51 protein-coding genes (1 of these 51 running past the window's edge) are annotated in these 53,410 nt (G+C 60.7%); 11 read left to right on the plus strand and 40 right to left on the minus strand.

Annotated elements, in window-relative coordinates; translation table 11 throughout:
- The 4 genes in view from R2E40_RS22670 to R2E40_RS22685 are tightly spaced (each overlapping or abutting the next) and all read right to left on the minus strand, a layout consistent with a single transcriptional unit that may run on beyond the window.
- Window positions 1-208 carry the 5' portion of an ExbD/TolR family protein gene (locus R2E40_RS22670; RefSeq protein WP_005321875.1) on the minus strand. 194 nt of this gene lie to the left of the window's left edge, so the window shows 208 of its 402 coding nt (coding positions 1-208); the start codon lies at window positions 206-208; its stop codon lies beyond the left edge, outside the window.
- Window positions 205-735, minus strand: a complete 531-nt coding sequence (locus R2E40_RS22675) for a MotA/TolQ/ExbB proton channel family protein (protein ID WP_005307253.1) — start codon at window positions 733-735, stop codon at window positions 205-207. Before R2E40_RS22675 ends, R2E40_RS22670 begins: the two co-directional genes overlap by 4 nt.
- Window positions 732-2,039: a MotA/TolQ/ExbB proton channel family protein gene (locus R2E40_RS22680; protein WP_318164433.1), complete on the minus strand. Its 1,308-nt coding sequence runs from the start codon at window positions 2,037-2,039 to the stop codon at window positions 732-734. The genes R2E40_RS22675 and R2E40_RS22680 overlap by 4 nt, the downstream gene beginning before the upstream one ends.
- Entirely contained in the window at window positions 2,036-2,797 is a 762-nt protein-coding gene (locus tag R2E40_RS22685; protein ID WP_166464693.1) for a DUF3450 domain-containing protein, read from the minus strand. Before R2E40_RS22685 ends, R2E40_RS22680 begins: the two co-directional genes overlap by 4 nt.
- Window positions 2,798-3,006: 209 nt before the next feature.
- Here R2E40_RS22685 and R2E40_RS22690 point away from each other — a divergent pair, with 209 nt between their 5' ends.
- The gene (locus tag R2E40_RS22690; protein ID WP_016352388.1) at window positions 3,007-3,783 is read left to right on the plus strand and encodes a helix-turn-helix transcriptional regulator; all 777 of its coding nucleotides are present in this window, start codon (window positions 3,007-3,009) and stop codon (window positions 3,781-3,783) included.
- 64 nt (window positions 3,784-3,847) lie between these two features.
- On the opposite strand, the gene glmS is transcribed toward R2E40_RS22690, so the two are convergent.
- A complete protein-coding gene (glmS, locus tag R2E40_RS22695; RefSeq protein WP_318164434.1) occupies window positions 3,848-5,680 on the minus strand; it encodes a glutamine--fructose-6-phosphate transaminase (isomerizing) in 1,833 nt (610 codons plus the stop codon).
- Window positions 5,681-5,735: 55 nt separating this feature from the next.
- Window positions 5,736-6,509, minus strand: coding sequence for a DeoR/GlpR family DNA-binding transcription regulator (locus R2E40_RS22700; protein WP_017410463.1), 774 nt, complete (start codon window positions 6,507-6,509; stop codon window positions 5,736-5,738).
- Between the two features lie 123 nt (window positions 6,510-6,632).
- On the opposite strand from R2E40_RS22700, the gene blrA reads away from it, so the two are divergent.
- The 5 genes from blrA to R2E40_RS22725 all read left to right on the plus strand — a co-directional run bounded on the left by blrA (window position 6,633) and on the right by R2E40_RS22725 (window position 12,676).
- Window positions 6,633-7,307 carry a beta-lactam response regulator transcription factor BlrA gene (gene blrA, locus R2E40_RS22705; protein ID WP_016352391.1) on the plus strand — a complete coding sequence of 225 codons (675 nt, stop codon included), beginning with the start codon at window positions 6,633-6,635 and terminating at the stop codon, window positions 7,305-7,307.
- Window positions 7,308-7,341: 34 nt separating this feature from the next.
- Complete coding sequence (gene blrB / locus R2E40_RS22710) at window positions 7,342-8,763, plus strand: beta-lactam sensor histidine kinase BlrB (protein WP_318164435.1); 1,422 nt, start codon at window positions 7,342-7,344, stop codon at window positions 8,761-8,763.
- A 75-nt stretch (window positions 8,764-8,838) separates the two neighbouring features.
- Window positions 8,839-9,633, plus strand: a complete 795-nt coding sequence (locus tag R2E40_RS22715) for an OXA-12 family class D beta-lactamase OXA-950 (protein WP_029305121.1) — start codon at window positions 8,839-8,841, stop codon at window positions 9,631-9,633.
- A 118-nt stretch (window positions 9,634-9,751) separates the two neighbouring features.
- Window positions 9,752-11,101: a cell envelope integrity protein CreD gene (gene creD / locus R2E40_RS22720; RefSeq protein WP_318164436.1), complete on the plus strand. Its 1,350-nt coding sequence runs from the start codon at window positions 9,752-9,754 to the stop codon at window positions 11,099-11,101.
- Between the two features lie 177 nt (window positions 11,102-11,278).
- The gene (locus R2E40_RS22725; RefSeq protein WP_318164437.1) at window positions 11,279-12,676 is read left to right on the plus strand and encodes a DUF4832 domain-containing protein; all 1,398 of its coding nucleotides are present in this window, start codon (window positions 11,279-11,281) and stop codon (window positions 12,674-12,676) included.
- Between the two features lie 30 nt (window positions 12,677-12,706).
- Here the strand turns inward: R2E40_RS22725 and R2E40_RS22730 are convergent, their stop codons facing one another.
- The 26 genes from R2E40_RS22730 to mioC all read right to left on the minus strand — a co-directional run bounded on the left by R2E40_RS22730 (window position 12,707) and on the right by mioC (window position 38,747).
- A complete protein-coding gene (locus tag R2E40_RS22730; RefSeq protein WP_318164438.1) occupies window positions 12,707-13,108 on the minus strand; it encodes a hypothetical protein in 402 nt (133 codons plus the stop codon).
- Window positions 13,101-14,231 (minus strand): glycosyltransferase family 4 protein, encoded by a 1,131-nt coding sequence (locus tag R2E40_RS22735; RefSeq protein WP_318164439.1) that lies wholly within the window; start codon window positions 14,229-14,231, stop codon window positions 13,101-13,103. The genes R2E40_RS22730 and R2E40_RS22735 overlap by 8 nt, the downstream gene beginning before the upstream one ends.
- On the minus strand, window positions 14,218-14,721 hold the full coding sequence (locus tag R2E40_RS22740) for a serine acetyltransferase (protein WP_318164440.1): 504 nt from the start codon (window positions 14,719-14,721) through the stop codon (window positions 14,218-14,220). Before R2E40_RS22740 ends, R2E40_RS22735 begins: the two co-directional genes overlap by 14 nt.
- A gap of 1 nt (window position 14,722) precedes the next feature.
- A complete protein-coding gene (locus R2E40_RS22745) occupies window positions 14,723-15,934 on the minus strand; it encodes a glycosyltransferase family 4 protein (protein WP_318164441.1) in 1,212 nt (403 codons plus the stop codon).
- A 5-nt stretch (window positions 15,935-15,939) separates the two neighbouring features.
- Window positions 15,940-16,941 carry a glycosyltransferase family 2 protein gene (locus tag R2E40_RS22750; protein ID WP_318164442.1) on the minus strand — a complete coding sequence of 334 codons (1,002 nt, stop codon included), beginning with the start codon at window positions 16,939-16,941 and terminating at the stop codon, window positions 15,940-15,942.
- Window positions 16,938-18,317 (minus strand): capsular biosynthesis protein, encoded by a 1,380-nt coding sequence (locus R2E40_RS22755; RefSeq protein ID WP_318164443.1) that lies wholly within the window; start codon window positions 18,315-18,317, stop codon window positions 16,938-16,940. Before R2E40_RS22755 ends, R2E40_RS22750 begins: the two co-directional genes overlap by 4 nt.
- Entirely contained in the window at window positions 18,314-19,528 is a 1,215-nt protein-coding gene (locus R2E40_RS22760) for a hypothetical protein (RefSeq protein ID WP_318164444.1), read from the minus strand. The genes R2E40_RS22755 and R2E40_RS22760 overlap by 4 nt, the downstream gene beginning before the upstream one ends.
- On the minus strand, window positions 19,525-21,669 hold the full coding sequence (locus tag R2E40_RS22765; RefSeq protein ID WP_318164445.1) for a polysaccharide biosynthesis tyrosine autokinase: 2,145 nt from the start codon (window positions 21,667-21,669) through the stop codon (window positions 19,525-19,527). The genes R2E40_RS22760 and R2E40_RS22765 overlap by 4 nt, the downstream gene beginning before the upstream one ends.
- 15 nt (window positions 21,670-21,684) lie before the next feature.
- Window positions 21,685-22,224: a polysaccharide biosynthesis/export family protein gene (locus R2E40_RS22770; RefSeq protein ID WP_043164346.1), complete on the minus strand. Its 540-nt coding sequence runs from the start codon at window positions 22,222-22,224 to the stop codon at window positions 21,685-21,687.
- Between the two features lies 1 nt (window position 22,225).
- Window positions 22,226-23,548: an outer membrane beta-barrel protein gene (locus R2E40_RS22775; RefSeq protein ID WP_318164446.1), complete on the minus strand. Its 1,323-nt coding sequence runs from the start codon at window positions 23,546-23,548 to the stop codon at window positions 22,226-22,228.
- Window positions 23,532-24,935, minus strand: coding sequence for an undecaprenyl-phosphate glucose phosphotransferase (locus tag R2E40_RS22780; protein ID WP_318164447.1), 1,404 nt, complete (start codon window positions 24,933-24,935; stop codon window positions 23,532-23,534). The genes R2E40_RS22775 and R2E40_RS22780 overlap by 17 nt, the downstream gene beginning before the upstream one ends.
- A 20-nt stretch (window positions 24,936-24,955) precedes the next feature.
- Window positions 24,956-26,323, minus strand: a complete 1,368-nt coding sequence (gene glmU / locus R2E40_RS22785) for a bifunctional UDP-N-acetylglucosamine diphosphorylase/glucosamine-1-phosphate N-acetyltransferase GlmU (RefSeq protein WP_039214125.1) — start codon at window positions 26,321-26,323, stop codon at window positions 24,956-24,958.
- A 94-nt stretch (window positions 26,324-26,417) separates the two neighbouring features.
- On the minus strand, window positions 26,418-26,846 hold the full coding sequence (locus tag R2E40_RS22790) for a F0F1 ATP synthase subunit epsilon (protein WP_005307217.1): 429 nt from the start codon (window positions 26,844-26,846) through the stop codon (window positions 26,418-26,420).
- An 18-nt stretch (window positions 26,847-26,864) separates the two neighbouring features.
- The gene (gene atpD / locus R2E40_RS22795) at window positions 26,865-28,253 is read right to left on the minus strand and encodes a F0F1 ATP synthase subunit beta (protein ID WP_005307215.1); all 1,389 of its coding nucleotides are present in this window, start codon (window positions 28,251-28,253) and stop codon (window positions 26,865-26,867) included.
- A 33-nt stretch (window positions 28,254-28,286) separates the two neighbouring features.
- Entirely contained in the window at window positions 28,287-29,153 is an 867-nt protein-coding gene (gene atpG, locus R2E40_RS22800) for a F0F1 ATP synthase subunit gamma (RefSeq protein ID WP_042066452.1), read from the minus strand.
- A 43-nt stretch (window positions 29,154-29,196) separates the two neighbouring features.
- Window positions 29,197-30,738: a F0F1 ATP synthase subunit alpha gene (gene atpA / locus R2E40_RS22805; RefSeq protein WP_011707910.1), complete on the minus strand. Its 1,542-nt coding sequence runs from the start codon at window positions 30,736-30,738 to the stop codon at window positions 29,197-29,199.
- Between the two features lie 15 nt (window positions 30,739-30,753).
- The gene (gene atpH, locus R2E40_RS22810; protein ID WP_011707911.1) at window positions 30,754-31,287 is read right to left on the minus strand and encodes a F0F1 ATP synthase subunit delta; all 534 of its coding nucleotides are present in this window, start codon (window positions 31,285-31,287) and stop codon (window positions 30,754-30,756) included.
- A 13-nt stretch (window positions 31,288-31,300) separates the two neighbouring features.
- Complete coding sequence (atpF, locus tag R2E40_RS22815) at window positions 31,301-31,771, minus strand: F0F1 ATP synthase subunit B (protein ID WP_011707912.1); 471 nt, start codon at window positions 31,769-31,771, stop codon at window positions 31,301-31,303.
- Between the two features lie 52 nt (window positions 31,772-31,823).
- A complete protein-coding gene (gene atpE / locus R2E40_RS22820) occupies window positions 31,824-32,066 on the minus strand; it encodes a F0F1 ATP synthase subunit C (protein WP_005307205.1) in 243 nt (80 codons plus the stop codon).
- A 58-nt stretch (window positions 32,067-32,124) separates the two neighbouring features.
- Entirely contained in the window at window positions 32,125-32,907 is a 783-nt protein-coding gene (atpB, locus tag R2E40_RS22825; RefSeq protein ID WP_011707913.1) for a F0F1 ATP synthase subunit A, read from the minus strand.
- An 8-nt stretch (window positions 32,908-32,915) separates the two neighbouring features.
- Window positions 32,916-33,326: an ATP synthase subunit I gene (locus tag R2E40_RS22830; RefSeq protein WP_017410469.1), complete on the minus strand. Its 411-nt coding sequence runs from the start codon at window positions 33,324-33,326 to the stop codon at window positions 32,916-32,918.
- Between the two features lie 190 nt (window positions 33,327-33,516).
- Window positions 33,517-34,425: a ParB/RepB/Spo0J family partition protein gene (locus R2E40_RS22835; protein WP_011707915.1), complete on the minus strand. Its 909-nt coding sequence runs from the start codon at window positions 34,423-34,425 to the stop codon at window positions 33,517-33,519.
- On the minus strand, window positions 34,422-35,225 hold the full coding sequence (locus tag R2E40_RS22840; protein WP_011707916.1) for a ParA family protein: 804 nt from the start codon (window positions 35,223-35,225) through the stop codon (window positions 34,422-34,424). Before R2E40_RS22840 ends, R2E40_RS22835 begins: the two co-directional genes overlap by 4 nt.
- A gap of 26 nt (window positions 35,226-35,251) precedes the next feature.
- Complete coding sequence (rsmG, locus tag R2E40_RS22845; RefSeq protein ID WP_044801258.1) at window positions 35,252-35,878, minus strand: 16S rRNA (guanine(527)-N(7))-methyltransferase RsmG; 627 nt, start codon at window positions 35,876-35,878, stop codon at window positions 35,252-35,254.
- A 20-nt stretch (window positions 35,879-35,898) separates the two neighbouring features.
- Window positions 35,899-37,788, minus strand: coding sequence for a tRNA uridine-5-carboxymethylaminomethyl(34) synthesis enzyme MnmG (gene mnmG, locus R2E40_RS22850; protein WP_318164448.1), 1,890 nt, complete (start codon window positions 37,786-37,788; stop codon window positions 35,899-35,901).
- Window positions 37,789-38,297: 509 nt separating this feature from the next.
- Entirely contained in the window at window positions 38,298-38,747 is a 450-nt protein-coding gene (gene mioC, locus R2E40_RS22855) for an FMN-binding protein MioC (RefSeq protein WP_318164449.1), read from the minus strand.
- A 383-nt stretch (window positions 38,748-39,130) separates the two neighbouring features.
- On the opposite strand from mioC, the gene R2E40_RS22860 reads away from it, so the two are divergent.
- The 5 genes from R2E40_RS22860 (at window position 39,131) to fhuB (ending at window position 46,688) form a co-directional block, all read left to right on the plus strand.
- A complete protein-coding gene (locus R2E40_RS22860) occupies window positions 39,131-41,239 on the plus strand; it encodes a TonB-dependent siderophore receptor (RefSeq protein WP_318164450.1) in 2,109 nt (702 codons plus the stop codon).
- Between the two features lie 79 nt (window positions 41,240-41,318).
- Window positions 41,319-42,977 (plus strand): multidrug ABC transporter permease/ATP-binding protein, encoded by a 1,659-nt coding sequence (locus R2E40_RS22865; protein ID WP_318164451.1) that lies wholly within the window; start codon window positions 41,319-41,321, stop codon window positions 42,975-42,977.
- A 22-nt stretch (window positions 42,978-42,999) separates the two neighbouring features.
- The gene (locus R2E40_RS22870) at window positions 43,000-43,764 is read left to right on the plus strand and encodes an ATP-binding cassette domain-containing protein (RefSeq protein WP_318164452.1); all 765 of its coding nucleotides are present in this window, start codon (window positions 43,000-43,002) and stop codon (window positions 43,762-43,764) included.
- Window positions 43,765-43,782: 18 nt separating this feature from the next.
- The gene (locus R2E40_RS22875) at window positions 43,783-44,709 is read left to right on the plus strand and encodes an ABC transporter substrate-binding protein (protein ID WP_318164453.1); all 927 of its coding nucleotides are present in this window, start codon (window positions 43,783-43,785) and stop codon (window positions 44,707-44,709) included.
- The gene (gene fhuB, locus R2E40_RS22880; RefSeq protein WP_318164454.1) at window positions 44,706-46,688 is read left to right on the plus strand and encodes a Fe(3+)-hydroxamate ABC transporter permease FhuB; all 1,983 of its coding nucleotides are present in this window, start codon (window positions 44,706-44,708) and stop codon (window positions 46,686-46,688) included. The genes R2E40_RS22875 and fhuB overlap by 4 nt, the downstream gene beginning before the upstream one ends.
- A 70-nt stretch (window positions 46,689-46,758) precedes the next feature.
- Here the strand turns inward: fhuB and mnmE are convergent, their stop codons facing one another.
- From mnmE to R2E40_RS22920, 8 genes are all read right to left on the minus strand, one after another.
- Window positions 46,759-48,120, minus strand: coding sequence for a tRNA uridine-5-carboxymethylaminomethyl(34) synthesis GTPase MnmE (gene mnmE / locus R2E40_RS22885; RefSeq protein WP_318164455.1), 1,362 nt, complete (start codon window positions 48,118-48,120; stop codon window positions 46,759-46,761).
- Between the two features lie 97 nt (window positions 48,121-48,217).
- The gene (gene yidC / locus R2E40_RS22890; protein WP_011707925.1) at window positions 48,218-49,864 is read right to left on the minus strand and encodes a membrane protein insertase YidC; all 1,647 of its coding nucleotides are present in this window, start codon (window positions 49,862-49,864) and stop codon (window positions 48,218-48,220) included.
- A gap of 5 nt (window positions 49,865-49,869) precedes the next feature.
- Window positions 49,870-50,118, minus strand: a complete 249-nt coding sequence (gene yidD, locus R2E40_RS22895; RefSeq protein WP_010635605.1) for a membrane protein insertion efficiency factor YidD — start codon at window positions 50,116-50,118, stop codon at window positions 49,870-49,872.
- Entirely contained in the window at window positions 50,085-50,444 is a 360-nt protein-coding gene (gene rnpA, locus R2E40_RS22900) for a ribonuclease P protein component (protein ID WP_318164456.1), read from the minus strand. The genes yidD and rnpA overlap by 34 nt, the downstream gene beginning before the upstream one ends.
- Window positions 50,444-50,578, minus strand: coding sequence for a 50S ribosomal protein L34 (gene rpmH, locus R2E40_RS22905; RefSeq protein ID WP_005307156.1), 135 nt, complete (start codon window positions 50,576-50,578; stop codon window positions 50,444-50,446). The genes rnpA and rpmH overlap by 1 nt, the downstream gene beginning before the upstream one ends.
- Before the next feature lie 269 nt (window positions 50,579-50,847).
- Window positions 50,848-51,582 carry an amino acid ABC transporter ATP-binding protein gene (locus R2E40_RS22910; RefSeq protein ID WP_017410488.1) on the minus strand — a complete coding sequence of 245 codons (735 nt, stop codon included), beginning with the start codon at window positions 51,580-51,582 and terminating at the stop codon, window positions 50,848-50,850.
- Between the two features lie 87 nt (window positions 51,583-51,669).
- Window positions 51,670-52,338, minus strand: a complete 669-nt coding sequence (locus tag R2E40_RS22915; protein ID WP_011707929.1) for an amino acid ABC transporter permease — start codon at window positions 52,336-52,338, stop codon at window positions 51,670-51,672.
- Window positions 52,339-53,097: an amino acid ABC transporter substrate-binding protein gene (locus tag R2E40_RS22920; protein ID WP_005307144.1), complete on the minus strand. Its 759-nt coding sequence runs from the start codon at window positions 53,095-53,097 to the stop codon at window positions 52,339-52,341.
- Window positions 53,098-53,410: the final 313 nt, after the last annotated feature.

Below are 53,410 nucleotides of genomic sequence, written 5' to 3' on the forward strand. Positions count from 1 at the left end.
TCTGCCCCTGGGCACCGATCGCCAGCATGATGCTGGAGGACTTCTGCGCCTTGGCCTGACTGGCCTGGGGCCTGTGCACCTCGAGCCCGGCTTCGCGCACGAAGGAGGTGGTGACAATAAAGAAGATCAGCATGATGAACACGATATCCAGCATGGGGGTCATGTCGATCTGCACTTCGTCACGCTGGCGTTTGGATTGCCGTCTCATTGCATTACCTTCTCTTCTCGCAGGCCGTCCCGGGTTTTGGCCAGCGCACGCTTGGCCTGGCTCTCGAGCCGGCTGAGTAACAATACGCCGGAAAGCGCGACCACCATGCCAGCCATGGTGGGGATGGTGGCACGGGAGATCCCGCCCGCCATGCTCTCCGGGTTAAAGCGGTTGGCCGCGGCCAACGCATCGAATACGCCTATCATGCCGGTCACGGTACCCAGCAACCCCAGCATGGGGCAGAGCACCACCAGGGTGCGGATGAAGATCAGATGACGGTTGAGCTCAAGCTCGGCCTCGGCCAGCCAGCGCCCGCGGATCGCCCGAGCGTGCCAGCTGTGGCGCTCGCTGCGGGCCTGCCAGCGGCCAAGCAGCTGGCGCTGCAGCGGGGCAAACCCCAGGTTGAGGTAGAGCAGCCGCTCGATCATCAGAATCCACATCAGCACCAGCAGGGCCAGAATGACCCAGAGCACCGGGCCGCCACGGCCCATGAAACTCTGCAGCTGTTGCCAGATGTCGAGCATCATGCCGCCCGCTCCATCCCGTCACGGTTGCTTTCGGCCCGCTCGGCCAGAATGCCGGCTACCTGCTGCTCCAGCACGTTGGAGAGTTCGGTGAAGCGGGATTGCAGCAGGCTATGGGCCAGGATCAGCGGAATGGCCGCCACCAGACCCTGTACCGTGGTGACCAGCGCCATGGAGATGCCGCCCGCCATGATCTTGGGATCGCCGGTACCGAACTGGGTGATGGCCTGGAAGGTGCCGATCATCCCGGTCACGGTGCCGAGCAGGCCCAGCATGGGGGCGATGGCCGCGATCACCTTGACCATGCCGATGCCGCGCTCCATGCGAGGGGTCTCCTGCAGGATCGCCTCGTCGAGACGCAGCTCGAGGGTCTCCATGCTCAGCTCGGGATGCTTGTCGGCCACCGTCAGCACCCGGCCGAGGGCGTTGTCAGCATGATATTCGCCGCTCTTGAGCTGGCGGCGAACCCGGCCCAGCTCGCGGGAGAGGCTCCACAGCCTTACCCCGGCGATCCCCAGGCCGATGGCGGCCAGCAGCACTATGATGGCGCCGACCTGGCCACCCTGCTGGACTTGCTGCCAGAAGGTGGGGGCTTGCGCCAGCATCGCCAGCAGGGTGCCGTGGGAGGGATCCAGCGGCAGCGCTTCCCCCTCCTGACCCTGATAGGCGGCCGCGGCGGAGAGCACGCTGCCGGGCAGACCCAGCACCGGGCTCAGGCCTTCGGCGGTGGGTTGCAGGAAGCCTGCGCTCCCCAGCAGGGCGAAGCTGCCGACCCGGGTCAGCGGCTGCTCGCTGGCAGCCCCCTGGGCATCGAGCACCTTGCCGTCGAACTGGGCAACCCGGCCCGATTCGCGGATCTCTTGCAACAGGGTGGCGGGCAGCAGGGCGAGGGCGGCGCGATCCGGTACCTGCTTCTCCTGCGCCATGGCCTTGAGCGGGGCGAGGCGCTCCGGGTACTGGCCCTCGACGGCGGATTCGCTCAGCAGCTTGACCGCATCGCTGGCCCCCTGGCGGGTCACCGCGAAGATCTCGTTCATGTCGCCGGAGGCCTGCTCCCACTGGGCGTTGAGCTCCACCAGCTGCTTCTCGTTGCCGGCAAACTCGGCCACCAGCTGCTTGCTGAGGCTCTGGGCCGCGGCCAGCTTGGCACGGGCACTGTTCAGCTCCTTGGAAACGGACGCCAGATCCTGCTGGGCCTGCTGCTCACGAGCCTGCTCCTGCTGCTGCCAGGCTTCATCGGCAACGGCGGCAGTGGTGCCCAGAGAGAGGGCGATGGCGAGGGGGAACCACTTCATGGTGACGCTCATGACTGGGCCTCCTGACCACGGCTGACGGAAAGGGGGACATTCAACAACTGGGGAACCTTCTTGTCGGCAGCCATCTCCAGCGCCTCGGCGATGGGAGAGAGCCACTGGCTGTCGAGAGCCTGCCACTGCTTGCTCTGCGCAGACCAGCGCCACGCCTGTGAACGATCGGCGGTCATCGCCAGCAGGGAGACCCGGCCCACCGCCAGCACATCGACCCGGCGCGGTGCGCCGTCCAGCGCCAGCTCGGTAGAGTAGCTATCCAACCGGCTGCCGTATTCGGCTTCAATCTGGTAGGCCTGCAGCAGCTGGCGGAACTTCTCCGCCTCGCTCACGTCGGCTCGAGCCAGGGTCGCTTTGAGCTGTTCAACCCGCGCCAGGCGATCTTCCTTGCGCAGCGGCATGTCATTTTGCACCAGCTGCTCCAGATCGGCCTGCATCTGCAGCATCAGCGGGATCAGGCCCTGCCGGGTCTCCTGTACCGCCTCCAGCTGCTGGCTCAGCTTGCCCAGCTCATTTTGCTGATCGGCCACCAGAGACTGCATGTAGCGGTTGTAGGCTTCCAGATCACGCAGTTGCAGCTGGGCATTTTGCAGCTCCAGCCGGGCGGCAACGGCCGCATCGGCGGCTTTTTCCACGCGCTGCTGGGAGGCTTTCCCGGCGGCGATGCTGTTTTTCAGTGCCGGTGCGACCAGCTCGTCGGCGCCAGCAGCGAAGTGGACTGACAGTGGCAACAAGGCCAAACCCCAAAACTTATTCATGATATAAATCTTAACAATGATAACTATTCTCATTGTCTCAAAGAGTGGGGGCAGTGGCAATCAGATGATTTTGTTGGCCTTCGGCCGAAAAAACAGGATAATTTTTAAGCAAGCACGGGAGTCACTGGCGTTGGTTCTCACCACACCAAATTAATAAATAAAAAATATCTTTTCGATCAATGTGATAGAGATCGAAAAAGGAGAAGTTCATGTTCAACGATGCGATCTGGGAACACATCGATCGGTTCACCAAGGCCAAGAAGACCAGCGACATCCAGCAGCAGCTGGAGCGCTTCAGTCATCAGATGGGCTTTGATTACTTCCGTTTGCTGATTATTTTCCCCATCAGCATGCAGAAATCCCATGTGGCGTTGTTCAACAACTGCCCCACCAGCTGGTTCGATGCCTATTCGGAGCGGCACTACCTGACCCAGGATCCGGTCGTCTTCCTGGGATTGAAGCAGACCCAGCCCATCTTCTGGAACAAGCTCGACTGCGACTCTCCCTGGCTGCCCAGCGCCAGCCGGGAGGTGATGAACCTGGCCGCCGACTTCGGGGTGAGAAACGGTGTCTCCTTCCCGCTGCACACGCCGCAGGGGGAACACGGCATCCTCTCGTTCATCAGCAAGGAAAAGTCCAATTCCGACCTGATGTTTGAAAACGTTCCCTTGCTGTCGTTCTGCGCCAGCTACATCTTCAACTCGGCGCTGCAGCTGATAAAGAGCAGGCCGGATCTGATGAAGTACCTGACCGAGCTGTCGGATCGGGAGAAGGAGTGCCTGTTCTGGGCCAGCGAGGGCAAGACCTCCTGGGAGATCGCCACCATCCTCGGCATCAGCGAGCGGACCGTGAACTTCCACCTCAATCAGGTCACCAACAAGACCGACTCGAAGAACCGCAACCAGGCGATCGCCAAGAGCATCTCCAGCGGCATCATAGTGCCCTCGCTGGACGACGTGACCATCACCAACCTGCGGCTGTCATAACAGCCACTCGAGCAGACAAACAAAAAGAGCCGCAATGCGGCTCTTTTTCATTTCCGGCGACGGCTTATTCCACGGTCACGGATTTTGCCAGGTTGCGCGGCTGATCCACGTCAGTGCCCTTGATAAGGGCGACGTGATAGGAGAGCAGCTGCAACGGCACAGTGTAAACGATGGGGGCTATCATCTCTTCCACATGGTTCAGGCTCATCACCCGCATGGTTTCGTCGCTCTTGAAGCCGGCGTCGGCATCGGCGAACACATAGAGGATACCGCCGCGGGCGCGCACCTCTTCCACGTTGGACTTGAGCTTCTCCAGCAGATCGTTGTTCGGCGCCACCACTATGATGGGCATCTCAGCATCGATCAGCGCCAGCGGGCCGTGCTTGAGCTCACCGGCGGCATAGGCCTCGGCGTGGATGTAGGAGATCTCTTTGAGCTTGAGTGCCCCTTCCATGGCGATGGGGTACTGGCTGCCACGGCCCAGGAACAGGCTGTGGTGCTTGTCGGCAAACTCTTCGGCCAGGGCTTCGATATCCTTGGCCAGCGCCAGGCTCTCCTTGATGCGCAGCGGCAGGGCTTGCAGCGCCTTGACCAGCTCGGCCTCGGCGGCGGCGCTCAGGTTGCCACGGCAGTGACCGACCGAGGCCACCAGCATCAGCAGACCAGCCAGCTGGGTGGTGAACGCCTTGGTGGAAGCCACCCCGATTTCGGCACCGGCCCGGGTCATGAAGGCCAGATCCGACTCACGCACCAGAGAGGAGCCCGGCACGTTGCAGATGGCCAGCGAGCTCATGTAGCCGGACTCCTTGGCCAGCCGCAGGGCGGCCAGGGTGTCGGCGGTCTCGCCGCTCTGGGAGAGGGTCACCAGCAGGCTGTTGGGGCGCACCACCGACTTGCGGTAGCGGAACTCGGAGGCGATCTCCACGTCGCAGGAGACGCCGGCGATCTCTTCAAACCAGTAGCGCGCCACCATGCCGGAGTTGTAGGAGGTGCCGCAGGCGACGATCTGGACGTGCTCGACCTGGTCGAAGATGGCGCGGGCACCGTTTCCGAACGACTCTATCACCACGTGATCCGAACCCAGCCGACCTTCCAGGGTATTGGTGATGGCCTTGGGCTGCTCGTAGATCTCTTTCAGCATGTAGTGACGGTATTCACCCTTGTCACCGGCATCGTGGGAGAGCTCGGACTCCAGCTCCTCGCGCACCACGGCCTCGCCGTGGGTATCGAAAATGTGCACGTCGCGGCGGGTCACTTCGGCCACGTCACCCTCTTCCAGGAAGATGAAGCGACGGGTCACCGGCAGCAGTGCCATCTGGTCGGAGGCGATAAAGTTCTCGCCGATGCCGCGACCGATCACCAGCGGGGAGCCGGAGCGGGCCACCACCACGCGGCTGTCGTCACGGCTGTCCATCACCACGGTGCCGTAGGCGCCGCGCAGCTGCTTCACCGCGACCTGCATGGCCGCCAGCAGGCTGGGGGCGGATTTCAGCTCGTGGTGCACCAGGTGGGCAATCACCTCGGTGTCGGTGTCGGAGCTGAACACATAGCCCAGCGCCTTGAGCTCTTCGCGCAGCTCTTCGTGGTTCTCGATGATGCCGTTGTGCACCACCACGATATGCTCGGAGACGTGGGGGTGAGCGTTGCGCTCGGACGGCTCGCCATGGGTAGCCCAGCGGGTGTGGGCAATGCCGGTACCACCGTGGACGGACTGCTCTTCCAGCGCCTTGGCCAGCTCGGCCACCTTGCCCAGACGACGCACCCGCTGCAGCGGCTGGTTGGCGCTGAACACGGCCACACCGGCCGAATCGTAGCCACGGTATTCCAGACGGCGCAGGCCCTCTACCAGGATTTCAGCCACATCACGTTGGGCGACGGCCCCGACGATGCCACACATACACTTCTCCTTGAGACGTAAGACGTTAATTCGATTGGATAATGTTTTGTTCAGGTCAAACGGCCACGGGGGCGCAAATCAGCTGGATCCCCCTGGCCTGGATCTGTTCTCTGGCCGCACTGGCCAGCCCCTCGTCGGTCACCAGGGTATGGATGCCGGACCAGGGCAGTTCGAGATTGGGGATCTTGCGGCCGATCTTCTCCGACTCCACCATGACGATGACCTCCCGCGACACTTCGGCCATGACCCGGGAGAGGCCAACCAGCTCGTTGAAGGTAGTGGTACCGCGTTCCGGATCGATGCCGTCGGCACCGATGAACAGCTGGTCGAAGTCATAGGAGCGCAGCACCTGCTCCGCCACCTGCCCCTGAAAGGACTCGGAGTGGGGATCCCAGGTGCCGCCGGTCATCAGCAGGGTGGGTTCGTTCTCCAGTTCGCGCAGGGCGCCGGCCACGTTGAGGGAGTTGGTCATCACGATGAGGCCGCGCTTGTTGCCCAGCATGGGGATCATGGCGCTGGTGGTGCTGCCGCTGTCGATGATGACGCGATTGTGATCACGGATCCGCTCGGCGGCCGCACGGGCAATCGCCAGCTTTCGTTTCGAAACTTGCTCGGGATTGCTCTCCACCACCATCTCGGAGGGCAGGGGAACGGCACCGCCGTAACGGCGCAGCAGCAGGCCACCGGTCTCCAGCACCGCCAGATCTTTGCGGATGGTCACTTCGGAGGTGGCGAAGTGTTTGGCCAGGGCATCGACGCTCACTTCACCCTGCTCCTGCACCAGACTCACTATGGTGTGACGGCGCTGCTGAGTATTACGTTTGGTCATCTTTAAGTTTCGATTCGAAAGAATGACGAAATATTAATACCTTTTTTGAAAAAATCAAACGGCAAATAGGATCCGATTTGGTTCGATGCCAGAATGGGGCTGCTGATTTGCGACGAGGATGCCATGCAAAAACGAACCATCTGGCTGGTGGAAGATGAAGCCAGCATCGCCGACACCCTGATTTATGCGCTGCAGACCGACGGTTTCGAGGTGGAGTGGTTTTCCCTCGGCCAGCCGCTGCTGGCACGACTGGAACAGACACGCCCCGACTTTCTGATCCTGGATGTGGGGCTGCCGGACATCAGCGGTTTCGAGTTGTGCAAGCAGGTGCGGGCGCTGTGCGATACCCCGCTGATGTTTCTCACCGCCCGCAGCGAGGAGATAGACCGGCTGATCGGACTGGAGATCGGAGCCGACGACTATGTGGCCAAGCCCTTCTCGCCACGGGAGGTGTGCGCCCGGGTGCGGGTCATCCTGCGCCGCAGCCAGCCGGCCACGCCCCCACCGAGCCAGTTGCTGGCGCTGGACGAGGAGCGGGCTCGCATCAGCTTTCACGGCCAGCCGCTGGCGCTCACCCGTTACGAATACCTGCTGCTCAAGACCCTGATGCAGGCGCCGGGCCGGGTCTACTCCCGCCAGCAGCTGATGGATCTGGTGTGGAGCGGGGCGGAGGAGAGCCTGGATCGGACCGTCGACACCCACATCAAGACCATCCGCGCCAAGCTGCGGGAGCGGGATCCCCACGCCAACCTGATCCTGACCCATCGCGGACTCGGCTACAGCCTGGAGCTGGCATGAACAGAGGATGGCCTGACACCGGCCGGAGGACGCCATGAGGATTGGGCTGCAACTGCTGTGCGGGCTGGTGCTGATCTTCGCGCTGGCCGCCTGGTTCGTGCTGGAGATCTTCGTCGAGGAGATCAAACCCGGGGTGCGCAGCGCCACCGAAGATACCCTGGTGGACATGGCTCAGATGCTGGCACCGCTGGCACTAGATGACCTGCAGGAAGGCAAGATGGCGGATGGCCGGCTGGCCAGCGCCTTCGCCCGCCTCAACCAGAGCCCCATCAACGCCCTCATCGACGGCCACCTCAAACAGCAGGCGGAGTACCGCATCTATGTGGTCGATCGATGGGGCAAGGTGGTCTACGACTCGGACGGGGTGGATCTGGGCAAGGACTATTCACGCTGGAACGATGTCTATCGCACCCTGCGCGGGGAATACGGCGCCCGCAGCACCCGCAGCGACCCCGACGATCCCGCCAGTTCGGTGATGCACGTGGCCGCACCGCTGCGGGAGGGGGACGACATCCTCGGCTCCCTCACCGTCGCCAAGCCGAACCGCACCCTGCTGCCCATGATAGAGCGCAGCGAACACCAGCTGCTGCAGGGGGCGGCCCTGCTGCTGTTCATCTCGCTGCTGATCGGCGCCCTGCTGGTATGGTGGCTCAACCGCGCCATCGGCAAGCTGGTGCACTACGCCGATGCGGTCAGCCAGGGTCAGCCCGCCAGCCTGCCGCGCCTCTACAGCCCGGAACTGGATCGGCTCGGCCGCTCCCTGGAAACCATGCGTCGCCAGCTGGACGGCAAGGCCTACATCGAAGCCTATGTACACAGCCTGACCCACGAGCTCAAGAGCCCGCTGGCCGCCATTCGCGGGGCAGGGGAAATACTGGCCGAGGCGCCGCCACCCGAGGTGGCTACCCGTTTTATCGGCAACATCAATCTGGAGACAGCCCGCATGCAGCAGCTGATCGAGCGCATGCTGCAGCTGGCCAAACTGGAGTCGGGGCAGGGGCTGGACAGACAGGCCGTCGAGCCGGCCAGGCTGGCCAGACGGGTGCTCGATGCCCGCCAGATCCTGGCCCAGCGCCGCCAGGTGACCCTGCACGCCGAATTGGGGGAGGCCCAGAAACAGAAGTGGGACTCGCTGCTGGTGGAACAAGCACTCGGCAACCTGCTGGACAACGCCCTCGACTTCTCTCCCATCGGCGGCACCCTGGCGCTGAGCGGGGCCATGGAGGAGGGGGGTTACTGCTTCCGGGTGCGGGATCAGGGGCCCGGCATTCCGGACTACGCCCTGCCACGTATCTTCGAGCGCTTCTATTCGCTGCCCAGACCCGACAAGGGCAAGAGCAGCGGCCTCGGGCTCAGCTTCGCCACCGAGGTGGCGCGCCAGCACGGTGGCCGGCTGACCCTCGCCAACCAGCCTGACGGCGGAGTGCTGGCCGAGCTCTGGTTGCCGGCGGGCTGACACTTCACACTGGCCACATAAAGCGGCGCTATGCTGATGTTTTCCCAGCGAACTCAATGTGCTCAAGGAGACCCCATGTCCCGCCTTCTGTTATCCGGCCTGCTCGGCGCAGGCCTGCTGTTCTCGCTGCCGGCCAGCGCCGCCACCGGCTGCTTTCTCTATGCCGACGGCAACGGCCAGACCCTCTCCAGCGAAGGAGATTGTTCAAGCCAGCTGCCACCCGCGTCCACCTTCAAGATCCCGCTGGCGCTGATGGGCTACGACAGCGGCTTTCTGGTGGATGAAGAGCACCCGGCACTGCCCTTCAAACCCGGTTACGACGACTGGCTGCCCGCCTGGCGGGAGACCACCACCCCACGCCGCTGGGAAACCTACTCGGTGGTCTGGTTCTCCCAGCAGATCACCGAATGGCTGGGGATGGAGCGCTTCCAGCAGTACGTCGACCGTTTTGACTACGGCAACCGGGATCTCTCCGGCAATCCTGGCAAGCACGACGGCCTGACCCAGGCCTGGCTCAGTGCCAGTCTCGCCATCAGTCCACAGGAGCAGGCCCGCTTCCTTGGCAAGATGGTGAGCGGCAAGCTGCCGGTGTCGGCGCAGACCCTGCAGTACACCGCCAATATCCTCAAGGTGAGCGAGATCGACGGCTGGCAGATCCACGGCAAGACCGGCATGGGCTACCCGAAGAAACTGGATGGCAGCCTCAACCGGGAGCAGCAGATCGGCTGGTTCGTCGGCTGGGCCAGCAAGCCGGGCAAGCAGCTCATCTTCGTCCATACCGTGGTGCAGAAACCCGGCAAACAGTTCGCCTCGCTCAAGGCCAAGGAAGAGGTGCTGGCCGCCCTGCCGGCCAAACTGAAAACCCTGTGATACCCAGACCGGCGCCAGGCGCCGGTTTTTTTATCCCCCTTCACCCCCGCTTCACACAGCCCCATCTCCGCTTCACCCACGACCGCCACACTCGGTTCCATTAACAAGGAGATGTGTCATGGTCAAACAGATATTCAGCCACAAGATCTTTCTGCTGCTGTTGCTCAGCCTGCTGCTGATGGTGCCGGTGCAATCCATCATGGAGCTGAACCGGGAGCGCCAGGCCTATCGCAGCCAGGCCATCCACAGCATCATGGCCAGCAGCAGCGGCCCGCAGCGACTACTGGGGCCGGTCGTCGTGCAGCCTTATACCCGCACCGTCACGGTGGAGCAGGATGGCAAGCGCTTCGAGCGCAAGCTGCAGCTCTATCGCTACCTGCTGCCGGAACAGCTGGACGTGCAGGCCAGCATGGAAGTGACCCCGCGCAAGCTCGGCATCTACCAGGCCCAGGTCTATCACACCCGGCTCTCCCTCTCCGGGCGACTGCCTGCCGAACTGAACGGTAAAACCCTGATCAGCGGCGAGCCGGATCTGACCGTCGATGGCGCCGATCCCGCCCTGGTGGCAGGCAAACCCTATCTGAGCCTGGTGTTGTCAGATGCCCGCGGCATCAACCGGGTGCCTGAGCTGCAACTGGGGGAACAACGCATCCCGTTTGCTCCCGGCGCCCTGCTGGGTGACGGGCTGGCCGGTATCCATGCACCGCTCGCCGCCCTGCCGGGAGCAGACGGTGCCTTTCACATCGAGCTGGATCTGCAGGGGATGAACCAGCTGGAAGTGGTGCCGCTCGGCCAGGACAGCAGGCTCAACCTCGCCAGCAACTGGCCCCACCCCAACTTCATCGGCGACTTTCTGCCGGGCAGCCGCACCCTTACTGCAAGCGGTTTCGAGGCCAGCTGGCAGAGCAGCTGGTTTGCCACCGACATGGAGAGCCGTTTCAACCGGATGATGAAGGGCGTCAGCGGCGATCAGCCTGCCTTCAGCGTCAGCCTGGTGCAGCCGGTGGATCACTACCAGCAGAACGAGCGGGCCGCCAAGTATGCGCTGCTGTTCATCGGCCTCACCTTCCTCAGCTTCTTCATGTTCGAGCTGCTCAAGGGGCTGCGGGTGCACCCGATCCAGTACGCGCTGGTGGGCATGGGGCTGGCCATCTTCTATCTGGTGCTGCTGGCCCTGACCGAACACCTCGGCTTTGCCTGGGCCTATCTGATTGCCGCCCTGGCCAGCGTGGCCCTCAACGGCTTCTACCTCAGCCATGTGCTGGGCGGCCCCAGACAGGGGCTCGGCTTCACGGCCCTGCTCGGGCTGGTCTATGCCATCCTGTTCGGCTTGCTGCAGGCCGAGGAGATAGCCCTGCTGCTCGGCGCCCTGCTGCTGTTCGCCATCCTGGCGCTGGTCATGGTGCTGACCCGCAAGCTGGACTGGTATCGGGTGATGGGCAGCCAGTCTGAGACCTCAGCCAGGTAAGACACGATGACCACCATGGAGAGCCTGCTCCATGCCTGTCGGCTCAGCCTTCCGTCAAAGCCTGACTGACGTGACATAAGCCCCAGTTGGTTCTTTTTAAAATCCCTCGAACCGACTGGGTCTTTACCGGACAATTACTTAGCATGTACTCAATACCCCACACGCATAGGCAACAAGATGAAGATGCATCAGGGCAGGCTCCTGCTCTACTCGGGTTTGCTATGGGCCCATGGCGCTCTGGCAGGCACGCTCACCCTGAATCCGGAGCCGGTCAATGACCTGCTGAACAACCCGGGAGTCGGGATCGAGGAGTTTCACGACAGCTGGGGCCAGACCCTGTCCCTGGAGCAGCACCCCACCACCACGGTCGACTACTTTCGTTTCTACTGGAGCGAGCTGGAGCCCGCAGAGGACCAATACAACTTTGCCCTGATCGATAACGCGATCGCGCAGGCACAGCACGAGACGCCCAGGCAGATGGTGGCACTCAGGGTCATGACGCTGGATGAACCCTTCTCGGGCAGCAAGATCCCGGGCTGGCTCATCGACAAGGGGATCCGGGGGGAGTGGGTCAATGATCACCAGACCTTCGTGCCCGACTATGGCGACCCCCTGTTCATCGAACGGAGCAAGCGGCTGTTTCAGGCGCTGGGGGCTCGTTACGATGGCAACCCGGCCCTGAGTCACATCGACATCGGCATGATAGGTTCATGGGGCGAATGGCACATGAGCAATTTCCCGGGCCCGACGCTGGAGCAACGCTACTCCAGCGCCCTGCTCAAGCAGTATGTAGATCTGCAGATGGCGGCCTTTGCCAAGACCCCCAGGCTGATGCTGATCAACCACCTTCCCATGTTCGAATACGCGGTGGGCAAAGGCGCCGGCTGGCGAGCGGACTGCCTTGGCGACTGGCATCACTTCTCCCAAAGCTGGAGCCACATGCGTGATGCCTACCCCGAGCGGCTGGCCAGTGCCCGGGCCCATGTCCCCGGCTTTGACACCAGCTGGCAGCGGGCACCGGTCAGTTTCGAGGTGTGCGGCAAGCTAAGCGAGTGGCCAAGCCAGCAGCAATACAGCCAGGAGGATGTGCAGGCGACGTTTGACTGGGCACTGGCCCAGCACGTCTCCACCATCAACCTGAAATCGGACCCGGTTCCGCCCCAGTACCGCACCATAGTCGACAATGCGCTGCGCAAGATGGGCTATCGCATCGTCCTGGATCAGCTGGTGCTGAAGGGGCCGCTGCAGCCGGGAACAACCCTGACCCTGAGTGGCAACTGGCACAACGAGGGAGTGGCGCCGGCCTACCAGAACTGGCCGCTGACCTACCGGCTGATCAATGACGAGGGCCAGGTCGGCGCCATGCTGGTGACGCGCAACGACATGACGCGCTGGATCCCGGGCCACGGCTTCACCACGCTGGACAGTCTGACACTACCAGGCAGGATGGCTGCTGGCCGCTACTATCTGGAGCTGGCCTTTATCGGCCGGGACAAGCAACCCGCCTTGCAGCTGGGGATCGCCGGGCGAGAAGATAACGGCTGGTATCGGCTGACCGAGCTCGACATCCAGTGAACAAGCAGGCTCCCTCGGGAGCCTGTTTCATCACGACAGACTCTGCTTGAACAGGTCCCATATCCCGAACGAGAAGTCCTTGAAGATGTCGATGCCAAGGGCGGACTTGATGAGATAGAGCAGCAACACTGTGCCGCAGAGCCCCGTCAGCAGCAACAGAGTGGTCAGCAGCACCTTGAGCTGAAAGCGCAGACCGCTCTCTCGCTGCGACCGGCGACGATCCCTGCCCATAAGCACCACCAGATAGCAGCGCCAGTTGCCGAGCCCGAACGCGCTGTTGACGTTGATGGCATGAGACTTGCCGTTGCTCATCACCCGCAACGCCTGCTCGATCCCGCTGCGCTGGGTCTCGCTCAGGCTCTGTGCCACCTCGGGCGCCAGGGCCCGGTAGAAGCGATCCATGACGCCATGTCGTTCCTGCTGCTTATTCACCTTTGGCTCCTTCTGCCCTAGCCAGCGCCTTGCGATACACCGCCATGGTCTGACCGGCAATCCGCGGCCAATCATACAACCTGAGATACTCGCTGTAGTCCACCGGTCCCAGCGTCAGCCGTGCCAGCAGCCGTTGCGCCAGCGCCGCCACATCGCCGGTGGAGAAATAGGCTGATGCCGGCAGCTTGACCGCCAGGTTGGCCGGAATGTCGCTCACCACCACCGGCAGGGAGAAGGACATGGCCTCCAGCAGGGCAATGGGCAAGCCCTCATGGTAGGAGGGCATGACAAACAGGGCGGCCTGGGAGAAGACGCTCACCAGCGCATTGCCGCTGAGAAAACCGGTTCTGATCACCCCCGGGGTCTCGTCTGCCAGCACCTTCAAGCGTTCGCTGTAAGAGGTCGGGTGATCGGCATCCCCCACCAGCACCAGCGGCAGCTCGGTTTCCAGCTGGCGATAGGCGGCAATGAGATCGTGCAAGCCCTTCTCTTCGACAAAGCGGCCAACCGCCACCAGATAGCCGCCGGGCTCTAGTCCGAAACGACCAAGGGTCGCGCCGATCGCCTCCGGGCCGGGCAGCTCGGCCGGCCTCACCCCGTTGTAGATCAGATGGGCATCCTGGCGATCGTATTCGCGGCGGATCGCGTCGTTGATCACTTCCGAGATGACGATCACCTCGTTGGCATAACGCACCGCCCAGCGTTCGCCAAGCCGCAACACCCACTTGGCCAGTCGCCCCCACTTCTGCCGGTCATAATCCGGACCGTGGTGGGTGAACACCACCTTCTTGCCGAGCAGCCGCAGCAGCGGCACGACCAGGCCGGGGCCGATGGCGTGAACATGCACCAGATCGCAGGGCTGACTGCGGCAGTAAAAGGCCGCGAGCAGGGAGTGAAGGATGGCCTCCAGCGATCGCCTCCTGGGGGCTGGCAATGCCTTGAGCGCCACACCTTCAAATTCCCCCTTGTCGTACTCCACATAGGGGGCACGCGCCAGCACGGTCGCGGCCAGCCCGAACTGGCGATGCAGTTCGGGGTAGAGAGCCTGGCAATGGGTCTCGACCCCACCCAGCACATGGGGTATGCCTCGGGTACCGAGTACGGTCACACTAGTCTGCTTCATGGTCTTCTCGAATGATTCTGGCGGGGTTGCCTGTGGCCACGGCCCGGGCCGGTACGGCGCGGGTAACGACTGCCCCCGCTCCAATCCGGGCATGGTCGCCTATGGTGATGGCGCCGATGACGATGACGCCGGTGCCAAACTCGACCCCGTCACCGATGACGGGGGAGCCCGCCAGGCCGCTGTGTCGATCCGGCTTGTTGCCCAGGGTGCAGTTGTGACGCAGGGTACAGTCACGCCCCATGCGTACCGCATCGTTGATGACGATATTCTGCGGATGATAGAGCCGCAGCCCCCAGTCGATCCTGGCTCTGGGGGAGATATCCAGCCCGCACACCAGCTTGAATCCCTTGAGCAACAGCAGGCTCGGCAGGCCTGCCAGGTTGCGGTCCTGATAGTAGCTCTGCCCCAGGCGGTAATTGAACAGAAACAGTCGGGCCGTCTTGCTCGGATTGAGGGCCAGTTCGGCCCTCAGCTGACGCCAGAAGCCCATGTTACTGCCCCTCCAGCAATGACTGATAGAGCGCCAGCAGGGCGCTTTGATGGCTGGCGAGGGAGTAGTGCGCGATCAACCGCTGACGCGCCGACTGTCCCATCTGCACCGTCAACGCCGGATCGGTCGTCAGCCGGTCCATGCAGCGGGCCAACGCATCGGCATTGCCGGGCTCGAACAGCAAGCCATCCTGACCGTCACGGATCTGCTCCGGAATGCCACCAATTCGAGCGCCGATCACCGGTTTGCCATAGGCCATGGCTTCCAGTACCGACATGGAGCAGTTCTCGTACCATTCCGATGGCACCACCACGGCCCTGGCGTGGCGCAGCAGCTCGAGCAAGGCTTCCCCCTGCTTGAATCCCAGCAGCTCGGCATCGGGGTAATGACCCCTGAGGTGTTCGAACAGGGGCCCATCACCGACGATCTTGAGCCCGGCCCTGTGCTGCAGCTGCTGATGGGCACGCGCCAGGGTCTCGACCCCCTTCTCCGTCATCAATCGACCGAGGAACAGGAAGTAGCCCTGATCCTCCCCGCTCTCGCGGCTCTGTTCCACATCGACACCATTGAGGATCACTTCGATGCGAGCCCCTGGCAGCCGGGTACGGATCATCTGCCCCATGAAGGCGCTCGGCGCGACGAAAGCATCGACACACTCATAGTTGCCGCGCCACTGCTGCCAGGCCGCCTCGGCGGAGAGCAGCAGGCTCTTGCCCCAGGATCCCTCCTGCCACTGGTAGCGAAACAGCTTGAGCCAGGAGCCCTCGATCCGCTTGAGATCGAAGGCAGCGCCCTTCACCAGCATGCTGTAGTTGGGGCAGGCCACCTTGTAGTCGTGGGCCGTCAACACAGTCCTGCAGCCAAGTTCTTTGGCCACCCGAATGATGCTCGGGGTGAGCTGATGGTAGATGTTGTGAAAGTGGACTATGTCGGGCCGCTCGGCCCGGATCAGGGCGGCCAGCCGATCACAGGCCTCCTGGTGGTGAATGAAGCGAGCGGCAATCTTCAATCGATCCAGCAACCCGTGGCGATCGTGATAGTCGACCTTGGTCGGGAAATAGTCGCTCTGACACGAGGGCAGGTTGTCCGGGTGCTGCATGGCAAACTCGATCACCTGGTGACCCGCCTGACGCACCATCTCCCGCTCCTGAAAGAAAACCGTCTCGGCACCGCCCTTCATGAAAAAAAACTTGTTGGCAAACAAAACCTTCACTGTGATTACTCCTGAATGAGGCGATGGGCGGGGGCCTGGCGGGGAGGTTGCTGGGGCAGCAGCAGGCCACGCCCCAGCCCGGCCGCATAGATGGAGAGATTCATGACGCTGCGCAGGGCATCGCCGAGGGAGCGGTTCCTGACGGTCTTGAGCGTGATAAAACCGAGTAGGGGGAGCAGCGCAAGCAGGGGCAGCCAGCCAGATGCACCGCCGCCCCAGCACAGCAGACTGATCAGCAGCACAAGCAAATAGAGCCCGAACAGCAGTTCGGAGCGGATCACGGTCAACGCCTCACGCCAATAGGGCTGGCGCCAGGCCGAGCGCACCAGCTCGCCACTGGCAAACAGATAGCCCATGCGCCAGCGATACCGGATGAGCGCCAGGGAGTCCAGGGTGTGGGATCGGTGAAAGAAGAAGGGCACATCCAGCCGTTCCAGGCGGTAACCCGCCTGACGCAGCCGGATGCCGAGCTCGGCCTCTTCGTAACCGTGCAGATTGCGATTGGTAAGATAGCCGATCTGCTCGATGGCGCTGCGCCGGAACAGGCCGCCACCGCACAACCAGCGGGAGGGGCCGAGCGGATAGATCTGGTGGATGCGCTGCTTGCGTGACTTGAACTCGTAGCTTTGGGCCTCATCCATCTCGGCTCGCCCCGCCACCCCGCCACAGTCGGCATGTGCCTGCAGGTAGGCGATGGCCGCCGGCATGAATTCAGGTTCCAGCGCCATGTCGCCATCGAGCAGCAGCAGATACTCCCCTTCGCTGAAGAGATAACCCAGCTGGGGCCCCACCCCGCAGCAGCGATCGGCCGGGTTCGTCAGGCTGACCACAGTCACCCCCAGCTCGCAGGCAATGGCCTGGGTCGCATCGGTCGACAGGCTGTCCGCCACTATGATCTTGTGGGGATAATCGCCGAGAGCAGCCCGAATGCTGCCTATGGTGCCGGCAATCCCTGCCGCCTCGTTATAGGTCTTGATGATGACGGAAATGAATGGCGGTGGCTTCATGATGCCTCACTTGAACAGCTGGCCTGCCGGACCGATGAACGGATCACCAGGGCAGCTCCCAGCACGAAATAGAAGATGAACTGCAGCACGGGGATCAGCATCAGCAGCTGGCTGTAGGGCAAGCTGAGCAGGCAGCCGATGCCAAAGGCGATGAAGGCAGGCTGGTAGCTGAGCAGCCGCACATCCGCCTCGCTCAGGCGGTCCCGCACGAACAGGGGGCGGGGGCGACAACACCAGAGCAGCAGCCCCACCAGACCGATGAACAGCACGGCCCCCACCAAGCCGACCTCCCACAGCAAGACGCTGAGCGAGGTGGAGTCCAGCAACACGTTGAACAGCGGATTGAGAAACCCCGGCATGGTGCTGCCGTGATTGGTGGTGTTGAGACCATAGCCAAACAGCAGATTGCTGAGACCATGGTGATCACCGTTGCTGGCCCAGAAGAAGAGGGTGGTAACCCGCCCCAGCTCACCGGTTTCCGGATTGATGTGGTTGGGATCGAACATATAACCGAGGGAGTCGATGAACAGATCGAGCGGCCCTTGCGGCTCCGCCCCCTCGAATGCCGACGAATAGGATGCCGACAGCAGGAGCATGGCGATGACAACCAGCCCCCCCATGGCCAGCACAATCAGCAACAGCCGCTTGATGTCATAATTCTGCATGCCCCTGACATAGCTGGGCGAAAGCCAGACCCAGGCCAGCAGCAATGGCGACAGCAGGATGATGAACTTCACCTCCCCCAGCACGCAGATAGCGAAAGCCAACAGAATGTGGAGCACGACCGAGCGCAGGGAGAGGAGGCCGTGGCGAAATTCGGAGAGCTTGACCAGCATCACCAGCAGGCAGAAAAAGCCGAGCGCCCCCGTATTGCCGCCCCCCATGGGATCGCCACCGAAGGTGCCGACCACCGAATCCCACTTCTCAAACTCGCCGTGCAGGGCAACCCGTTGCGGCACTATGACCAGCACCTGGAACAGCACCACGGGCAGTTGCAGATAGAAGACCCAGTCCACCAGCCGCATGATGCGATATATCTGCGACTCGCGACAGAAACCGAGCAACAGGCAGGGCAGCAGCAGAGAGAGCGCCAGCTCGTTCTTGAAGCCAATGAGGGTGACCATGGCCCCTTGTTGCAGCAGGGTGCCGAGCAGAGCAAGCAGCAGCAGCCCGCAATAGAGCGACAGCAGCACTTTCTCCTGATAATCCAGCCGCAGCGGGCCATAGCGAGTCTGCAGCGGCAGCAGCAACAGGGTGGTGATCGCCAGCAGGAATGGCAGCCAGAGGAAGGCGGTAATGCCGGTGGCATACTGCGCCAGGCCGCAAATGACCAGCGACAGCAGCAGGTTGGCCTGCATGATGAGCGCGCTGTTCACGAGGCCGGCTCCATTCGCCCTTGCAACTCGGCAGCCCGGCGGTTTACCCGCCTATAAACGAAGCCATAGCGCAGCGCCGTCAGCAGGGAGAACACCAGCACACAGAGGCCATAATCCTGTTGCAGCCAGGGCAGCAGCACGAAGGCGATCAACACCACCAGCAGTTGTTCAAGCTGGATCCGCAGGAAGTAGCCAGGCGAGCCAAACACCAGCTCGATCACGGTCAACGGGCAGACCGCCACCGCGGTGAACACATAGGGCAGCATGTAACGGGAGGTGTCGATGGAGGCGATCCACTCCGCATTGAAGCACCAGCGCATCACCAGCGGATAGCAGATGAGAATGCCCAGCGTTGCCGCACTGCCCATCACCAGCAGCAGGAGTTTCACCTTGCGAAACTCCTGCCCGTTGAAACGGTGCTGGCGAAAATCGTCCGACCATCGGGAGAAGATGGCGTGACGTATGGCGTTGCCGACAATGATCACGGGCGCCAGACAGAAGCGGTTGACCACCGCAAAATAGCCGGCCACCAGCGGCGAAAACCAGAAGTTGATGAGCAGGGTCGGCAGGTTGGCCGTGACCATGGCCAGCACCTCGGCACAACCTACCCCGGTCAGATGGGCCCGGTGCCGGGAAAAAAAACGCACCAGCTGGCGCGGGGTCAGCGCGGCACGCCATATATTGTGCCAGTCAAAGGCGCTCCCGAGCCAGCCGCCGATCACCAGCAGCAACAACAGCGCCCATGCCTGATAGAAGCGGCTCATGTCTGGCGCCAACAACAGACTGAGCAATACCACGGCAGAGGCACAGATCCGCTGCAAGCCGAGTCGTTGGTAATGACCCGCCCGCAGCGCCAGGTTCTCGGCTATCAGGATCAGTCCGTGCGTCACCGTCAGCAGATAAAGGGGCCACAGCGGCAGCGCAAAAAAGCAGACTATCCCCAGCACATAGGGGATGGGGATCAAACAGACCTGCAGCAGCGTGAACGTCAGGTTGGCAGGCAGTTCGGCCTCGTCCAGCTTGGGAATGAGCAGTTGGGAGGCAAAGGTGGCTATCTGGGCCCCAATCAGCACCACACTGTAACTCAGGGCATAGAGGCCCACCGCCGCCATGTCGAACTTGTGGGAGAGATACCAGACCGACAGGGCGCCGATCAGCTGGGAAAGCACGGAAGCGCCGCCTATGGTTGTGATGCTGCGCAGCAGTTTCATAATGCTCCCTGGCTGGGGGCACCACAGAGCCTCAGATTCTCGCCCCCTTCCAGCTGGCGCTCGGCTACCTGGGTCAGCACGGCCCCCAGAACGGGCACCCGGGTCGTCTTGAGTTGTTCCAACGCTGTCAGCACGCGCCCGGCGGGCAGCGCCCCGGACTGGATCACATGAATGGCCCCATCCAGCGGTTGCCCCAGCAGCAGGGCATCCTTGCCCAGCTCCAGCGCCGGCGTATCCACTATGATGCGATCAAACTGATGCGTCAGGGTGACCAACAATTCGGCCCAGAGCGGGGAACCCAGCAGCGCCAATGGCGACATGACCAGACGCCCCACCGGCAGCAGGGTCAGCCCCTCTTTTTGTACCAGACAATCGGCAAGTTCGGCCTCAGCCGCGAGCAACTCTGCCAATCCGGGCTTGACTGACGGGCCAACCAGCTGGCGGCTGAGGGTGCCGCGTCGCAGATCGCCGTCCACCAGCAGCACCCGCTCATGGCGGGCAAAGCTGGCAGCACACAGGGCCGCCAGGGTGGACTTGCCTTCCCCTTCGCGGGTGGAGGTGATCATGATGCGCTGCAGCGGGTTCGATTCCAGCCGCAGGATGGCGTAGAGATCATCCGCACAGGCCCCCACCCTGGGGTTGACCGACCCGGCCCGCAACAGCACGGATTGCTCCTGCAGGGCCGCCAGCCGCGGGATCTCGCCAAGCACCCGCACCCCGAGCTGCGGAACAAGCTGGCTCAAACGGTCCAGGGTATTGCGCAAGGCACCGGCGGAGATCACTACCAGCACGGCCACCATGCCAGCCATGATCAACACCATCAGCAGGAACAGCAGCTTGTTCGGCTTGGAGGGCAGCAACGGGACGGAAGCATCGTCATAGAGGATGGCACTCGGCTCGTGCAACTGGGCATTGAGCCGGGTCTCCTCCTGGCGACGGAACAGCTCGTTGTAGAGCTGGCGGGTCTTGTCGATGTTGTTCTTCAGGTTGTTATAGTCATCCTTCTTGACCGCCAGCGAGGCAAATTCCCGCTTCTTCTCTTCCAGTTGCTGCAGGTACTGCTGCTCCTTGTGCAGGGCACTCTGGTAACGTTCCTGGATCCCTCTGGCTATCTCGCGCAGCAGCCGGTCGGACTGGGTGTTGAGCGCCGTGATGCGGGCTTGCGCCTGCAGAATGCGTTCATGCCTGGGGCCATAGCGCTTGGAGAGTTCAGAGAGCGCCTGCTGCGCCTTGATGAGCGCGATACGCAGATCCTGCATCTGGGGGTGGTTGGATACTTCAGGCAAGGAGGCAAGCGTCGCCGGATCGCGCCCGCCATAACCCTGGATACTCTGATATTCGGCCTGGGCGGCCAACCGCCGCTCCCGCGCATCCGCATGCTTGTTGGTGATGATGCCAAGCTCTTCGGTCTGCAGACCATCGACCCCGCGAAAGGTCAGCAAGTCGTGGCTCGCCAGAAAATCGCCGAGCCGCTGCTCCTGGCGGTTCAAACTGGCCTTGACCTCCTCCAGCCGGGTCTGATTCCATTTGGAAGCCATGGTGTTGGCATCGACCCTCTCCTCCACACTGAGGGCGATATGGGTCTTGGCCACCTCGTTGGCCACCCTGGCGGCCAGCTCGGCGGAACGGGATTCGAAACCTATGCTGACCAGCTGGGTGTCGCGCACCGGCGAGACGGTCAGGTGCTTGGCCAGGTAATCGAGCGCATGCTGGTGACGCGCCGATTCACTCTCGATCTGGGGCTCCCGCACCAACCCCTTCAGCCGGGCCCACCAGCTATCCGGGTCAGGCTGACCATTGAACTCGGGCTCATCGGCCAGCCCCAGACTGGTCACCACCTTGTCCGCCACCCGACGCGACTTGAGCAGTTCGAACTGGGTGTTGTAGTACTCGCGCCGGCTGGTGTCGGCCCGATAGATGGGCTCGACGGGGGAGGCGCTGTCGGTGTCGGCTTTCAGCAGCAGTGCCGCACTGGCCTGATAATAGGGCGGCATGGCTAGGATGAAGGGCGCCGCCGCCAGTGTCATCAGCAGGGCAAACAGCACTACCTTCCACCAACTGGCCTTCAAGGCACGCCAGGGCGCGCTGAAATCGATGCGACTCTCGAGCGCACGGCCATTTTCAACCAACAATGAAGACATGAATGGAGTCCTGATTCAGAAGAAGCTTTGTTCTATGGTGATGATGTCGCCGGGATTGAGCCGCTGCTGCAGACTCACCTCTTCCAGCAACCTGTCGTCGCCGTTGAGGCGCAAGCTGATGTCGCGCCGAGCCGCCCGATCGGTGAATCCTCCCGCCAGTGCCACCGCCTTCTCCACCGTCAACCCGGGCTGATATTCATAGCCACCAGGCTGCGCCACCTCGCCCGCAACGAACACCTGACGGAAGGTGGTCACATTCACCGTCACCATGGGGTCGCGCAATACCCCTCGCTTGAGGCCATGCGCCAGGAAATCCGCGACCTCCGCCGTGGTACGCCCCATCAGCAGTACCTGCCCCAGGTAGGGATAATTGGCATGGCCGCTGGTATCGATCCTGAACTTCATCGACAGGTCAGGCTCGCCATAGACCCGGATCTCCACCTCGTCTCCCGCAGCCAGACGATAGATCTGCTGGGTGTTCAAGGGGTCTTGACCGGCCCAGCCTGACAGGCTGAACAAGCAGCCAAGCAGAAGCACCATCACGCTTTTGTTCATGTTAAATGGCTACCTTGAGTGAAAGAGAAAGCTGTTGTTTGTCATAACCCAGCGCCCGCCCGTAGCAGGCTGACCCAGAGCCACTGCCGATCTCGATGGGTTGTCCACTGAAACTGGACGTGGCATCGGCCAGCTGATAGCTCAACCCCAGGTTGATGGAGGGGCGTAGGTCATAGCTGAGCCCCATGCCCCAGCGGTGGATCTCATCCTGACGGTGGCGAGGGTCTTGACCACAGACAACCGACTGGTGATAGTCATCGTGGATATCCTGGTAAGAGAGCGTGGTCGCCACCCTGGCTGACCAGTAGTGCTGCCACTCGGCGCCATATTGCTGGCTGCTGACATAGCCGCCGTCACCGCCGGGATCACGGATGGTGCGGCTGGAGATCAGCGCGAAGTTGCTGTAGTCGAGTGGTTGCCATCCCAGACGCAGATCCCAGTTCAGTCCTCTGAAGCTCTCCGCCTGCGGATCGTTGATGAAACGCTTGTAGATCCCGCCGATATTGGCATCGATCCGGGTCTTGCCGGTCAGCTGGCTCATCACCCCTGTGATGAGAAAAAACTCGTCAGAGTCCTTGTTCGGGTTAGCAGGGTAGCGCCGCAGGTTGGCCTGCAGGGTGTAGCGAAAACGGCTGACATGGCTGACCTGATCGAACAGCTCGGCGATGGCCGTGTTCTCCTGCCACTCCTGCTCGGTCACGTAGCGCTCAAACCCATTCAGATAGTGCAGCTTGTCTGCATAGCGCATCGCCTTGCGGGACCAGGCCAGCTCCAGCTTGCCTCTGGCCTCGGGGGCGCCATAACTGTAACGCCCGCCCAGCTCGGTGCGCCTGAAGCGCAACGGCTCGGCGATGTTGAACCAGCCAAATGTGGCATCCCCCTCGTCGCCCTGCAGCAGGAAGCCTTCGGTAAGGCCCTCGCCACGCGCCTCGTGACCCAACCGATACTGGTACATCAGCTGAAAGGCGTTGCGCAGGGAGAAACGCCAGCTGCCATCGAGCTGAAGTTGATGATCCGCATAGTCATCGGCCCGGCTGCCGTCATAACGGCGATAGTCGCCCTGGTAGCTCAGCTGATAGCGATCCAGACCCCGCTCGCCCACCATCCGGAATTCCGGGGCGATCCCGATGAAATCGGAATCGATCGCCTGATGACTCTCACGCTGCCACAGCAGGTTGCTGTCATGACCATGACGGCTCTCCACCTCGATCTGGATCGCCAGGCCAAGCGGCCCCTGATGCGATACGGGAGTGACGTCGGCACGGACTGAAAGAGAGGGGGAGAGCAGCAGTCCGGCGCAAACCAGGCTAGTAAGCCGATGCACCAGTGAACCCCTTGAACACGGTCAGGAAAATGATCTTGAGATCCAGTCCGAGCGACCAGTACTGGATGTACTTGAGATCGAACTTTATCCGCATTTCCATCTTGTCGAGGGTATCGGTTTCGCCACGAAATCCGCTTATCTGAGCCAGGCCTGTGATACCAGGCTTGACCTTGTGGCGGAGCATGTAGCGATCCACCAAAGTGCGATACTGTTCGTTGTGAGCCACCGCGTGGGGACGGGGACCGACAATGGACATGGAGCCCTGGATCACATTGAAAAACTGCGGCAATTCATCCAGCGAGGTACGACGGAGAAAGGCACCGAAACGGGTCACTCTGCGATCCTCCCTGGTGGCCTGAGTCACCACGGCATCATTCTCCATGACCCGCATGGATCGAAATTTCCATACCCGAATCCGCTTGCCGCCCAGGCCGTAGCGATCCTGCTTGAACAGGACGGGTCCCGGGGAGGAGAGACGAACCCCCAACGCCACCAGCACCATGACGGGGGAGATGAGCAGCAGAATGAGCGAACCCAGCACCAGATCCTCGATCCGCTTGAGCAGGGCCGAGCCCCCCTCGAAGGGGGAATCGAACACGCTGAAGGTATAGATGTCGCCCACCCGTTTTATTTGGGAAACAGTCAGGCTGTACTCATAGAAATCGGGCACCAGATAGGTGTCGACCGTGGTATCTGACAGCTCGTACAGATAGTGATTGATGCGATCCCTGGCCGTCAGTGGCAGGGCCAGATAGACCTCATCCACCAACCCCTGACGCGCCAACGCCAGCAGTTTTTCCACTTCACCCAGCACAGGACTACGGGTCGGGTAACCAAAGCGATCCTCACTGCGGGCGTCAAAGAAGCCCAGCATCTGGATATCGTTGGTCGGGTTTTCCCACAGGGATTTCTCGATGGCGAGACCAGTCGGGGTGACACCTATGATGGCTACGCGCCGGCCATGAGACGGGGTACTGAAGCAGAGGGTTACCAGCCGGTACAACAGTCGATAGCAGGCAGAAGAGAGACAGGCCAGAGACAGCCAGAGCAGACCTATGTTCAGCGTAAATGCGTGATGAGGCTGGAAGAGAGGAACGAAACAGATAAGAAGATAAAGCAGAGAACCGGTCAGCACCCAGGTGCTGAACAGGCGCAGCAGAGACTGCGCCAGATGATTGCGAACCTGACTACGGTAGAGTCCTGTGTTCTGGGAAACCAGAAAGAAGACCACCATGCCCAGCGTAGCCAGGGACATCTCGTCCAATCCATGAAGCAAACCATAATGCCGGGACAGCAACAGCATGGAGATAAATATTCCCACCAGATCGACAAAGCGGGAAAACAGGCTGTGGCTTGCATCTGCAAGCCTGATGATTCGTTTGTTCATGGATGGCCTTCATACTGATATCACCTATCAGTTTTCTTGACCGGACGAGCCCAATTGCGGATGTGGCGTTGGGGTACCCGGGTAATCACGAGTTCATGCTCACCCACATCCTTGGTAATAGTAGAGCCCGCACCCAGGGTGGCTCCCTTGCCGATGCGAACTGGCGCTACTAATTGAGTATCGGAACCGACGAACACATCGTCCTCGATGATGGTCTGGAACTTGTTGACCCCGTCGTAGTTGCAAGTGATGGTGCCGGCCCCGATATTCACCTTGGCGCCGATCTCTGCATCCCCCAGATAGGTAAGATGACCACACTTGGAACCGACCCCGAGACGGGATTTTTTCATCTCGACGAAGTTGCCAACGTGCGCATCCTGCTCCAGAACGGCGCCAGGACGCAAGCGGGCAAATGGGCCGACCGAACACAGATCGGCCACCTGAGCCCCCTCGATGACGGAGTAAGGTTTCACCTCGGTGTGGTCGCCAATCACGCAATCCTTCAGCACGCAACCGGCTCCGATGCGCACGTGGTTGCCCAGCACCACCTTGCCCTCAATGATGACATTTGCATCAATAAGCACTTCCTCGCCAATTTCCAAAACTCCCCGTAAATCAAAGCGTAGGGGGTCGATCAGAGTGGCACCGGCGATCATCAGCCGCTCGGCCTGCATCTGCTGATAACTGCGCTCCAACTGAGCCAGCTGAACCCGGTTGTTGGCCCCTTCCACTTCCATGGCATGGTCCGGATGCACGGCAGCAATCGGGCAATTATCCCCGTGTGCCATGGCGATCACGTCGGTCAGATAGAACTCGCCCTGGGCATTCTTGTTGTCCAGACGTGACAACCATTGACGCAACTGGCCACCGTTGGCCACCAGCACGCCGGTGTTCACTTCGCGGATCGCCAGCTGCTCGGCATTGGCATCCTTCTGCTCGACGATGCCGACCACTTGGCCGTTGCTGCGCACGATGCGGCCATAGCCGGTCGGGTTATCCAGCACCACAGTCAGCAGCGCCATACCGTCGGCGGCCTTGGCCGCCAGCAGCCGCTGCAGGGTTTCCGGCTGGATCAGCGGGGTATCGCCGTACAGCACCAGCACGTCGTCTTCGTCCTGCCAGAACGGGATAGCCTGGGCGACGGCGTGGCCGGTACCCAGTTGCTGGGCCTGCAGCACCCAGTTCAGATCGGATGCCTGGATCCGCTCCTTCAGCAGTTCGGCACCGTGGCCATACACCAGATGCAGCTGCTCGGCACCGACCTTGCGGGCAGTCTCGATCACATGGGAAACCATTGGCTTGTTGGCGACCGGGTGCAGCACCTTGGGCAGGGAGGAGCGCATACGGGTACCTTTACCCGCAGCCAGGATCACGACGTTGAGAGACATAATTCGACCTTTGGAACATGAAGAAATACTCGGCGGAGTCTATCCAACGAGTAAAAAAAAAGCGACCCGCAGGTCGCTTTTTACCTCACCGTTATTAACGGTAATTCTTTTTGACGATATCGATGACCCGCAGTTGAGCCATCGCCTTGGCCAGCTCGGTGGCGGCCTGGGCGTAGTCGATATCACCATGGGAGCTGTGGATCCGCTCTTCCGCCGCGCGTTTGGCTTCCTGGGCTTTCGCCTCATCCAAATCGTCGGCACGAATAGCGGTGTCCGCCAGCACGGTCACGGCTTCGGGTTGTACTTCCAGCATGCCGCCGGAGATGTACAACACCTCTTCAGTTCCATTCTGCTTCACCAAGCGGACCAGGCCCGGCTTGATGGCAGTCAGCAACGGAGCATGACCGTGGCGGAGACCCAGCTCACCTTCGGAGCCTGATACCTGAGCGGACTGCACGCGACCGGAAAACAGTTTTCCTTCAGCGCTCACCACGTCCAGGTGAAAGGAGATCATCTCTGCCATGGGCCCTCCTATCGAGGCTTACAGTTTCTTGGCTTTCTCGACAACTTCGTCGATGCTGCCAACCATGTAAAACGCCTGCTCCGGCAGATCGTCGTACTCGCCTTTCAGGATGCCCTGGAAACCACGGATGGTCTCTTTCAGCGGCACGTATTTGCCCGGGGAACCGGTAAACACTTCTGCCACGAAGAACGGCTGGGACAGGAAACGCTCGATCTTACGGGCACGGGCTACAGTCAGTTTGTCTTCTTCTGACAGTTCATCCATACCCAGGATGGCGATGATGTCCTTCAGCTCTTTGTAGCGCTGCAGCACGGTCTGAACGCCACGAGCAGTCTCGTAGTGCTCCTTGCCAACCACCAGCGGATCCAGCTGACGGGAGGTGGAGTCCAGCGGGTCAACGGCCGGGTAGATACCCAGTGCCGCGATCTGACGGGACAGTACGACGGTCGCATCCAGGTGGGCGAAGGTGGTCGCCGGAGACGGGTCGGTCAAGTCATCCGCAGGCACGTAAACGGCCTGTACGGAGGTGATGGAACCGGTCTTGGTGGAGGTGATGCGCTCCTGCAGAACACCCATCTCCTCGGCCAGGGTCGGCTGGTAACCTACTGCGGAAGGCATACGGCCCAGCAGTGCGGATACCTCGGTACCGGCCAGGGTGTAACGGTAGATGTTGTCCACGAAGAACAGCACGTCACGACCTTCGTCACGGAACTTCTCGGCCATGGTCAGACCGGTCAGCGCCACGCGCAGACGGTTTCCGGGCGGCTCGTTCATCTGACCGTAAACCAGAGATACTTTGTCCAGTACGTTGGACTCCATCATCTCGTGGTAGAAGTCGTTACCCTCACGGGTACGCTCACCTACACCGGCGAACACGGAGTAACCGCTGTGTTCGATCGCGATGTTACGGATCAGCTCCATCATGTTGACGGTCTTGCCTACACCGGCACCACCGAACAGACCAACCTTACCACCCTTGGCGAACGGGCATACCAGGTCGATAACCTTGATGCCGGTCTCCAGCAGGTCGTTGCTGTTGGACTGATCTTCGTAGCTGGGAGCCGCGCGGTGGATGGACCAACGCTCTTCTTCACCGATCGGACCTTTTTCGTCGATCGGATCGCCCAGTACGTTCATGATCCGACCCAGAGTCGATACACCGACCGGCACCTGGATGGATTTACCGCTATTCACTACTTCCAACCCACGACGCAGACCGTCGGAGGAGCCCATGGTGATGCAACGAACGACGCCGCCACCGATCTGTTGCTGAACTTCCAGCACCAGACCCTGGCCTTGACCTTCGCTGACAACCTTCAGTGCATCGTACACCTGGGGCACGGCATCTTGCGGGAACTCAATGTCCACCACAGCGCCGATGATTTGGACGATGAAACCGTTACTCATGTCAAATCCTCTAAACCTTTGATAACCCTTGCCTTACACCGCAGCAGCACCGGATACGATCTCTGTCAGTTCCTGGGTAATACTGGCCTGACGGGCCTTGTTGTATACCAGTTGCAGATCGTTAATCAGGTTACCGGCGTTGTCAGTCGCGGCTTGCATGGCAACCATTCGGGCTGCCTGTTCACTTGCCAAGTTTTCTACCACACCCTGGTAGACCTGGGATTCGACGTAGCGAATCAGCAGGGTATCCAGCAGTTGCTTGGGATCCGGCTCATAGAGGTAATCCCAGTGGTTTTTCTTGGCGAGCTTGCTGTCTTCAGTTACGGGCAAAGGCAGCAGTTGATCGACTCGTGGTTGCTGAACCATGGTGTTGACGAACTTGTTGTACACCAGGTACAGCCTGTCAATCTCACCGTTGTCGTAAGCCTTCAGCATGACCTTGACTGAACCAATCAGGTCATTGACGCTCGGGTTATCGCCCAGTCCTGCGACGTGAGCTTTCACCTTGGCGCCGTGCCGTTCAAAGAAGTTGGAGGCCTTGTTGCCGATCAGAGCCAGGTCAACCTTGGCTCCTTTCGCGCTCCATTGCTTCATATCATTGAGGGCAGCCTTGAACAGGTTGATGTTCAAACCGCCACACAGGCCACGGTCGGTGGAGACGACGATGTAACCCACTCGCTTGACCTCACGTTCGATGAGGTAGGGGTGCTTGTATTCCAAGTTCCCCTGAGCGATATGGCCGATCACCTTGCGCATGGTTTCAGCGTACGGACGGCTGGCAGACATGCGATCTTGCGCACGGCGCATCTTGCTTGCTGCCACCATTTCCATAGCGCCGGTGATCTTCTGAGTGTTTTTCACACTCCCGATCTTGTTACGTATCTCTTTTGCGCCGGCCATCTCTTACTCTCCATCAGGTGGCAGCTCGCGCTGCCACACACGCTTACCAGGTCTGGGTTGCCTTGAAGTCATCCAGCAACGCAGTCAGCTTGCCAACGATCGCGTCGTTGTAGTCGGCCTTGGCATTGATTTCAGCCATCAGCTCAGCATGCTGGGTATTGGCGTAAGAGAGCAGAGCGGCTTCGAAGTCGACGATCTTGTTCAGCTCGACATCGGAGAGATAGCCTTTTTCCGCGGCGAACAGCACCAAAGACTGGTGAGCCACGCTCAGCGGAGAGTACTGTTTCTGCTTCATCAGCTCGGTCACTTTCTGACCGTGGTCCAGCTGCTTGCGGGTTGCGTCGTCCAGATCGGAGGAGAACTGGGCGAATGCCGCCAGTTCGCGATACTGGGCCAGCGCGGTACGGATACCACCGGACAGCTTCTTGACGATCTTGGTCTGAGCAGCACCGCCCACACGGGATACGGAGATACCCGGGTCAACCGCCGGACGAATACCGGAGTTGAACAGCTGTGAGGTCAGGAAGATCTGACCATCGGTGATGGAGATCACGTTGGTCGGTACGAATGCAGATACGTCACCCGCCTGGGTTTCGATGATCGGCAGCGCGGTCAGGGAACCGGTCTGGCCTTTCACGGCACCATTGGTGAACTTCTCTACGTACTCGGCGTTGACGCGAGCAGCACGCTCCAGCAGACGGGAGTGCAGATAGAAAACGTCACCCGGGTAAGCTTCACGTCCTGGCGGACGGCGCAGCAGCAGGGAGATCTGGCGATAAGCTACGGCCTGCTTGGACAGGTCATCATAGATGATCAGCGCGTCTTCACCGCGGTCACGGAAGTACTCACCCATGGAGCAGCCGGCATACGGAGCCAGGTACTGCAGAGCGGCAGCTTCGGAAGCAGAGGCAACCACCACGATGGTGTTGGCCAGGGCGCCGTGCTCTTCCAGCTTGCGCACCACGTTGGCGATGGTGGAGGCCTTCTGGCCAATCGCAACGTAGACACACTTAATGCCGGAGTCTTTCTGGTTGATGATGGTGTCGATCGCGATGGCGGTCTTACCAACCTGACGGTCACCGATGATCAGCTCACGCTGGCCACGACCGATAGGGATCATGGCATCGATGGCTTTCAGACCGGTCTGGACCGGCTGGTCAACAGACTTACGCTCGATAACGCCCGGTGCAATCACTTCGATCGGCGAGAAGCCGTCGTTGTCGATTGGACCTTTACCGTCGATCGGCTGACCCAGGGTGTTCAACACCCGGCCCAACAGACCACGACCGACCGGCACTTCCAGAATGCGGCCAGTCCCTTTTACTTTCATTCCTTCTGACAGACCGTCATAGGAACCCATGATCACCGCACCGACGGAGTCACGCTCCAGGTTCAATGCCAGAGCGTAGCGGTTGCCCGGCAGCTCGATCATCTCACCTTGCATGGCATCGGCCAGGCCGTGAATACGAATGATGCCGTCGCTCACAGAGACGATGGTACCTTCGTTACGCGCTTCGCTCTTGATATCAAACTGCGCAATGCGCTGCTTGATCAGCTCGGCGATTTCAGTGGAATTCAGTTGCATGCTCTAATACCCCAATCAAGATTGCAGCGCGTCAGCCATGCGATCCAGCTTACCGCGGACTGTACCGTCGATAACCAGATCACCGGCCTTGATGAGCACCCCGGCCATCAAGGACGCATCCATGCTGCAATTCAGCTTCACTTTGCGCGCGAGACGTTGTTCCAGAGAAGCCTGAATATTGGCTTTCTGCTGGTCGGTCAGTTCGATCGCCGAAATCACGTCAGCCTGAACTTCTTTATCCAGTTCAGCCTTGAACGCGACGAATTCAGCAACGACCGCCGGCAGCACACCCAAGCGACCATTCTCAGCCATCACCCGGATCAGGTTCTGACCATGCTCGTCGAGTTGCTCACCGCAGATACCGACAAAGATACTTGCCAGTTCTTCAGCAGCCACAGAGCCGTTTACCAGGTTGTGGATGGTCTCGTTCTCCGCTACTTGTGCAGCGAAGCCGAGCATCCCCAGCCACTGGTCAACCGCCTTGTGCTCAACGGCAAACTCGAAAGCAGCCTTGGCGTAGGGGCGAGCGATTGTAGTCAGTTCAGACATAGCCCCGTTCCCGTTACAGTTCTGCTACCAGTTTGTCGACGATGTCGCTGTTGGCAGCCTGGTCGATTTGACGCGCCAGGATCTTCTCTGCACCAGCAATGGCAAGAGCAGCAACCTGCTTACGCAGTTCTTCTTTGGCACGATGACGTTCAGCTTCGATCTCGGCACGGCCCTGAGCCAGGATTTTTTCCCGCTCAGAGTGGGCACCGGCAGCAGCCTCATCAATGATCTGGGCTTTACGTTTGTTAGCCTGTTCAATGATTTCTGCAGCCTGGAGCTTGGCTTCTTTCAGCTGATCGGTGGCGTTGGCCTTGGCCAAATCCAGATCTTTCTTGGCACGCTCCGCGGAAGAGAGACCGTCAGCAATGGCTTTCTGACGGGCTTCGATGGCTGCCATCAGCGGCGGCCATACGTACTTCATGCAAAACACTACGAAGATGAAAAAAGCAATTGCTTGGCCGAGGAGGGTGGCGTTGATATTCACAGCCTATGTCCTCTTAGTTAGTTAATGGGTTATGTCCGGGAGTCGTTGAGACTTAGCCAGCAACCGCAAACATCACGTACAGACCCAGACCAACGGCGATCATCGGGATCGCATCCACCAGACCCATCACGATGAAGAACTGGGTACGCAGAACAGGGATCAGGTCAGGTTGACGAGCAGCGCCTTCCAGGAACTTGCCACCCAGGATACCGATACCGATGGACGCGCCGATAGCCGCCAGACCCATCATCATTGCAGCAGCGATGTACAGCAGGTCCATGTTCAAGTTTTCCATGAGGATCTCCATTTATTTAGATGTAATTGATTGTATAAAAAGGATTATTTGAGTTGCATCAACCATGGTCTTCTTGTGCCATCGACAGATATACGATGGTCAGCACCATGAAGATAAACGCCTGCAAAGTGATGATCAGGATGTGGAAAATTGCCCAAGGCACGGACAGGATCCACTGTGACCACCAGGGTAGCAAACCCGCAATCAGGATAAAGATCAGTTCGCCAGCATACATGTTGCCGAACAGTCGAAGACCCAGAGAAACAGGTTTGGAAATCAGCGTAACAGTTTCCAGGATGAGGTTAACCGGGATGGCCGCCGGGTGGTTGAAAGGCTGAAGCGTCAGCTCCTTCACGAACCCGCCGATACCCTTGACCTTGATGCTGTAGTACAGGATCAAGAAGAACACGCCCAAAGCCATGGACATGGTGATGTTAACGTCAGCAGAGGGAACCACACGCAGATAGGGAACACCCATCAACTGTGCAGCGTGGGGGATAAAGTCAACGGGGATCAGATCCATCAGGTTCATCAGGAAGATCCACACGAACACCGTCAGGCCCAAAGGTGCGATGACCTTGTTACGACCGTGAAAGATGTCCTTGACGTTACCACTCACAAACTCGACCAGCATCTCCACAAAGCACTGCAGTTTGCCGGGCACACCGCTGGTAGCCTTGACGGCGACACGGCGGAACGACCAGATAAACAGAGCGCCTAGCAAGACGGAAAATATCATGGAATCGATATTCACCGTCCAGAACCCAGACCCGACTTGCAGATGGGTCAGATGGTGGGAGATATATCCCTGAGGAGTCAGGACTTCTCCGGTTGCAGACATGAGTTTTCCTAATAGTGGTTGTTAAGCGTGAATGAGACTATCCACTGTACAACGAGGGCGAGGATATAAGTGGCGAAGAACGAGACGGTATCGACCTCGATCCCGGCGCCAAACATCAGGGCGAAAAGTCCTGTTGTAGTAATGAGCTTAATCCCTGCCCCACCATAAAAGTCCCGCAGAACCAGGCCCACGCTCTCCTTCGTCACCTTGCGGCGCAGAACCCAGAGCGTGAACAGGGCTTGAGGAACCCAGTACATGCCCCCCCCGAAGAGGGAGGAGCGTCCGGCAAACGCACCGGTCTGGTAAAACCAGACGGTACTGATCGCCAGGATCAGGACGAGCTGACAAACGAGCATAGCCAAGGCCAGCGTTAAACCTTCCAAGGCTATTTTCTGCTTCACCAACCTACCCCTGAACATTACAGAACTGTAAAAAATCGGGATCCGAAGACCCCGCGTTTACAGCCCAAAAAGCCGGTCAAATTATACCCTTGAAGACAGCTATTGCAACATGGCAAAAATCCTTAATTTTTGCGGCTTTCCGCACAGAATTAAGGTTATGTTCATATCAAAAGGAATGGATGTTTTATTACTACAAAAAGCGTAAAAATCACGTTTCTGACAGGCCAAAATAGCCCAATACCCGGTCCAAATCCGCCAAGTTCTCGTAACTTATTACTAACTTACCGCTATCCTGTTTTCCCGGCTGAAGTTGTACCTGATTGCCAATTTTTTCTGAAATCTGGCGCTCGAGATAACCAAACTGGGGATCACGGACGGGCTCGACTTTGGCTTTTGCCGGTTCCAGCGCTTTTTGCACCAGCTTCTCGGTATCTCGCACTGTCAGCCCTTTCTGAGCCACCAGTTTCGCCAGTTCGGACTGAGCCTGGCCGCTCAGGGCCAGCAGGGCACGGGCATGACCCATGTCGAGGTCGCCGTGCTCGACGAAGCGCTTCACGTCGTCGTTGAGCTGATTGAGGCGCAGCAGGTTGGTGACCGTGGTGCGGGACTTGCCCACCGCCTCGGCCACCTGCTGGTGGGTCAGTTCGAATTCGGTCAGCAGCCGCTGCAGGGCGACCGCCTCTTCGATGGCATTGAGATCTTCGCGCTGGATGTTCTCAATCAGCGCGATGGCGACGGCCGCCTCGTCAGGCACGTCCTTGACCAGGCAGGGCACCACCTCGAGGCGGGCCAGCTGGGAGGCGCGCCAGCGCCGCTCGCCGGCGATGATTTCGAAGGAGTGCTCGCCGAGCGGACGCACCACGATGGGCTGGATCACCCCCTGGGCACGGATGGAGTTGGCCAGATCTTCCAGCGCATCCTGCGACATATCCTTGCGTGGCTGGTACTTGCCGGATTGCAGCCACTCCACCGGCAGCTTGCGCAGCTCGCCCTGGTTGGTCGGGGCCATGGCCTGCTCGGTGCGCTGGTCGCTCATCACCTGTTTCTGGCGCGCGGCCGTGCTGGTGCTGAGCAGAGCATCCAGCCCCTTGCCCAGCCCACGTTTTTTCGGCGTCATATGCTCTCTCGGTCTGCGATGGTCACCTGACGTTCCTGCTCCTGACGGCGCAGGATCTCGCCAGCCAGAGCCAGATAGGCCTTGGCGCCCACCGATGATTTGTCATAGTGCATGGCCGGCGCACCGAAGCTCGGTGCCTCAGCCAGTCTTACGTTGCGGGGAATGATGGTGCGATAGACCTTGTCCCCGAAGTGCTGTTTAAGCTGATCGGACACATCATTGGCCAGCCGGTTGCGGTGATCGAACATGGTGCGCAGCACCCCCTCGATCTTCAGCTCCGGATTGACCACGGCTGCCAGCTTGCTGATGGTGTCGACCAGGGCGGTGAGCCCTTCCAGCGCATAGTATTCGCACTGCATGGGCACCAGCACGGAATCGGCGGCGGCCATGGCGTTGACGGTCAGCATGTTGAGAGAAGGCGGGCAGTCGATGAAGACGTAGTCGTATTTGTCCCGTACCGAGGCCAGCGCATTGCGCAGGCGGATCTCGCGGGCGAAGAATTCCATCAGCCGGATTTCGGCTGCGGTCACATCGGCGTTGGCGGCGATCAGGTGATAGCCCCCGGAGGTTTCGGGGATGATCACCTCGCCGATGGGGGCGTCCTCGATCAGCAGCTCATAGGCGGTGCGCTCGACGTCGTACTTGTCGACACCGCTGCCCATGGTGGCATTGCCCTGCGGATCCAGATCGATCACCAGCACCTTGCGGCGGGTAGCGGCCATGGAGGCGGCCAAGTTCACACAGGTGGTGGTTTTACCCACTCCACCCTTCTGGTTGGCTATGGCGATGACTTTTCCCACACTGTCCCCTAAATGAAACTGCGACCCTATTCGGGCTGGATATGTTTGAATTCCAGCAGATGACGTTCGCCTTCCAGCTCCGGTACCACCAGTTGATGGGAGGCGACCAGATGGATGTTGGCGGGCAACTGGGCCAGCTCCTGCTCGGGGAATTGTCCCTTGAGCGCCAGGAAGCTGCCCTGGGCCGACGGCAGATGGTGACACCAGTTCAGCATGTCTTCCAGCGAGGCGAATGCCCGGCTCAGCACGCCGTCAAATCCGATCTCGGGCTGATACTCCTCGACCCTGGATTTGACCGGCGTTACGTTGGTCAAGCCCAGCTCCAGGATCACCTGGCGGATGAAGTTGATCCGCTTGCCCAGGCTGTCCAGCAGCACGAATTGCTTGTCCGGGTTGATGATCGCCAGCGGCAGGCCGGGCAGGCCCGGGCCGGTGCCCACATCGATGAAGCGTTCACCGTGCAGGTGCTGGCTCACCACCAGGCTGTCGAGGATATGCTTGACCAGCATGGCGTCCGGATCTCGTACCGAGGTGAGATTGTAAGCCTTGTTCCACTTGTGCAGCAACTCGACAAGCTGAACCAACTGGGTCTTTTGGGTATCGGTGATAACAATTCCGGCCTGCATGAGCAGGCCGTTCAATCTTTCCAGCATGTTTTGCAACGGTAGGATCCTCAGGCGGTTTTACGCAGCAGGCCGTGTTTTTTCAGATGAACCAGCAGGATGGAGATGGCCGCCGGGGTGATGCCTGAGATGCGGGACGCCTGACCTATGGTCTGCGGTTTGGCATCGTTGAGCTTGGCGATCACCTCGTTGGAGAGGCCGTTGACGTCGCGGTAGTTCATGTCCAGCGGCAACAGGGTGTTCTCGTTGCGCAGCTGCTTCTCCACTTCGTCGTGCTGGCGCTCGATGTAGCCGGCGTACTTGATCTGGATCTCCACCTGATCGGCGGCGGCTGTATCGGGCAGGGCCGGGCCGACCCCCTCGATGGCCATCAGGGCCTCATAGGTCACCTCGGGGCGGCGCAGCAGCTCTTCCAGGCTCTGCTCGCGGGTCAACGGGGTGTTGACCAGAGCATTGACCGCCTCCAGCGACGGATGCTGCGGGTGGATCCAGGTCGAGCGCATGCGCTGACGCTCCTGCTCCACCTGCTCCATCTTGGCGTTGAACTTGCCCCAGCGCTCGTCATCCACCAGACCCAGTTCGCGACCGATGCCGGTCAGACGCAGGTCGGCGTTGTCTTCGCGCAGCAACAGGCGATATTCGGCGCGGCTGGTGAACATACGGTAGGGCTCGCGAGTCCCCAGGGTGGAGAGATCGTCCATCATCACGCCGATGTAGGCCTGATCCCGGCGCGGATGCCAGGCATCTTTCTCCTGCGCCCGCAGACCGGCGTTCAGACCGGCCAGCAGACCCTGGGCGGCTGCCTCTTCATAGCCGGTGGTGCCGTTGATCTGGCCGGCGAAGAACAGGTTTGGAATGCACTTGCTCTCCATGTTGGCCTTGAGATCCCGCGGATCGAAGAAATCGTATTCGATGGCGTAGCCGGGACGGGTGATGTGGGCATTCTCGAAGCCGCGCACGGAACGTACGATCTGCACCTGCACGTCGAACGGCAGACTGGTGGAGATCCCGTTCGGGTAGAGTTCGTGGGTGGTCAGGCCTTCCGGCTCGACGAAGATCTGGTGCGCCGTCTTGTCGGCAAAGCGGGTGATCTTGTCCTCGATCGACGGGCAGTAACGCGGCCCAATCCCCTCGATCACCCCGGCGTACATGGGGCTGCGATCCAGGTTGTTGCGGATCACCTCGTGGGTGCGCTCGTTGGTATGGGTAACGTAGCAGGGCACCTGACGCGGGTGCTGGCTGGCGTCGCCGATGAAGGAGAAGACCGGGCGCGGATTGTCGCCGTACTGGGCCTGCATCACCGATAAATCGACGCTGCGGGCATCGATACGCGGCGGAGTGCCGGTCTTGAGACGATCGATGCGCAGCGGCAGTTCCCGCAGGCGCTGGGCGAGGGCGATCGAGGGAGGATCCCCGGCGCGGCCGCCCTTGTAATTCTCCATCCCGATGTGGATCAGGCCGTTCAGGAAGGTGCCGACGGTCAGTACTACCGTCTTGCCACTGATGCGGATCCCGCTCTGGGTCACTACGCCTGCAACCCGATCCCCGTCCATGATCAGATCGTCACAGGCCTGCTGGAAGATCTTCAGGTTGGGGTAGTTCTCCAGCATCTGGCGTACGACGGCCTTGTACAGCAGGCGATCCGCCTGGGCACGGGTGGCGCGCACAGCCGGTCCTTTGGAGGAGTTGAGGGTGCGGAACTGGATCCCGCCAAGATCGATGGCACGTGCCATGATCCCGCCGAGAGCATCTACTTCCTTGACCAGGTGTCCCTTGCCGATCCCGCCGATCGCCGGATTACAGGACATGTGTCCCAGCGTATCGATATTGTGGGTCAGCAACAGAGTATTCAGCCCCATCCGGGCTGCCGCTGTTGCTGCTTCGGTTCCTGCATGACCGCCGCCAACGACGATCACATCAAATTGTTCATGGTATTGCATTGGGGATCACCTTGATCTGCACGCCTGAAGATCTTTATTTGCCTGGGCTGAAGGGCGGAACATTCTATCTGTTTCACGCCCTGAGGGGAACGTCTACTTAGCGTTCAGTATGGAGGGAGGATCCACTAAATAGATCTTAAGGATCTTTAGATCGATCTTTTATTGGATCTTTTATTAGGATCCACCACTTCTGTTGATAAGCACTTTTTGATCATAAAGATCATCGTGTTAAAGACGATCCCAGGTTGTGGAAAAGCTTGGATCCTGGCCCCGTGAACAGGGGGATAACAAGGGTTTTTATACACATAGGCTTGCCGCTTTGGATCTCATACATGGATAACTATAGGTTTTACAGAGTTTTACACCATAGTTATACACATTTCTCGGCGGCATTGTGGGTAACGGCGTAGAACAACTTATCCGGATCCATCTGTTAATAACCTGGTGGATAGCGATCTGGGGATAAGCGGGGAGATCAAGGCCTTTTTTACCGGATCTCCCGCTCCCGTTCAGGCGATCAATGCCAACCAGTCCCGGATCCAGCCTTCAGCGGCATCTTCCGGGATCTCGTGCTGGGTCACGTCGATGTCCAGACGATCTCCAATCCGGCTGGCGCCGCACTCGGCCAACAGTCGATCCAGCGTCTTGCCGCCCTGGCAAAAGGTGTCATAACTGCTGTCTCCCAGTGCGATCACGCCATATTTCAATGTTTTAAGATCCGGATGCTGCTCGGCAAGATCCTTGGCGAAGGGCTGCAGGTTGTCCGGCACATCACCGGCACCGTGGGTTGAGGTGACCACCAGTAGTATGGCTTCGGGCTCGGCGAGCACCTCGGCCAGGCTGGCCGGATTGTGGATCTCGGCCTGATGGCCTGCCTGTTCCAGCAAGCTGGCGACGTGGTCTGCGACATATTCGGCGGCTCCCAGCATGGAACCGACGACGAGATTGAGTTTGACCATGGAATGGATCCTGATTTCAGACGAAGCGAGGGAAAGCCGGATTCTACCGCCAAAGGGTGTGGATAAATATGGATAAAGCTTGGGGATAATGGATCCTCGGTGCTTTTTTCCCATCAATGGGGATCCCCGACGCTCCGTTGACGCCTTCTTGCCGACTGGCAGAAAAAGATCGGCTCCCCCTCTTCATATGCTGCTCAATCGACGCCTTGATACGTTAAGTAACAATGCAGATGCAAATGATTAGCAATTATTGAATCGATTCGATCATGGCTCCTGTAGTAGCATGTCGCTGCTTTATTCGCCTGAGGAACCGGGCTACCGGCATGACCGGGCACCAATAATAAAAAATCAGAAACAACTCATTGATATTTGAGACACTTACTATGATTGCGCAAAAAGACACCCCCATCGCAGCAATGCGAAAGAGAGGCGCACAGCAACTGTTGCCGCTCTCCTGCTTGTTGGCCAGCCTGCCCGTGCTGGCGGCCGAACAACCGAAAGAACTGCCCAAGGCCAGCGAGACCATGGTGGTCACCGGCACCGCCATGAAGGTGGAAGTGCCGATGGCCGAGACGCCTCGCGCCGTCTCCGTGGTCAACCGCGAGGATCTGGATCAGCACGCCGTGCAGCAGCTTGACGAGTCCCTGCGCTACCGCTCCGGCGTGCTCAGTGGCCTCTATGGCTCCGACAACAATACCGACTGGTTCAAGGTGCGTGGCTTCGATGCCGCCTCCTATCTGGACGGCAACCGCCTGTTCGGCACCGGTTACTATGTCTGGACGCCGGAGCCGTTCGGCCTGGAGAGCGTGGAAGTCCTGAAAGGGCCGGCCTCGATCCTCTACGGCGAGGCGCCTCCCGGCGGCGTGATCAATGCCATCAGCAAGCGGCCGACCGCCACCCCGCAGGGGCTGCTGGATCTGCAGCTGGGCAGCCGGAATCACCGCCAGATCGGGGTGGATGTCTCCGATGCGCTGACCGACAACAGCCGCTACCGCATGGTTGCTCTATATAAAGAGCGTGACGGCGTGCTGGATGGCACCTACAACGATCGCGTCTATCTGGCGCCGAGCGTGACCTTCGATCTCTCGGATCGTACCAGCCTGACTCTGCTGGCCAGCTTCCTGCACGACGAAGGGGTGCCGACCAACGGCTTCTTCCCGGTTTACGGCACCCTCAATACCAGCGGTGGCCAGATCGATCCCAGCACCAACCTGAGCCAGCCGGATTACGATCGCAACCGCAACACCCAGATCTCCACCGGTTACGAGCTGGCCCACCAGCTCAACCAGACCTGGGAGTTCAAGCAGAACGTCCGCTTCAACTACAACGATCTGCTGCTGCGCCAGACCTATATCTTCCCGACCTATGAAGGCACTACCGCCTTCCGCGGCCTGGTCTATCGCGATGGCACCACCAAGAGCGCCACCATGGACAACCAGATGGTGGGTTACTGGAACACCGACAGCACCGAGCAGACCTTGCTGCTGGGGGTGGATCTGCAGCGCCATGTCAATGAAGGCCAGGAAGCCGACAACTACGGCATGGGCTCCATCAATACCATGAACCCGGATTACAGCGGTTTCCCCGGTTTTGATGAATCCACCGCCACCCACCAGAAGAGCACCAAGGGCCAGAGCGGCCTCTACGCCCAGCACCAGATCCGCTGGGACGATCGCTGGTTGCTGACCGGCGGCGGTCGCTTCGACTACGTGGAGACCCACAACATCAGCGAAGCCAAGGGCAAGAACGAGAAGCAGTATGATCACGAGCTCTCCCTCTCCGGCAGCCTGATGTACCTGGCCGACAACGGTCTCTCTCCTTATATTGCCTATGCCGAGTCGTTCGAGGTGCTGCCGGGGATCGACCCCAACACCAGCCAGTCCTATAAGCCGCTCAAGGGCACCCTGTACGAGACCGGCGTCAAGTACGCACCAAGCTTCCTCGATGGCTACATCAACCTGGCCCTGTTCGATCTGGAACAGACCAACTCGCTGGTCTCCACCGGTTCCGGCCAGCAGACCCAGGCCGGTGAAGTGACCTCCCAGGGTGTCGAGCTGGAAGGGAGCGTGCAGGCCACCGAGGCGCTGCGCCTGACCGCCGCCTACACCTATACCGATGCCAAGACCAACGACACCGGCAAGGGCGATCGCCGTGCCAGTCTGATCCCGCGCCACCAGGCCTCCTTCTGGGGCAACTACAAGGTGCAGCAGGGTCCGGTCTCCGGTCTGGAACTGGGTAGCGGCGTGCGCTACGTCGGCTCCAGCGTCGGTATCGGTGCCGTGAATGCAGACTACACCCCCATCTATGGCTCGGCCGAGGTGCCGGCCCATACCGTATGGGATGCGATGATCGGGTATGACTTTGCCAAGAACTGGCGGGCTCAGCTCAACGTCAACAACCTGCTGGGTGATACCTACGTGGCCAGCTGCGACTACTACTGCTACTACGGCGAGCCGCGCAGCGTAGTGGGCAGCATCAACTACCGCTGGTAATCGAAGTGGGGCGGGAACCGGGTTCCCGCCCTTCTTTTCACCTGCAGTTGCTCTGATCTCTCTGGAATACCGGTCCGTTATGGAACTCTTGTCTCTGGTTTATCGCCAATATCGTTGGCCCTTCATCGCCATTACCCTGCTCAGCCTGCTCAGTGCCGTCAGCGGGATTGGTGTCATTGCCTTTATCAATCAGTCTCTCGTCGAATCAGTCGGCGATCCGCTGCCGGTGCTCGGCCAGTTGATCGGCCTCATCTTATTGCTGCTGGTGATCACGCTCGGCTCTCAGCTGGCGCTGACCACCCTCGGCCATCATTTCGTCTACCGGCTGCGCGGCCGCCTGCTCAAGCAGTTGCTGGATACCGATGTCGCCCGCCTGCGCCAGATTGGCCAGGGGCCGCTGCTGGCCTCCCTTTCCAGCGACATCGGCCAGATCACCATCGCCTTCGTGCGCCTGCCGGAGCTGGTGCAGGGGCTGGTGCTCACCCTGGGGTCGGCTCTCTACCTCGGCTGGCTGTCGCCGGCCCTGCTCGGCGTCACTACCCTCTGGGTCACTTTCACCATGGTGGTGGGCTGGCTGCTGGTGAACCGAGTCTATCGCCATCTCTCCCACATGCGTCAGGCCGAGGATCGGCTCTATCAGAACTATCAGGCCATCATCGCCGGCAGCAAGGAGCTGGCGCTCAACCGCGAGCGGGCCCACTTCGTCTACCACCAGCTTTATCAGCAGAATGCGCAGGACTATCGGGAGCAGATCATCCGTGCCGACACCTATCACCTGAGCGCGGTGAACTGGTCGAATATCATGATGCTGGGGGCCATCGGTCTGGTCTTCTTCCTGGCCAACGGGCTGGGCTGGGCCGACACCCAGGTGGCCGCCACCTTCGCGCTGACCCTGCTGTTCCTGCGTACCCCCTTGCTGCAGGGCATTGGCGCCCTGCCGACCCTGCTCTCCGCCCAGGTGGCGTTCGACAAGATAGCGGCGCTCAATCTGGCCGCATCGGACGCCGACTTCCCGCTGCCGTCCGCGCCCCGTGCCTGGCAGCGCATCGAGTTGGAGCAGGTGAGCTTTCACTATCAGGGGGAGGGCGGTTTCGCCGTCGGCCCGATCAACCTCACCATCGAGAAGGGAGAGCAACTCTTCATCATCGGTGGCAACGGCTCCGGCAAGTCGACTCTGGCCATGCTGCTGACCGGCCTCTATCAGCCGGTAGCGGGCCGGATCCTGCTGGATGGGGAGCCGGTCACCGATCGCAACGCCTATCTGGCGCTGTTCTCCGCCATCTTCACCGACTATCACCTGTTCCAGCACCTGCTGGGGCCGGAACCCAAGGATGAGCTGGTGGCCGAGTGGCTGGAGCGGCTGCAGATGGGCAGCAAGCTCACCATCGAAGATGGCTTCATCGCCAATATCGATCTCTCCCAAGGGCAGCGCAAGCGGGTCGCTCTGCTGCTGGCGCTGGCCGAGCAGCGCGAGGTGATGCTGTTCGACGAGTGGGCCGCAGATCAGGATCCCCAGTTCCGCCGCATCTTCTATCAGCTGCTGTTGCCGCGCCTGAAGGAGATGGGCAAGACGGTGATCGCCATCAGCCACGACGATCTCTACTTCTCCCTAGCCGATCGGCTGCTGGAGATGCGCCAGGGCCGGCTCAGCGAGCTGACCGGCGAGCGGCGTGAGCAGGTGAGCCGCGATGCGGTCGCCCATCTGGATTGTGACTTGAATGCAGAGGTGCCGGTTTGAACCCGGCCAACAGGAACCGCTTATGTTTGAGATGAAATCAGCCAGCTTCGCGGTCAATGACCGCACGCTGCTGCACCCCACCGATCTCTGTTTCGAGCAGGGCAAGGTCTATGGCCTCATCGGCCACAACGGTTCGGGCAAATCCACCCTGCTCAAGCTGCTGGCACGCCAGCAGCCGCTCAGTGACGGCGAGATCCGGTTCGATGACAAGCCGCTGCCGGCGTGGGGGGCACGCGACTTCGCCCGTCAGGTGGCCTATCTGCCCCAGCATCTGCCGAGCGCCGAAAACCTGCTCGGACGGGAGCTGGTGGAGATGGGGCGCTACCCCTGGCGCGGCCTGCTGGGCCGGATGGGGGCGGAGGATCACCGCCAGGTCGAGCGGGCCATCGCCCTCACTCATACCGAACGCTTCGCCGACAGGCTGGTGGATACCCTCTCCGGCGGCGAGCGGGGGCGGGTCTGGCTGGCCATGCTGCTGGCGCAGGAGAGCCGCTTCATCCTGCTTGACGAGCCGCTGGCCGCGCTGGACGTGGCCCATCAGGTGGAGGTGCTCACGCTGGTCAAGCAGTTGAGCCGTCAGCTCAAGCTCGGGGTCATCATCGTCATTCACGACATCAACATGGCCTCCCGCTTCTGCGATCGGTTGGTGGCGCTGCACTCCGGCCGCCTGCTGACCCACGGCAAACCCGAACAGATCATGACCGGCGAGACCCTGCACGCCATCTATGGCATCCCGATGGAGGTCATTCGCCACCCGGCCCATGACCACGCCATCGCCATCGTTTAGATAAGGCTTGTTATCTCGATGTTTTTATTAAAGAAAGTTGGCTGGTTCTGCTACCTCTTGGCTCCGTTTATGTTGCAGGCCGAGTCAGCGATGCCTGCCGCTGCAGACCTCTCTCAAGCTGATGCTGTGAAGTCGGTACCCCGCATCGCCACCGTCGACTGGACCATAGCCGAAACCCTGCTGGCGCTCGGGGTGACACCGCTGGCGGTGGGGGATGTCGGCTCCTACCGCGCCTGGGTCGGCGAACCGCTGCTGCCGGCCGCCGTGGTGGATATCGGCCAGCGCGCCCAGCCCAACCGCGAGCTGCTGGCCGAGCTCAAACCCGATCGCATCCTCATCTCGCCGCTGGCGGTCCCGCTGGCGCCGACCCTCTCCCGCATCGCGCCGGTGCAATCCATCGCACTCTACGAGCCGGATGCCGATCTGTGGCAGCGACTGCACGAGGCGACCCTGACCATAGCCGCGCTGGTGAACAAGGCCGCCGAGGCCGAGCAACTGCTGGCCAGGCTGGACCAGGATCTGGCGCAGATGCGGGCCACATTACCCGAAGATCTGCCGCCCCTGCTGGTGGTGCAGTTCATCGATGAGCGCCATGTGCGGGTATTTGGCCGCCACAGCCTGTTCGAGGCGGTGATGCAGCGGCTCGGCCTGCGCAATGGCTGGCAGGGGGAAACCAATGCCTGGGGCTTTGCCGTGGCCAGCCTGGAGCAGTTGATGGCGCTGCCGCAGGCGCGGCTGGTGGTGGTAGATCCGATCCCGGTCGGGGTGAGCGAGCGGCTGCAGGAGCCCGGTCTGTGGCAACAGCTGCCGCAGGTGAGGGCAGCGGCCGTGCTGCATCTGCCTGCGGTGTGGAGTTTTGGCGGCGTGCTGGCGGCGCGTCGCTTCGCCGTGCAGCTCAGTACTGCGCTGCAGCAGGATGGGCAAAGCGGGGAGGGGCTGCAATGAACCGGATTTTTCCGTCGCCGCTGCGACTGCCTGTCAGCCTGCTGCTGGGGCTGATGCTGGTGCTCGCCGGTTGGGAGCTGGCCGGTCAGTTGCCGCTGGCGCGTTGGCTGGCGGCCCTGCTGTCGCCAGATCTGACCGATGCCAGCCAGGCGGTGGTCCACTTCAGCTGGCTGCCGCGTCTTGCCATCTGCCTGCTGGCCGGTGCCGCCCTCGGGCTGGCCGGCACCCTGATGCAGCAGGTGCTGCGCAACCCGCTGGCCTCGCCCACCACCCTGGGGGTGGCCTCCGGCGCTCAGCTGGCGCTGATGATGGTGACCCTGTTTGCTCCCTCCTGGCTGCTGCTGGGGCGAGAGTGGATCGCCATGGCCGGCGGCAGCCTCGCCATGGGGCTGGTGTTTGCCCTGGCCTGGCGTCGCCAGCTCAATCCGGTGGTCATCGTCTTTGCCGGGCTGGTGATCAACCTTTATCTGGCGGCCATCAGCATGGGGCTCCTGCTGTTCTTTCAGGAGGAGCTGAAAGGCTTGCTGGTGTGGGGCAGTGGCTCGCTGGTGCAGAACAGCTGGAGCGGGGTGAGCTACCTGCTGCCCCGTCTGCTGCTGGCTGGCATGCTGGCCGCGGTGCTGGTGCGCCCGCTGGCGGTGCTGGAGCTGGATGATGCCAGCGCCCGCAGCCTGGGGGTCTCCCTTTCGCACCTGCGTTTCGCCGGACTGGGGCTGGCGGTGTTCGTCACCGCCTGCGTGGTGAGCGTGGTGGGGCTGATCGGCTTCATCGGGCTGGCAGCGCCCGCCCTGGTGCGCTTGCTGGGGGTGAGAAAACTGGCCCTGCGACTGCTGTGGGCCCCGCTACTGGGTGCTCTGCTGCTGGCGGCTACCGATCTGCTGCTGCAATCCCTGAGCCGCAGCGGATCCGTGCTCATTCCGACCGGTGCCATGACGGCCCTGCTGGGAGCGCCGCTGTTGCTGTGGCTGATCCCGCGCCTGGGTATCAAGTCGGGCACGCCGAAGGCGAATGCCGCCCTGCTGGTGGCCCGCCACCCGGCGCCGGTCCGCCTTGTCGGCCTGATGTTGATGGGGCTGGTATTGGCGGTGATCGCCTCCCTGCTGTTTGGGCAGGGGATGGACGGCTGGCACTGGCCGAGCTGGCTGCGCTGGCAGGCCCAACTGGAGTGGCGGCTGCCGCGCACCCTGGCGGCCGGTGCGGCGGGCGTGTTGCTGGCACTGGCGGGCACCCTGCTGCAACGGGTCAGCAGCAACCCCATGGCGAGCCCCGAGCTGCTGGGGGTGAGTGGCGGCACCTTCATGGGGGTGATTGCCACGGCGCTGCTGCTGCCCGCCCTGCCGCTGCCCATGATGCTGGCCGGCGGCCTGCTCGGTGCCTTCGGTTGTCTGCTACTGTTGCTGCTGGTCAATCGCAGCCACGGCTTCCAGCCGGAGCGGCTGCTGCTCTCCGGCATCGCCATCACGGCGCTGTTCGAACCGCTGCAGGCCATCGCGCTGGCCAACGGTGACCTGCGGGTGCAGCAACTGCTCTCCTGGATGTCCGGCTCCACCTATTACGTCACCCTGCCGATTGCCGGCGGGTTGGTCGTGCTGGCGCTGACACTGCTGGCAGCCTGCCTGCTGCTCAGCCGCTGGCTCGATCTGCTGCCGATGGGACCGGCGGTGGCCGCCGCGCTCGGCATTCGGCTCAACCGGGCCCAGCTCGCCATCCTGCTGCTGGTGGCCGTGCTCACCGCCAGCGCGACCCTGGTGGTGGGGCCGCTCTCCTTCGTCGGTCTGCTGGCACCGCACATGGCCAAGCTGATGGGGCTGGTGCGGGCACGCTGGCATCTGCTCGGTGCCGCCGTCTCCGGCGCCCTGCTGATGGTGTCGGCGGACTGGATTGGCCAGCAGATCCTGTTCCCGCAGGAGGTGCCCGTGGGGCTGGTCTCCACCTTGTTAGGGGGCGCTTACTTCATGTGGTGTCTGCGCCGCCTCTAGGTTGGTGGATGAAAAGTGCACAAAAAAAGCCCGGGATGAACCCGGGCTTTTTATTGCCTGCCGTGCGGCGTTATTTGCCGATGCAGAAGCTGGAGAAGATGCGGCCCAGCAGATCGTCGGAGCTGAACTCACCGGTGATCTCGGAGAGGGACTCCTGCGCCAGGCGCAGCTCTTCGGCCACCAGTTCGCCGGCCACGAACACCTCCAGCTGCTCCTTGGCTACCAGCAGCCGCTCGGCGGCACGCTCCAGCGCATCCAGGTGGCGGCGGCGGGCCATGAAGCCCCCCTCGGTGTTGCCCTGGAAACCCATGCAGGCTTTCAGGTGCTCGCGCAGGGCGGGCAGCCCCAGCTCGGTCTTGGCGGAGATGCGGTAGACGGCGTGGCCTTGCTCCTGGCTCGGAGCCAGATCTTCGCCAGTCAGGTCGGCCTTGTTGCGAATGACGGTGAGGCCGATGTTTTTTGGCAACCGATCAACAAATTCCGGCCAGATCTCCCGCGGGTCGACCGCATCCGTGGTGGTGCCATCCACCATGAACAGCACCCGATCTGCCTGTTCAATTTCGGCCCAGGCACGCTCGATGCCGATCTGCTCCACCTTGTCCTGGGTGTCGCGCAGGCCGGCGGTGTCGATGATATGCAGCGGCATGCCATCCAGATGAATGTGCTCGCGCAGCACGTCGCGGGTGGTGCCGGCGATCTCGGTGACGATGGCGGACTCGCGGCCGGCCAGGGCGTTGAGGAGGCTGGATTTGCCGGCGTTGGGACGACCAGCGATCACCACCTTCATCCCTTCCCGCAGCAGGGCGCCTTGCTTGGCTTCGCCGCGTACGTCGTCGAGCTCCGCCATGATGGCGTAGAGATCGCCCGCCACCTTGCCGTCGGAGAGAAAATCGATCTCCTCATCCGGGAAGTCGATGGCGGCCTCCACATAGATACGCAATCGGGTGAGACTCTCCACCAGCTGCTGGATCTTGCCGGAGAACTGCCCCTGCAGGGAGTGCATGGCACTGCGGGCCGCTTGCTCGCTGGAAGCTTCGATAAGGTCGGCGATGGCCTCGGCCTGGGCCAGATCCAGCTTGTCGTTCATGAAGGCGCGTTCGCTGAACTCGCCGGGGCGGGCAGGGCGCAGCCCTTTTATCTGCAGGATGCGGCGCACCAGCATGTCCATGATCACCGGGCCGCCATGGCCCTGCAGTTCCAGCACATCTTCGCCGGTGAAGCTGTTGGGGGCCTTGAACAGCAGGGCGATGCCCTGATCCAGCGGCTGGCCTTGCTCATCCCTGAACGGCAGATATTCGGCATAACGCACCCGGGGGAGCTTGCCGAGCACTATCTCGGCGACCTGTTCGGCGGCGGGACCGGAGACGCGGACTATGCCGACGCCACCCCGACCGGGGGCGGTGGCCTGGGCCACTATGGTCTCTGTTGTCATCTTGCTTGACTCGTCTGTTCGGTAATTGCGGACATTGTAATAAAAAAGGCGGCCCGAAGGCCGCCTCTTTTGTCATCCATCTTGCCATCGGGAGCGATTAGCTGCGGGTATGCAGACCTTTCTTCTCCAGCTGACGGTAGATGATGGTCTGCTGGGTAATGGAGATGACGTTGCTCACCAGCCAGTACAGGGTCAGACCTGCAGGGAACCAGAGGAACATGAAAGTGAAGATGATCGGCATGAACTGCATCACTTTCTGCTGCATCGGGTCGGTGATGGTGGTCGGGCTCATCTTCTGCAGGTACCACATGGACGCACCCATGAGGATCGGTAGCACGAAGAAGGGGTCCTTCACCGACAGGTCGGTGATCCACAGGGCGAACGGCGCGTGGCGCAGCTCAACGGATTCCATCAGTGCCCAGTAGAGGGCGATGAAGATCGGCATCTGCACCAGGATCGGCAGACAGCCACCCAGCGGGTTGACCTTCTCCTTCTTGTACAGCTCCATCATGCCCTGAGACATCTTCTGGCGATCATCGCCGAAGCGCTCACGCAGTGCGGCCAGCTTGGGCTGCAGCATGCGCATCTTGGCCATGGAGGTGTACTGGGCCTTGGTCAGCGGGAACATGATGCCGCGTACCAGCAGGGTCAGCATGATGATGGCCACACCCCAGTTCTGGACGAAACCGTGGAACACGGTCAGCAGCCAGTGCAGTGGCTGGGCGATGAACCAGAGCCAGCCGTAGTCGACGGTCAGGTCGAGGTGGTTTGCCACCTTGGCCATCTGGTCTTGCAGCTTGGGACCGACCCACAGCTTGCTGGTCACTTCGGCTTGCTGGCCGGCAGCCACGTCAACCAGCGGCGCCTTGTAACCTATGATGGCCTGGTCTTTGCCAGGGATCACGCGGCTGTAGAAGCTGTTGGTATCGTCGGCATTCGGTGCCCAGGCAGAGACGAAGTAGTGTTGCAGCATGGCGACCCAACCACCCTTGGTGGTCTTGTTCAGGTCGGCATCCTTCATCTCGTCGAAGGTGTACTTCTTGTAGCGGGTATCTTCGCTGGAGAAGGCACCACCACGGTAGGCACTGGCCACCATGGCATGACCCTGCTGGTCTTTCGGGGTAGTCACGGTCTGCTTCAGCTGACCGTAGAACTGCACCTGGACCGGCTCGGCGGACTTGTTGTCGATCTTGTAATCGACGCCAACGGCGTAGTCACCACGCTTGAGGACGAACTCCTTGGTGAAGACCACGCCCTTGCTGTCGGTCCAGGTCATCGGTACGACGACTTGATCCTGACCATCGGCCAGCTGGTAGCTGGTCTGGGCGGCTTCGTAGGTGGGACGGCCCTGGGCCTGGCTGTCAGGACCATTGCGACCAACCAGACCGCTCTGGGCAACATAGAGGTGCTCAGGTTGGCTGGTCAGCAGTACGAACGGTTGATCCTTGCCTTCTTCCAGCTTGTGGGCCAGCAGATCGGCAGAGACGATGTCGCCACCCTGGGTATCCAGGGTCAGCTTGAGCACGTCAGAGGAGACGGTGATCAGCTTACGTGCGGTGTTCGCATTGGCTTGCTCGGAAACCTGAGGAATATCACCGGTCTGACCGGCTTCAGGTACGAAATGTTCGGTTTGGGCCACGGTAGTCGGGGCCGGCTTCGGAGCCTTGTCGGACTCCCACTGTTGCCAGAGCAAAAAGCTCACGAACAGCAAACCGATCAGGATGAGATTGCGTTGTGATTCCATAGTCTTCAGTTTCTTCGCTTTGGTTGCGGAACCGGGTCATAACCACCCTCGGATAAGGGATGGCATTTTAATAGACGTTTGCTGGCTAACCAAACGCCTTTTATGAAACCGTGAAGTCGGATTGCTTCTATCGCAAATTGGGAACAAGTCGGAGTGAAACGGCAGCGCGGCCCGAGCAGCGGGCTAATGATTAGCTGATACAGGCGTATCAGTTTGACAGCTACCCATTGCAACGGCGTGACAGAGTGCGCCATAGCTTTTCCAGTAACTTGAACAGTTCCTCGTTATCCATCTCTTTCACACCGGCCTTGGCGATCACGACGATGTCGATAGCGGGCAGATTGGCCTGATTGAGGCGGAAACTTTCCCGAACCACCCGTTTTACACGGTTGCGCCAGACGGCATGCTTGAGTGCTTTTTTGGGCACAGCGAGACCAAGGCGAGGGTGTTCGAGGGTATTGGGACAGGCGAGAAGCGTAATTTGCGGAGAAGCGGCCCGGACAGGCTCGGCGAAAACGCGTTTGAAGTGTTCGGGAGTTAACAGACGTAACTCCCGAGAAAAGGCGTGCTGGGTAGGCATTAGACTACCAGGCGGGCACGACCCTTGGCACGACGAGCGGCCAGAACTTTACGACCGTTGGCAGTTGCCATGCGGGCGCGGAAACCGTGAGAGCGCTTGCGCTTCAGGTTGGACGGTTGAAAAGTACGTTTCATGATTCGATTCCGTATTTCTGTACAGTTTTGATTGTCACACTTAGCCGACGCGCCAGCTATAGCGTGTGACGACTAGCAAAAGAGGCCGAATTCTAAACAGAGTTCGGCTTTTAGTCAATCCGCCGTTCCCTCTCTTCCTGCCCTGACCTTGCAAAGGCCCGAACCGGCAGTGAGGATCCAGAGGATCGAGGGCTCCGGATTATACTGGCAACCCGGGGTTTAACAAGGATCCTCCAATAAAAAAGGCGGCAATGCCGCCAAAGAGAGAGCTATTTAAGCACTTTGCGCAGGAACTCCCGGGTACGGGGATCCTGCGGATCGACCAATATCTGATCCGGCGGACCCTGTTCCACGATCCGGCCCCCTTCCATGAAGATCACCCGATCGGCAACATCTCGAGCAAATTCAATCTCATGGGTTACCACCACCATGGTCTGGTGCTGGCGGGCCAGCTCCTTCATCAGGCCCAGTACTTCGTCGACCCACTCGGGGTCGAGCGCCGAGGTGGGCTCGTCAAACAGGATCACCTTGGAGTGCGCGGCCATGGCTCGGCCGATGCCGACCCGCTGCTGCTGACCGCCCGACAGGGAAGCCGGATAGGCGTCCTGCTTGTCGGCAAGGCCGATGTCTTTGAGGATGCCGAGGGCGGTGGCACGGGCCTCTGCCTTCGGCTGTTTCCAGACGGTGATCAGCCCTTCGGCGATGTTGTCCAGCGCCGTCTTGTTGGCGAACAGGGCGTAGTTCTGGAACACGAAGGAGGCCCGCTTGCGCAGCTCTATCGCCTGCTGCTCGCTGGCCCTGGCCAGGTTGAGCTGCAGATCGTCGATGGCGAGATTGCCGGCATCCGGGGTCTCCAGCAGGTTGAGGCAGCGCAGCAGGGTCGACTTGCCGGTGCCGGAGGGGCCGATGATGACCACTATCTCCCCCTTTTTCACCTCCAGATCGATGCTGTTCAGCACCTGATTGCCGTCATATGCCTTGGACAGGCCGGTTAACTTGATCATGATGGCCCTCCTTTAAACAGGCGCAGTGTTAAAGCGTACTGCCTGCGTGCATGGCAGGCGGGTCGGTTGCATTGTCATGGCAACCCCCTAATAAGCACGGTTGAGCCGCACTTCCAGCAGATGCTGCAAGCGGGTAAAGAAGATCACCACCACCCAGTAGACCAGCGCCACCGCCATGAAGCTCTCGAAGAACTTGAAGGAGGAGGACGCTTCCATCTGCGCCTTGCCCATGATCTCGGCCACCCCCAGGGTAAAGGCCAGCGAGGTGCTCTTGATCATGTCGATGAAGTAGTTCATCAGCGACGGCGTCGCAATGCGGGCCGCCTGCGGCAATATGATCCGCTGCATCGCCTGGTAGCGGCTCATGCCGATACTGAGGGCGGCTTCCATCTGGCTCTTGTGGATGCCGATAATGGAGGCGCGGATCGATTCGGCCATGTAGGCAGCGAAGTGCAGGGTCAGGCCGACGATGGCGGCGGTAAAGGCATCCATCCCCACGAAGATGGGGAACAGCTGCGGCAGCCCGTAATAGAGCAGGAACAGCTGGACGAGTAGCGGTGTACCCCGGAAAAACGAGATATAGAGCATCGCCAGCCAGTGGATCACGGGAACGCGAAACACCCGTACTATCGCCAGGGCCAGCGACAGTACGAGTGCCAATACGAATCCCCACAGGGCCATCTCCATCGTGGTGCCCAGATATTTGAGCAGGATGGGAAACAGCCCCAGCGTGTATTCGAGGTCAAATTCCATCATTTATTTGTCGGTGATGTCGGAAGCGAACCATTTTTCAGAGATCTGACGCAGGGAACCGTCCTTGCGCATGGCGGTGAGGGCATCGTCGACCTTCTTCAGCAGCGCCTGCTTTTCAGGGGTCTTCAGGAAGGGCAGGGCGTTCTCGATGGTTTCGAACGGTGCGCCGGCCTGCTGCAGCGGCAGCTTGGACTCTTTGATCAGCTGGGCGGTGGAGACGCGGTCCATCACGAAAGCGTCGATCCGGCCCAGGGCGACATCCTGCTCGAAGGCGGAGTCATAGGTGCGGATGTCGATCTTCTTGTTCGGGTCGTTCTTGCGCAGCAGCTCTTCGAAGTTGGAGCCCAAGTTCACCGCAACCTTCTTGCCTTCCAGATCCTTGATGCCGTGAATGGTGCTGTTGCCCTTGCGGACCACGATCTGGGCACCGTCATAGACGTAGGGCTGGGAGAAGGCGTACTTGGCCTTGCGCTCGTCGGTGATGGTGATCTGGTTGGAGATGGTATCGACACGGCCGGTTTCCAGCATGCCGAACAGGCCGGAAAAGCTGGCGGTCACGAATTCGACCTTGTAGCCGGTGCGCTCACCGATCTGGTTCCACATATCCACCTCGAAGCCCTGCAGCTTGTCCTGCTTGACGAAGGTGAACGGGAAGTACTTGCCGGACATGCCGACCTTGATGGTTTCCTGGGCGATGGCTTGACCGGACAGGGCGGCCAGCAGAATGGCGGCGCCGGAGACCAGCTTGATGGATGACGTCATGGGGATTCCTCTCTCTCTGTTGTTCTGTATTTTTAGTTGTAAACACTGGATTTGCGCTGATGTTATTGGAATAAAAGCTAAAGAATAAATGATATTTGGTTATATAAAATAACCGCTTCAGGTCTGGATCTTTGGTGCCCCTGTCGATGGATCTGGCTGTGGGTAACTTTGGGGATGAAATCGGATTCGGCGCTGCTGGATCCTTGAAAGTCAAGGATCTTATTTGCTGGATCCGCGAGGTCGCGGCTAGAGATCCAGCCGCTAAAAACGTAGAATAGCCGGTCTTTAGTTAATCAATCGACGGGAGTTTAGA

This window comes from Aeromonas sp. CD (assembly GCF_033349375.1).
Classification (GTDB): domain Bacteria; phylum Pseudomonadota; class Gammaproteobacteria; order Enterobacterales; family Aeromonadaceae; genus Aeromonas; species Aeromonas hydrophila.

What these genes read in the sequence shown, in the direction of transcription:
- R2E40_RS22870 (WP_318164452.1), top strand. Translation starts at nt 43,000, where the DNA reads ATGTTTGAGATGAAATCAGCCAGCTTCGCGGTCAATGACCGCACGCTG.
- yidD (WP_010635605.1), bottom strand. Translation starts at nt 50,118, where the DNA reads ATGGCGCACTCTGTCACGCCGTTGCAATGGGTAGCTGTCAAACTGATA.
- R2E40_RS22920 (WP_005307144.1), bottom strand. Translation starts at nt 53,097, where the DNA reads ATGACGTCATCCATCAAGCTGGTCTCCGGCGCCGCCATTCTGCTGGCC.
- R2E40_RS22715 (WP_029305121.1), top strand. Translation starts at nt 8,839, where the DNA reads ATGTCCCGCCTTCTGTTATCCGGCCTGCTCGGCGCAGGCCTGCTGTTC.
- rsmG (WP_044801258.1), bottom strand. Translation starts at nt 35,878, where the DNA reads ATGCTGGAAAGATTGAACGGCCTGCTCATGCAGGCCGGAATTGTTATC.
- R2E40_RS22860 (WP_318164450.1), top strand. Translation starts at nt 39,131, where the DNA reads ATGATTGCGCAAAAAGACACCCCCATCGCAGCAATGCGAAAGAGAGGC.
- R2E40_RS22865 (WP_318164451.1), top strand. Translation starts at nt 41,319, where the DNA reads ATGGAACTCTTGTCTCTGGTTTATCGCCAATATCGTTGGCCCTTCATC.
- atpA (WP_011707910.1), bottom strand. Translation starts at nt 30,738, where the DNA reads ATGCAACTGAATTCCACTGAAATCGCCGAGCTGATCAAGCAGCGCATT.
- R2E40_RS22685 (WP_166464693.1), bottom strand. Translation starts at nt 2,797, where the DNA reads ATGAATAAGTTTTGGGGTTTGGCCTTGTTGCCACTGTCAGTCCACTTC.
- atpD (WP_005307215.1), bottom strand. Translation starts at nt 28,253, where the DNA reads ATGAGTAACGGTTTCATCGTCCAAATCATCGGCGCTGTGGTGGACATT.
- R2E40_RS22835 (WP_011707915.1), bottom strand. Translation starts at nt 34,425, where the DNA reads ATGACGCCGAAAAAACGTGGGCTGGGCAAGGGGCTGGATGCTCTGCTC.
- glmS (WP_318164434.1), bottom strand. Translation starts at nt 5,680, where the DNA reads ATGTGTGGCATCGTCGGGGCCGTCGCCCAACGTGATGTGGCTGAAATC.
- glmU (WP_039214125.1), bottom strand. Translation starts at nt 26,323, where the DNA reads ATGTCTCTCAACGTCGTGATCCTGGCTGCGGGTAAAGGTACCCGTATG.
- mioC (WP_318164449.1), bottom strand. Translation starts at nt 38,747, where the DNA reads ATGGTCAAACTCAATCTCGTCGTCGGTTCCATGCTGGGAGCCGCCGAA.
- R2E40_RS22765 (WP_318164445.1), bottom strand. Translation starts at nt 21,669, where the DNA reads ATGTCTTCATTGTTGGTTGAAAATGGCCGTGCGCTCGAGAGTCGCATC.
- blrB (WP_318164435.1), top strand. Translation starts at nt 7,342, where the DNA reads ATGAGGATTGGGCTGCAACTGCTGTGCGGGCTGGTGCTGATCTTCGCG.
- R2E40_RS22735 (WP_318164439.1), bottom strand. Translation starts at nt 14,231, where the DNA reads ATGAAGCAGACTAGTGTGACCGTACTCGGTACCCGAGGCATACCCCAT.
- R2E40_RS22830 (WP_017410469.1), bottom strand. Translation starts at nt 33,326, where the DNA reads ATGTTCAGGGGTAGGTTGGTGAAGCAGAAAATAGCCTTGGAAGGTTTA.
- atpE (WP_005307205.1), bottom strand. Translation starts at nt 32,066, where the DNA reads ATGGAAAACTTGAACATGGACCTGCTGTACATCGCTGCTGCAATGATG.
- R2E40_RS22680 (WP_318164433.1), bottom strand. Translation starts at nt 2,039, where the DNA reads ATGAGCGTCACCATGAAGTGGTTCCCCCTCGCCATCGCCCTCTCTCTG.
- R2E40_RS22780 (WP_318164447.1), bottom strand. Translation starts at nt 24,935, where the DNA reads ATGAACAAACGAATCATCAGGCTTGCAGATGCAAGCCACAGCCTGTTT.
- mnmE (WP_318164455.1), bottom strand. Translation starts at nt 48,120, where the DNA reads ATGACAACAGAGACCATAGTGGCCCAGGCCACCGCCCCCGGTCGGGGT.
- R2E40_RS22875 (WP_318164453.1), top strand. Translation starts at nt 43,783, where the DNA reads ATGTTTTTATTAAAGAAAGTTGGCTGGTTCTGCTACCTCTTGGCTCCG.
- R2E40_RS22750 (WP_318164442.1), bottom strand. Translation starts at nt 16,941, where the DNA reads ATGAAGCCACCGCCATTCATTTCCGTCATCATCAAGACCTATAACGAG.
- atpG (WP_042066452.1), bottom strand. Translation starts at nt 29,153, where the DNA reads ATGGCCGGCGCAAAAGAGATACGTAACAAGATCGGGAGTGTGAAAAAC.
- atpB (WP_011707913.1), bottom strand. Translation starts at nt 32,907, where the DNA reads ATGTCTGCAACCGGAGAAGTCCTGACTCCTCAGGGATATATCTCCCAC.
- R2E40_RS22740 (WP_318164440.1), bottom strand. Translation starts at nt 14,721, where the DNA reads ATGGGCTTCTGGCGTCAGCTGAGGGCCGAACTGGCCCTCAATCCGAGC.
- R2E40_RS22700 (WP_017410463.1), bottom strand. Translation starts at nt 6,509, where the DNA reads ATGACCAAACGTAATACTCAGCAGCGCCGTCACACCATAGTGAGTCTG.
- R2E40_RS22910 (WP_017410488.1), bottom strand. Translation starts at nt 51,582, where the DNA reads ATGATCAAGTTAACCGGCCTGTCCAAGGCATATGACGGCAATCAGGTG.
- R2E40_RS22770 (WP_043164346.1), bottom strand. Translation starts at nt 22,224, where the DNA reads ATGAACAAAAGCGTGATGGTGCTTCTGCTTGGCTGCTTGTTCAGCCTG.
- R2E40_RS22725 (WP_318164437.1), top strand. Translation starts at nt 11,279, where the DNA reads ATGAAGATGCATCAGGGCAGGCTCCTGCTCTACTCGGGTTTGCTATGG.
- rpmH (WP_005307156.1), bottom strand. Translation starts at nt 50,578, where the DNA reads ATGAAACGTACTTTTCAACCGTCCAACCTGAAGCGCAAGCGCTCTCAC.
- blrA (WP_016352391.1), top strand. Translation starts at nt 6,633, where the DNA reads ATGCAAAAACGAACCATCTGGCTGGTGGAAGATGAAGCCAGCATCGCC.
- R2E40_RS22915 (WP_011707929.1), bottom strand. Translation starts at nt 52,338, where the DNA reads ATGATGGAATTTGACCTCGAATACACGCTGGGGCTGTTTCCCATCCTG.
- mnmG (WP_318164448.1), bottom strand. Translation starts at nt 37,788, where the DNA reads ATGCAATACCATGAACAATTTGATGTGATCGTCGTTGGCGGCGGTCAT.
- fhuB (WP_318164454.1), top strand. Translation starts at nt 44,706, where the DNA reads ATGAACCGGATTTTTCCGTCGCCGCTGCGACTGCCTGTCAGCCTGCTG.
- creD (WP_318164436.1), top strand. Translation starts at nt 9,752, where the DNA reads ATGGTCAAACAGATATTCAGCCACAAGATCTTTCTGCTGCTGTTGCTC.
- atpH (WP_011707911.1), bottom strand. Translation starts at nt 31,287, where the DNA reads ATGTCTGAACTGACTACAATCGCTCGCCCCTACGCCAAGGCTGCTTTC.
- R2E40_RS22675 (WP_005307253.1), bottom strand. Translation starts at nt 735, where the DNA reads ATGATGCTCGACATCTGGCAACAGCTGCAGAGTTTCATGGGCCGTGGC.
- R2E40_RS22690 (WP_016352388.1), top strand. Translation starts at nt 3,007, where the DNA reads ATGTTCAACGATGCGATCTGGGAACACATCGATCGGTTCACCAAGGCC.
- R2E40_RS22790 (WP_005307217.1), bottom strand. Translation starts at nt 26,846, where the DNA reads ATGGCAGAGATGATCTCCTTTCACCTGGACGTGGTGAGCGCTGAAGGA.
- R2E40_RS22760 (WP_318164444.1), bottom strand. Translation starts at nt 19,528, where the DNA reads ATGAAACTGCTGCGCAGCATCACAACCATAGGCGGCGCTTCCGTGCTT.
- rnpA (WP_318164456.1), bottom strand. Translation starts at nt 50,444, where the DNA reads ATGCCTACCCAGCACGCCTTTTCTCGGGAGTTACGTCTGTTAACTCCC.
- yidC (WP_011707925.1), bottom strand. Translation starts at nt 49,864, where the DNA reads ATGGAATCACAACGCAATCTCATCCTGATCGGTTTGCTGTTCGTGAGC.